The sequence below is a fragment of the Rhizobium sp. CNPSo 3670 genome (genome assembly GCF_057784555.1).
In genome coordinates this window covers 225,833-282,701 of record NZ_JBXSOL010000002.1, presented here as the reverse complement: position 1 = coordinate 282,701, position 56,869 = coordinate 225,833, and the positions used below count along the sequence as shown (strand labels likewise).

The 56,869-nt window shown below is 57.9% G+C and carries 55 protein-coding genes, 1 tRNA gene and 1 pseudogene (2 of these 57 cut by a window edge); 24 read left to right on the top strand and 33 right to left on the bottom strand.

Going from position 1 to position 56,869, the window contains the following annotated elements; all coding sequences use genetic code 11:
- Both AC13QO_RS03045 and AC13QO_RS03040 read left to right on the top strand, forming a co-directional pair.
- Positions 1 to 1,225, top strand: partial view of an HlyD family type I secretion periplasmic adaptor subunit gene (locus AC13QO_RS03045; protein WP_085779117.1) — the 3' portion only. Its footprint begins 83 nt before the window's first position; the window shows 1,225 of its 1,308 coding nt (coding positions 84-1,308); its start codon lies off the left edge, out of view; it ends in the stop codon at positions 1,223 to 1,225.
- A 213-nt stretch (positions 1,226 to 1,438) separates the two neighbouring features.
- The gene (locus AC13QO_RS03040) at positions 1,439 to 2,134 is read left to right on the top strand and encodes an SGNH/GDSL hydrolase family protein (RefSeq protein WP_488539900.1); all 696 of its coding nucleotides are present in this window, start codon (positions 1,439 to 1,441) and stop codon (positions 2,132 to 2,134) included.
- Positions 2,135 to 2,173: 39 nt separating this feature from the next.
- On the opposite strand, the gene AC13QO_RS03035 is transcribed toward AC13QO_RS03040, so the two are convergent.
- The 15 genes from AC13QO_RS03035 to AC13QO_RS02965 form a co-directional block, all read right to left on the bottom strand.
- A complete protein-coding gene (locus AC13QO_RS03035; RefSeq protein WP_085779116.1) occupies positions 2,174 to 2,650 on the bottom strand; it encodes a glycosyltransferase in 477 nt (158 codons plus the stop codon).
- A complete protein-coding gene (locus tag AC13QO_RS03030) occupies positions 2,647 to 3,105 on the bottom strand; it encodes a glucuronosyltransferase (protein ID WP_085779115.1) in 459 nt (152 codons plus the stop codon). Before AC13QO_RS03030 ends, AC13QO_RS03035 begins: the two co-directional genes overlap by 4 nt.
- Positions 3,106 to 3,216: 111 nt before the next feature.
- Positions 3,217 to 4,590, bottom strand: coding sequence for an O-antigen ligase family protein (locus AC13QO_RS03025; RefSeq protein WP_085779114.1), 1,374 nt, complete (start codon positions 4,588 to 4,590; stop codon positions 3,217 to 3,219).
- A gap of 24 nt (positions 4,591 to 4,614) precedes the next feature.
- Positions 4,615 to 5,589, bottom strand: a complete 975-nt coding sequence (locus AC13QO_RS03020) for a glycosyltransferase family A protein (protein WP_488539899.1) — start codon at positions 5,587 to 5,589, stop codon at positions 4,615 to 4,617.
- Positions 5,589 to 6,470: a glycosyltransferase family 2 protein gene (locus AC13QO_RS03015; protein WP_488539898.1), complete on the bottom strand. Its 882-nt coding sequence runs from the start codon at positions 6,468 to 6,470 to the stop codon at positions 5,589 to 5,591. Before AC13QO_RS03015 ends, AC13QO_RS03020 begins: the two co-directional genes overlap by 1 nt.
- Entirely contained in the window at positions 6,467 to 7,444 is a 978-nt protein-coding gene (locus AC13QO_RS03010) for a glycosyltransferase family 2 protein (RefSeq protein WP_488539875.1), read from the bottom strand. Before AC13QO_RS03010 ends, AC13QO_RS03015 begins: the two co-directional genes overlap by 4 nt.
- 88 nt (positions 7,445 to 7,532) lie before the next feature.
- Positions 7,533 to 8,501: a glycosyltransferase gene (locus AC13QO_RS03005; RefSeq protein ID WP_488539874.1), complete on the bottom strand. Its 969-nt coding sequence runs from the start codon at positions 8,499 to 8,501 to the stop codon at positions 7,533 to 7,535.
- Positions 8,502 to 8,672: 171 nt separating this feature from the next.
- Complete coding sequence (locus AC13QO_RS03000) at positions 8,673 to 9,617, bottom strand: glycosyltransferase family 2 protein (RefSeq protein ID WP_285194362.1); 945 nt, start codon at positions 9,615 to 9,617, stop codon at positions 8,673 to 8,675.
- Positions 9,618 to 9,693: 76 nt separating this feature from the next.
- Positions 9,694 to 10,515: a galactosyl transferase gene (locus AC13QO_RS02995; RefSeq protein WP_285194363.1), complete on the bottom strand. Its 822-nt coding sequence runs from the start codon at positions 10,513 to 10,515 to the stop codon at positions 9,694 to 9,696.
- Positions 10,516 to 10,525: 10 nt separating this feature from the next.
- Positions 10,526 to 11,557: a polysaccharide pyruvyl transferase family protein gene (locus AC13QO_RS02990; protein ID WP_285194364.1), complete on the bottom strand. Its 1,032-nt coding sequence runs from the start codon at positions 11,555 to 11,557 to the stop codon at positions 10,526 to 10,528.
- A gap of 30 nt (positions 11,558 to 11,587) precedes the next feature.
- Positions 11,588 to 13,090, bottom strand: coding sequence for a lipopolysaccharide biosynthesis protein (locus AC13QO_RS02985; protein WP_085779106.1), 1,503 nt, complete (start codon positions 13,088 to 13,090; stop codon positions 11,588 to 11,590).
- Between the two features lie 99 nt (positions 13,091 to 13,189).
- Positions 13,190 to 14,092 carry an exopolysaccharide glucosyl ketal-pyruvate-transferase gene (gene pssM, locus AC13QO_RS02980; protein ID WP_085779105.1) on the bottom strand — a complete coding sequence of 301 codons (903 nt, stop codon included), beginning with the start codon at positions 14,090 to 14,092 and terminating at the stop codon, positions 13,190 to 13,192.
- Positions 14,089 to 14,595: an acyltransferase gene (locus AC13QO_RS02975; protein WP_085779104.1), complete on the bottom strand. Its 507-nt coding sequence runs from the start codon at positions 14,593 to 14,595 to the stop codon at positions 14,089 to 14,091. The genes pssM and AC13QO_RS02975 overlap by 4 nt, the downstream gene beginning before the upstream one ends.
- Positions 14,595 to 15,746, bottom strand: coding sequence for a glycosyltransferase (locus tag AC13QO_RS02970; protein ID WP_430958501.1), 1,152 nt, complete (start codon positions 15,744 to 15,746; stop codon positions 14,595 to 14,597). The genes AC13QO_RS02975 and AC13QO_RS02970 overlap by 1 nt, the downstream gene beginning before the upstream one ends.
- A 32-nt stretch (positions 15,747 to 15,778) precedes the next feature.
- Positions 15,779 to 16,852, bottom strand: a complete 1,074-nt coding sequence (locus tag AC13QO_RS02965; RefSeq protein WP_488539873.1) for an endo-1,4-beta-xylanase — start codon at positions 16,850 to 16,852, stop codon at positions 15,779 to 15,781.
- A gap of 205 nt (positions 16,853 to 17,057) precedes the next feature.
- On the opposite strand from AC13QO_RS02965, the gene AC13QO_RS02960 reads away from it, so the two are divergent.
- Positions 17,058 to 17,321 carry a hypothetical protein gene (locus AC13QO_RS02960; protein WP_488539872.1) on the top strand — a complete coding sequence of 88 codons (264 nt, stop codon included), beginning with the start codon at positions 17,058 to 17,060 and terminating at the stop codon, positions 17,319 to 17,321.
- 377 nt (positions 17,322 to 17,698) lie between these two features.
- Here the strand turns inward: AC13QO_RS02960 and AC13QO_RS02955 are convergent, their stop codons facing one another.
- Positions 17,699 to 18,568: a DUF6030 family protein gene (locus AC13QO_RS02955; RefSeq protein WP_488539871.1), complete on the bottom strand. Its 870-nt coding sequence runs from the start codon at positions 18,566 to 18,568 to the stop codon at positions 17,699 to 17,701.
- A 536-nt stretch (positions 18,569 to 19,104) separates the two neighbouring features.
- Between AC13QO_RS02955 and AC13QO_RS02950 the strand changes: the two genes are divergently transcribed.
- The 7 genes from AC13QO_RS02950 (at position 19,105) to AC13QO_RS02920 (ending at position 24,697) form a co-directional block, all read left to right on the top strand.
- Entirely contained in the window at positions 19,105 to 19,737 is a 633-nt protein-coding gene (locus tag AC13QO_RS02950) for a class I SAM-dependent methyltransferase (RefSeq protein WP_285195594.1), read from the top strand.
- A gap of 162 nt (positions 19,738 to 19,899) precedes the next feature.
- Complete coding sequence (locus AC13QO_RS02945) at positions 19,900 to 20,325, top strand: helix-turn-helix domain-containing protein (RefSeq protein ID WP_064804372.1); 426 nt, start codon at positions 19,900 to 19,902, stop codon at positions 20,323 to 20,325.
- A 9-nt stretch (positions 20,326 to 20,334) separates the two neighbouring features.
- Entirely contained in the window at positions 20,335 to 22,179 is a 1,845-nt protein-coding gene (locus tag AC13QO_RS02940; protein WP_488539870.1) for a peptide antibiotic resistance protein, read from the top strand.
- Between the two features lie 20 nt (positions 22,180 to 22,199).
- Complete coding sequence (locus tag AC13QO_RS02935; RefSeq protein WP_085779099.1) at positions 22,200 to 22,412, top strand: hypothetical protein; 213 nt, start codon at positions 22,200 to 22,202, stop codon at positions 22,410 to 22,412.
- Between the two features lie 42 nt (positions 22,413 to 22,454).
- Positions 22,455 to 23,642: a YcaO-like family protein gene (locus AC13QO_RS02930; protein WP_488539897.1), complete on the top strand. Its 1,188-nt coding sequence runs from the start codon at positions 22,455 to 22,457 to the stop codon at positions 23,640 to 23,642.
- Complete coding sequence (locus tag AC13QO_RS02925; protein WP_285195597.1) at positions 23,639 to 24,346, top strand: TfuA-like protein; 708 nt, start codon at positions 23,639 to 23,641, stop codon at positions 24,344 to 24,346. Before AC13QO_RS02930 ends, AC13QO_RS02925 begins: the two co-directional genes overlap by 4 nt.
- 102 nt (positions 24,347 to 24,448) lie before the next feature.
- A complete protein-coding gene (locus AC13QO_RS02920) occupies positions 24,449 to 24,697 on the top strand; it encodes a hypothetical protein (protein ID WP_085780158.1) in 249 nt (82 codons plus the stop codon).
- A gap of 353 nt (positions 24,698 to 25,050) precedes the next feature.
- Here AC13QO_RS02920 and AC13QO_RS02915 read toward each other — a convergent pair whose 3' ends face one another.
- The gene (locus tag AC13QO_RS02915) at positions 25,051 to 25,257 is read right to left on the bottom strand and encodes a hypothetical protein (protein WP_004676311.1); all 207 of its coding nucleotides are present in this window, start codon (positions 25,255 to 25,257) and stop codon (positions 25,051 to 25,053) included.
- 1,582 nt (positions 25,258 to 26,839) lie between these two features.
- Between AC13QO_RS02915 and AC13QO_RS02910 the strand changes: the two genes are divergently transcribed.
- On the top strand, positions 26,840 to 27,889 hold the full coding sequence (locus tag AC13QO_RS02910; protein WP_488539869.1) for a glycosyltransferase family 2 protein: 1,050 nt from the start codon (positions 26,840 to 26,842) through the stop codon (positions 27,887 to 27,889).
- On the opposite strand, the gene AC13QO_RS02905 is transcribed toward AC13QO_RS02910, so the two are convergent.
- Positions 27,878 to 30,871, bottom strand: a complete 2,994-nt coding sequence (locus AC13QO_RS02905) for a trifunctional glycosyltransferase/class I SAM-dependent methyltransferase/polysaccharide deacetylase (protein ID WP_488539896.1) — start codon at positions 30,869 to 30,871, stop codon at positions 27,878 to 27,880. The two genes, AC13QO_RS02910 and AC13QO_RS02905, sit on opposite strands and share 12 nt — an antisense overlap.
- A gap of 113 nt (positions 30,872 to 30,984) precedes the next feature.
- Here AC13QO_RS02905 and AC13QO_RS02900 point away from each other — a divergent pair, with 113 nt between their 5' ends.
- From AC13QO_RS02900 to AC13QO_RS02885, 4 genes are read left to right on the top strand one after another with little or no spacing between them, the layout of a single operon-like run.
- Complete coding sequence (locus tag AC13QO_RS02900; RefSeq protein WP_488539868.1) at positions 30,985 to 31,833, top strand: ABC transporter permease; 849 nt, start codon at positions 30,985 to 30,987, stop codon at positions 31,831 to 31,833.
- Positions 31,830 to 33,131 (top strand): ABC transporter ATP-binding protein, encoded by a 1,302-nt coding sequence (locus AC13QO_RS02895; protein ID WP_488539867.1) that lies wholly within the window; start codon positions 31,830 to 31,832, stop codon positions 33,129 to 33,131. Before AC13QO_RS02900 ends, AC13QO_RS02895 begins: the two co-directional genes overlap by 4 nt.
- Positions 33,131 to 34,315, top strand: a complete 1,185-nt coding sequence (locus tag AC13QO_RS02890; RefSeq protein WP_488539866.1) for a glycosyltransferase family 2 protein — start codon at positions 33,131 to 33,133, stop codon at positions 34,313 to 34,315. The genes AC13QO_RS02895 and AC13QO_RS02890 overlap by 1 nt, the downstream gene beginning before the upstream one ends.
- Positions 34,308 to 35,675: a glycosyltransferase family 2 protein gene (locus tag AC13QO_RS02885; RefSeq protein WP_488539865.1), complete on the top strand. Its 1,368-nt coding sequence runs from the start codon at positions 34,308 to 34,310 to the stop codon at positions 35,673 to 35,675. Before AC13QO_RS02890 ends, AC13QO_RS02885 begins: the two co-directional genes overlap by 8 nt.
- A 229-nt stretch (positions 35,676 to 35,904) precedes the next feature.
- Here the strand turns inward: AC13QO_RS02885 and AC13QO_RS02880 are convergent, their stop codons facing one another.
- A complete protein-coding gene (locus tag AC13QO_RS02880; protein ID WP_488539864.1) occupies positions 35,905 to 36,885 on the bottom strand; it encodes an NAD-dependent epimerase/dehydratase family protein in 981 nt (326 codons plus the stop codon).
- 370 nt (positions 36,886 to 37,255) lie between these two features.
- Positions 37,256 to 38,410, bottom strand: coding sequence for a class C beta-lactamase (gene ampC, locus AC13QO_RS02875; protein WP_488539863.1), 1,155 nt, complete (start codon positions 38,408 to 38,410; stop codon positions 37,256 to 37,258).
- A gap of 127 nt (positions 38,411 to 38,537) precedes the next feature.
- Here ampC and AC13QO_RS02870 point away from each other — a divergent pair, with 127 nt between their 5' ends.
- A complete protein-coding gene (locus AC13QO_RS02870; protein WP_285195606.1) occupies positions 38,538 to 39,413 on the top strand; it encodes a LysR family transcriptional regulator in 876 nt (291 codons plus the stop codon).
- A 42-nt stretch (positions 39,414 to 39,455) separates the two neighbouring features.
- On the opposite strand, the gene AC13QO_RS02865 is transcribed toward AC13QO_RS02870, so the two are convergent.
- Complete coding sequence (locus AC13QO_RS02865; protein WP_085779087.1) at positions 39,456 to 40,445, bottom strand: sugar-binding protein; 990 nt, start codon at positions 40,443 to 40,445, stop codon at positions 39,456 to 39,458.
- A gap of 48 nt (positions 40,446 to 40,493) precedes the next feature.
- On the bottom strand, positions 40,494 to 41,474 hold the full coding sequence (locus AC13QO_RS02860) for an NAD-dependent epimerase/dehydratase family protein (protein WP_488539862.1): 981 nt from the start codon (positions 41,472 to 41,474) through the stop codon (positions 40,494 to 40,496).
- A gap of 306 nt (positions 41,475 to 41,780) precedes the next feature.
- Here AC13QO_RS02860 and AC13QO_RS02855 point away from each other — a divergent pair, with 306 nt between their 5' ends.
- Together AC13QO_RS02855 and AC13QO_RS02850 are read left to right on the top strand one after the other, a co-directional pair.
- Positions 41,781 to 42,458 carry an ATP-binding cassette domain-containing protein gene (locus AC13QO_RS02855; RefSeq protein WP_245362101.1) on the top strand — a complete coding sequence of 226 codons (678 nt, stop codon included), beginning with the start codon at positions 41,781 to 41,783 and terminating at the stop codon, positions 42,456 to 42,458.
- A 34-nt stretch (positions 42,459 to 42,492) separates the two neighbouring features.
- Positions 42,493 to 43,491, top strand: a complete 999-nt coding sequence (locus tag AC13QO_RS02850) for an ABC transporter permease (protein WP_488539861.1) — start codon at positions 42,493 to 42,495, stop codon at positions 43,489 to 43,491.
- 91 nt (positions 43,492 to 43,582) lie between these two features.
- On the opposite strand, the gene AC13QO_RS02845 is transcribed toward AC13QO_RS02850, so the two are convergent.
- The 4 genes from AC13QO_RS02845 to AC13QO_RS02830 form a co-directional block, all read right to left on the bottom strand.
- On the bottom strand, positions 43,583 to 43,909 hold the full coding sequence (locus AC13QO_RS02845) for a GYD domain-containing protein (protein WP_488539860.1): 327 nt from the start codon (positions 43,907 to 43,909) through the stop codon (positions 43,583 to 43,585).
- A 141-nt stretch (positions 43,910 to 44,050) separates the two neighbouring features.
- The gene (locus AC13QO_RS02840; protein WP_488539859.1) at positions 44,051 to 44,878 is read right to left on the bottom strand and encodes a DUF1236 domain-containing protein; all 828 of its coding nucleotides are present in this window, start codon (positions 44,876 to 44,878) and stop codon (positions 44,051 to 44,053) included.
- 97 nt (positions 44,879 to 44,975) lie between these two features.
- On the bottom strand, positions 44,976 to 45,371 hold the full coding sequence (locus tag AC13QO_RS02835; RefSeq protein WP_488539858.1) for a DUF1236 domain-containing protein: 396 nt from the start codon (positions 45,369 to 45,371) through the stop codon (positions 44,976 to 44,978).
- Positions 45,372 to 45,495: 124 nt separating this feature from the next.
- Positions 45,496 to 45,768 (bottom strand): BON domain-containing protein, encoded by a 273-nt coding sequence (locus AC13QO_RS02830; RefSeq protein WP_085779081.1) that lies wholly within the window; start codon positions 45,766 to 45,768, stop codon positions 45,496 to 45,498.
- A 277-nt stretch (positions 45,769 to 46,045) separates the two neighbouring features.
- Here AC13QO_RS02830 and AC13QO_RS02825 point away from each other — a divergent pair, with 277 nt between their 5' ends.
- A complete protein-coding gene (locus AC13QO_RS02825) occupies positions 46,046 to 46,327 on the top strand; it encodes a DUF982 domain-containing protein (RefSeq protein ID WP_488539895.1) in 282 nt (93 codons plus the stop codon).
- A 614-nt stretch (positions 46,328 to 46,941) separates the two neighbouring features.
- Here AC13QO_RS02825 and AC13QO_RS02820 read toward each other — a convergent pair.
- On the bottom strand, positions 46,942 to 48,312 hold the full coding sequence (locus tag AC13QO_RS02820; protein WP_488539857.1) for a peptidoglycan L,D-endopeptidase MepK: 1,371 nt from the start codon (positions 48,310 to 48,312) through the stop codon (positions 46,942 to 46,944).
- A 280-nt stretch (positions 48,313 to 48,592) separates the two neighbouring features.
- Entirely contained in the window at positions 48,593 to 48,844 is a 252-nt protein-coding gene (locus AC13QO_RS02815; RefSeq protein ID WP_488539901.1) for a hypothetical protein, read from the bottom strand.
- Between AC13QO_RS02815 and AC13QO_RS02810 the strand changes: the two genes are divergently transcribed.
- Positions 48,761 to 48,943, top strand: a complete 183-nt coding sequence (locus AC13QO_RS02810) for an HNH endonuclease (RefSeq protein ID WP_488539894.1) — start codon at positions 48,761 to 48,763, stop codon at positions 48,941 to 48,943. The genes AC13QO_RS02815 and AC13QO_RS02810 overlap by 84 nt on opposite strands.
- Positions 48,944 to 49,723: 780 nt before the next feature.
- On the opposite strand, the gene AC13QO_RS02805 is transcribed toward AC13QO_RS02810, so the two are convergent.
- Positions 49,724 to 51,697 (bottom strand): acyltransferase family protein, encoded by a 1,974-nt coding sequence (locus AC13QO_RS02805; RefSeq protein WP_488539856.1) that lies wholly within the window; start codon positions 51,695 to 51,697, stop codon positions 49,724 to 49,726.
- A 553-nt stretch (positions 51,698 to 52,250) separates the two neighbouring features.
- Complete coding sequence (locus AC13QO_RS02800) at positions 52,251 to 52,577, bottom strand: hypothetical protein (RefSeq protein WP_285195613.1); 327 nt, start codon at positions 52,575 to 52,577, stop codon at positions 52,251 to 52,253.
- Positions 52,578 to 53,168: 591 nt separating this feature from the next.
- Here AC13QO_RS02800 and AC13QO_RS02795 point away from each other — a divergent pair.
- The 4 genes and pseudogenes from AC13QO_RS02795 (at position 53,169) to AC13QO_RS02780 (ending at position 54,768) form a co-directional block, all read left to right on the top strand.
- Positions 53,169 to 53,510 (top strand): DUF7338 family protein, encoded by a 342-nt coding sequence (locus AC13QO_RS02795; RefSeq protein ID WP_285195614.1) that lies wholly within the window; start codon positions 53,169 to 53,171, stop codon positions 53,508 to 53,510.
- A gap of 326 nt (positions 53,511 to 53,836) precedes the next feature.
- Positions 53,837 to 54,090, top strand: a pseudogene (locus AC13QO_RS02790) (DUF7940 domain-containing protein).
- Positions 54,091 to 54,104: 14 nt separating this feature from the next.
- Positions 54,105 to 54,380, top strand: a complete 276-nt coding sequence (locus AC13QO_RS02785; protein ID WP_285195615.1) for a hypothetical protein — start codon at positions 54,105 to 54,107, stop codon at positions 54,378 to 54,380.
- A gap of 256 nt (positions 54,381 to 54,636) precedes the next feature.
- Positions 54,637 to 54,768 carry a hypothetical protein gene (locus tag AC13QO_RS02780; RefSeq protein ID WP_285195616.1) on the top strand — a complete coding sequence of 44 codons (132 nt, stop codon included), beginning with the start codon at positions 54,637 to 54,639 and terminating at the stop codon, positions 54,766 to 54,768.
- A gap of 135 nt (positions 54,769 to 54,903) precedes the next feature.
- Here AC13QO_RS02780 and AC13QO_RS02775 read toward each other — a convergent pair.
- The 3 genes from AC13QO_RS02775 to AC13QO_RS02765 form a co-directional block, all read right to left on the bottom strand.
- Positions 54,904 to 54,980: transfer RNA gene (locus tag AC13QO_RS02775), tRNA-Arg, on the bottom strand.
- A gap of 205 nt (positions 54,981 to 55,185) precedes the next feature.
- The gene (locus AC13QO_RS02770; RefSeq protein WP_088393066.1) at positions 55,186 to 55,968 is read right to left on the bottom strand and encodes an ATP-binding cassette domain-containing protein; all 783 of its coding nucleotides are present in this window, start codon (positions 55,966 to 55,968) and stop codon (positions 55,186 to 55,188) included.
- Between the two features lie 14 nt (positions 55,969 to 55,982).
- On the bottom strand, positions 55,983 to 56,869 hold the 3' portion of the coding sequence (locus AC13QO_RS02765) for a sugar ABC transporter permease (protein WP_085779056.1). The gene runs 427 nt beyond the window's last position; only the last 887 of its 1,314 coding nucleotides appear in the window; its start codon lies beyond the right edge, outside the window; the stop codon is at positions 55,983 to 55,985.

The following is a 56,869-nucleotide window of genomic DNA, read 5'->3' as shown; positions in this document are numbered from 1 at the left end:
CGGCATCGGCGGGTGGGCGGCGACGACGGAACTTTCGAGCGCCGTCATCGGCGAAGGCGTCGTTGTCGTCGACGGCGACGTCAAGAAGATCCAGCATCTGACGGGCGGTATCGTCTCGGAACTTCTGGTCTCTGAAAACGAGCATGTGTCGGCCGGACAGGTTTTGATACGGCTTGATGGAACGGCGACAAGAGCACAGCTGTCGATTGTCGAGAGCACGCTTGCTCAGCTTTATGCGCGCCGCGCCCGTCTCAAGGCGGAGCGGGTCGGCGCCGAGTCGTTCGAAGTCGACGAAAACCTCAGCGATCTGACATCCAGCACCGCGGCGCAGCAGCTGCTTGACGGCGAGCGGAAGTTGTTCGACAGCCGCAGGTCAGCGCTGATTGGAATGAAGAGTCAGCTGGCGTCGCGCAAGGATCAATTGGGAGAGCAGATCAAAGGCTTGGTAGTTCAGATCAACGCCACCGGCGATTCCCTTGGTTTGATCGAACAGGAGCTCGAAGCCGTCGATGTTCTCTACAAGAAGGGTCTGGTGACGCTTCAGCGTTTGAATACGCTCAAGCGAGCCCGCGCCGATCTCCAGGGTAACAGCGGTCAGGAAATCGCTGCAAAGGCGGAGGCCGAAGGCAAGGCGATCGAAATCGACCGGCAGTCGATTCAGCTGGATGAGGATCGTCGTTCGGAGATCGCAAAGGACCTGACCGATGTCGAAGCTCAGATCGCCGAGAATGAGGAGCGCCGCGGCACTGCGCTCGATCAACTCCGCCGTCTCGACATCACCGCGCCGCTCAGCGGCCGCGTTCACGAATTGTCGGTGCACACCGTCAATGGCGTTATCGAAGCGGGTCAGACGCTGGGGCTCGTTGTTCCGGAAAACGACGATCTTACCGTCCAGGCGAAAATCGCCACCCGCGATATCGATCAGGTCCATGTCGGCCAATCCGTCGATGTGCGTTTCAGCGCTTTTGATCAGCGCACGACGCCCGATGTGCAGGCGGTGATCACCTCAATTGCGCCTGATATCGTCAAGGATGAGCGGACGGGGATCAGCTATTATCCTGTGCGCGTCAAGCCGGAGGCTCAAAGTATCGCGAAGCTGAAATCGATAAAGCTCTATCCGGGCATGCCGGCCGAAGTCTTTATCAAGATCGGCGACCGCACCGTCATCTCTTATCTCACAAAACCGCTGACCGATCAGATGCAGCACGTATTTCGTGAGGAGTGATTGGCGCTCCTCGGCACCGTTGCGGCGTGTCGAGGCAGCTGCTATCCCCGGTTGGATGTAAGGCTGATTTGCGCACTGAAGCGGGCGTGACTATCTGTGCTTGATGATATTGTCTCAAGCCTGCTGCAAGTTTGGCTTCAAGGGCCTGCCAGCCGTTCCACAAGGTTCTCCTGCCGGGTGACGTATAGCTCTTGCCGAGATATGGTTTTTGTCATGATATGTTTGCGGCTTTGGCGAGCGGCGCCGACCGAGAGGCGACCGGTATCGGGTCTGGTTCTGCTTTTAGCCTGCCTCGTGATGGTTTTGATGACTGAAAACAGTGATGCCGAGAACCTTCCACCGCTGAAAATAGTGGCTTTCGGAACATCGCTGACAGCGCGCGGGGGATGGCAGCCCGACCTCCAAACAAGGCTTTCTGCCTGCCTGCAGAGATCTGTGAAAGTCGAGAGCGTCGCAAAGAGCGGCGAGACGTCGGAGTGGGCTTTGACCCAGCTGGACCGGGTCGTTGCCGAGCAGCCGGATATTATTCTGATCGAGCTCTACGCCAATGACTCGACATTGCATCGGTTCGTGTCCCTGGCGCAAAGCCGAAAGAATATTGCCGATATTCTCGATCAGCTTCATCAACGCCTGCCGCGGGCACGGATCATTCTCATGGCGATGAATCCATTTTCAGGACTGCGGGGGCTGATCCGTCCTTTTGTCGGTAGCTATATCTCGGCTCATCAGGCGGAGGCACGGAAACGGGGCCTGGAGTTTATCGACCACCGCCCCGTTTGGGAGAGTCTGACCCCTGACAATCTGGCCGCTGCAATTCCTGACGGCGCACATCCGCGACCCGAAGTCGCTTCTAAAATCATTGTGCCCCAACTCGTCCGGCACATAGCCGACCACGATTGCGGAGAATGAATCTCCCCCGCCTGAGGATGTCTGCACCTGTCGACGGGATCAACCTGCTCCGAGATAACCCTTCAAATAGTTGACCAGCGACGTCCGGCCGGCATCGGACACGTCTTGATGAGAGGGGCTCTCCAGGTCCTGGAGGAGATAGTCTTTGAGTTCGTCGTCATTCTGGGCGACATAGATGCCTGGCCGGCCGACAAGCTGGCTGACCGTGGCAAGCTGGTGATCGTTTCGGTGCTCGCCAAGAGCCGCCTTCCGTGGAACGAGAATGATCGGTTTGCCGAAACGTTTCGCCGTGAGGACGGTGCCGATCCCCGCGTGAGAGACGATGACAGTCGCATCGCGGAAGACCCTATCGAAGTCCGCAGGCTCGATATTCTTGATCCATTTCATGTTCTGTGGCGTGTAGGTGCCCTTGCCGATCTGCGCCAGAACCGGCCTAGTCAATCCCTGTGCGAAACTGTCGACAGCCTTGATGAGGCGATCAAAGGGCAGCTGCGTTCCAACGGTGACAAGGATCAAAGGACAGCTCCTGCGTAATGTGGGCCATCCGGCCGCGAAAGATGTTGCCATTGCGTCAGCCAGAGAGTCGCAATATGGCCAGCCAGTTTTCCGGAGAGGGACAGTTTCTCCACATTGGCGACGCTATCGATCCAGATCGTCCGCTTGCCCGTCAACTTGCCGGCAAGCAGGCAGAAAAGCCCAGGTGCTGCACCTGTCGAAATGACAACGTCCGGCCTGTGTTTGATGACAATGGAGAAGGCGCTGAAAAAGCAGCGGATGGACATTGTGATCGAGTCGCGGCTGCAATCGGGAAGCACCAGTCCATCCTTGATGTCGTATTTGGCGAGCAGTCCCGGGATTGTCGTTGCAAAGACGATATCGCAGCCTTCGAATGCGCCGCGCATGGCCATCAGCTGCTCCCAGTGACCGCCGCCGGAGGAGGCGGCGAGGACTTTCAACTTTTTCTCAGCCATAGAGAGACCTCGTATTGAGAATTGCGCTAAAGTGGTCCGCATTGAAGCGGACCGCCGTGTATTGTTTCGATACTCTACATTTCGGGTCGGATACCAGCTCTTAATATGAACTCATACTGCTGGTCTTCGACCAGAATTCGGCATAATCGGTTTTCGTGGCTTGCGCCTGAAGGAACTCGGCGAGGAATCCTTTGGCAAGCACACGACCATAAGCGGCCAAAGCACGACCGGTGCCAACATCAAACCAGCCTCCATCATCGCGCCGATCATGATCATCAGCATGACTGCGACTTCCTTCGCCTGAACTTCGTTTAGCGCGGCGCCCGACGATACCGTCGTTATGCGTTCTCCAAGCCGTTTGAACAAGAATGCAACCCAGGCGATTGTCCCGGGCACGCCAATGTTGAGCGCGAGCTCCAGATAGGTGTTGTGCGTCGATCTCGCATCAAACGTCACACGGACGAACTGTTCCATGATCTCGGGTTGTCGAAACAGAGCGAACCCATATCCGAAAATCGGTTTGTCGTAGACAAGCGGAATCAGTTGCTCCCAGATGTTCGTTCGGCCGGAGAACGTCAAATCCTTGCCGAAGGCATCCGCGATCAGTTGCGCGGCGCCGAGATAGGCCGACGCGCCGACAAAGCCGAGGATAAGACAGAGAAAGAACAGAAAGAACGATCGAACGCCGGAATTTCCGATCTTGAACATCATCTTCAGACCCGCGAGTGTCGCAAGCCCCATTGCCAACATGACGACGGCCGTCGACGATCGCGAGACGGCGATCAACAAAAGCATCAACAACAAAGCGGTCCAGCGCAGCAACGTCCGATATCGAAGCTTGGCGGATGGCAAGCCGATGGAAACCACGACGACGAACGCGACCGCAAAAAATTGCCCCATCGTGTTCTTATGGTAAAAAAGCCCTTTGACCATGCCGGCATAAGAACCGCCCATGATAGCAAAACGCGGGAAGGCGACCGTATACAGGACGTTGGCAAAGGCTGCAAAAATCGCGAAGTTTGTAAGTAGCCTGAATGTCTCGACGCTGCCGTAGCGACGTCGGTAGAGCAGCGGCGCGATTGTCAGCACCGTCACGGCGGCGACACCGCGCGCGGATGCGCCAAAGCTGATCGATAGAGCGAGGGATATGAGCGAAAAGCCAGCCACAACGATGACGAGAACCGGAATCCTTCGAAAATAGGACAGAAACCGGTTTGGCTCCAGGATGAAGTAAACGCCCATCATCGGAATCAGGGAATAGAGCATCAGCTTCTGCGGAAGCGGATCCACAGATATCCCGTCATCGAAGTTCGAGGGATAACCGTACCACATTCCGGTTGCACGCAAGAGCGTGATATAAAGCATGACCGTGAGGAGCCAACGGACCAAGGTTTCTTTCTCGATGCCATGACGTGGTCGCGATCGCGCCGCTTGCCGCGTCAAGCTGATGTTCCCGTTCGGAACATAAGTAGGGCCGAAACTCATCCGAGAGCGCTCCTGCAAACAGTATCAGAGGGCGGCATTGGGTCTGTATTCCTGGTAGGCATGCCCAAGGATCCCGTTGACCATGCCTGCGCCGCGCAAAACATGAGTGAGCGCCCGCATGCCCCAATAGGGTGAAATCAGAATCGCCGGCAGCATGGCCACCCCGAGCATTACTCTCGTGGCGCCATAGGCCGCGCGATAGAGCCGGCGCTTGAGGTTGCCGTGCAGGACCTCGCTGACGGCGAAAGTGTTGCCTAGCCGGTATTGTCGCTGCAGCACCCACTTCCAGGTCATGCGGCTGGCGGGAACGATATCATAGACGAGTGCCTTATCAGCCCAGAATACCTGCATGCCGCGGCGAATTGCCTGATTGAAAAAGAGATAGTCAGTGCCCCCGGTGAAGCGCATTTTCTCTTCGAAGCGCAGATTCCATGAGCGGATGAGGCGATAATCGAACATGACATTGTTCGAAGCCGCATAGGAAATGCGCTGACCGTCCTTGTTCATCTTGCGCTCAAAAACCCTTGCCTTGATGAAGTATTCAGGTGGATTCTCGGGATAGACCGGCTGGACAGGACCGTAGACGCAATCGGCGCGGTTTTTCTCGCGGGTCTCCAGCATTGCATCGAGCCAGCCATCGACGGGCCATTCGTCATCATCGAGAAAGCAGAAGAGGTCCGTGCCGGCAGGGGCCGAATCGAGCGCTCGGTTGCGGGCAAAGGGTATGCCCTGGTTGGGTTCGACGACATAGATAAGATCATAGGCGCCCGTTTGGCCGAAGCCCTCTACCGTGGCTCTTGCGCTGCCAGCGGCATCATTGTCGACGATCACCATCGTCAGATGATAGGGACGATCCGAATGCTTCGTCTGGCGTGTCATCACGTCGAGCAGCTTGGCGATGCCATCCAGCCGCCGATAGGTCAGCACGCCGACGGCGATGTTCAACGGCGACGCGCCTTGCCGATCAGATGAAGGCGCCAAGGTCTCTTGCTGGTCCATCACTGTCCTCTCCGCAGCATAGCGCCCAAACGCTTGCACGCGGCCATCAGGGCCACTTCGTTTACGGCGTCATCACCAAACGGACCACCTGCCACCGTGCTTCGAGCTTCGCTCCTCAGCTTCAGGAGCGACGTCGTTTCGGCGATGCCGCCGGCCACCAGGCTCTTGCCGAGCGCATGCAGCCCATCATAGCGACGTGCCAGTTCCAATCCTGTCGCGATCATGATCCGCGGGCGCAGTGTTTTCGCCCTGCTCGTGCCCGTATAGCGGTTCGAAGCATGAATGCGCTGAAAGGTCAGCGGTGTTTCGACGATGGCGCCGCGACCCAGATACGCGGCCGCAAACTTGATGTAATTGTCGCTGAGGACGACGTCTTTCGCGACGGACATCGGCAGGATCTGGGACAGCAGTTCGCGGCGGAAGGTCAAGCCTGAAGTCGGCACGGGGAGCGAGGGGAAACCGCCTCGGCGCAGAGTGTCCCGCTTGTCGAACAGCGTCACTTGCAGGTCCGCGGGAGGCTGGTCGCCGTCATCGGTCGTGACGCGGTCGAAGCACCAGTCGATCTCGTTGCGGTCGTAGATCTCGGCGACGCGCATGAGTTTGCTGGGCAGAAACGCATCATCGGCATCGAGGAGAAAAAGGATATCGCCGCTTGCGGCCGCAAAACCGGCATTGAAGCTTGAGGCTTGGCCGCCATTCTCTTTCAATACGGTCAGGATCCGCTCGCCGTATGAAGCAAGGATTTTTCGGGAATCATCAGTGGAGCCATCGTCGACGACGATCACTTCGAAATCCGGATAGGCCTGCGACAGAACACTGTCGATGCAGGGACGCAGATACTGGCCGTAATTGAAATTGTTGATGAGTACCGATAATTTCACCGCACGACCTCCTGCACCAGTCGACCAGAATGATTTCCTGCCGGTGCGTATCGGCGCAGCCCGGCGCGGTAGCCACGCATGTAGTAGTACTTCCAAATGGCCCAGAACCTCTTCTTTGATCGCGGCAAAGGATAAAGAAGCGCCGCCCGAACCGCCCAGTTGGCACTTTCAATCCAGGTCCGCAAGGGCACCCCGCCGATCCTTACACCTTTGGGAATGTCCTCGGCGAAGAGCGCAGGCATTCCATAGCCAAGACGTTCCCCACGTTTCTGGACCCAAGCCTCTGTCACGCTCGAGGCGGGAATCCAATGATGAACGGTGGCCTCAGCGCACCGATATGTTTTCACGCCGTTTCGGGATAGGCGGGTGACAATTTCCGTATCCTCTCCCATCGCGAAAAGACCTCCTGGAAGAGGCCCGATGTCCTCGCGGAACCGTATAGTGCTGCCGAGCAGTTCACGACGCACGGTCGTGTTGGGACCCCAGATTTTTGTCGGGTCGCACGGGCCACTGGATTCCTGGTCGGCTATGGCGAAGGTGGATCCCATGGGAATCCAGTCCAACAGCGGATCTCCATGGGGATAATGCTCCCAATTCGGGAGGATGCGACCGCCGACAACGCCGTAATCCGGATTCACCTCTGCGCACTCCGCAATCGAACTCAACCAACTCGCATCGGCCTCGATATCGTCGTCCGTAAAAACGATCAACGCTCCTCGAGCTATCGCCAAAGCGGCGTTCATAGCTCCTGATTTTCCTGGCCGGGCATGATTGACAACAACCATTGGAAGCTTCTCCGTATATTGGTCGAGAAGCTGCTGTGTTTCGTCTTCACTGTTGTTGTTGACGGCAATCAGTTCCCATTGGTCAGCCGGAAGGTTTTGGCCCAGCATCGAATCCAGCATCTGCTGAAGCCGTCTGCTAGCGCCATTAAAGGACGAAAAGATGACACTAATTTTTAGATTCGCTGTCAAACCGAGCCGCCTCCCGAAGTGCGAAAATCCTGCCCCCTGCCTTGGCAGATGGAGCACTTCCTGTCGATGCCGTGGTTTGGGACTGTCATCACTTGGCACCAAGCTGAGAATGGACCGTTTTATTCATCGCAGATCTCTGCTTCAAAAATTGGCGCAGGATTCCCTGTCTCACCGACTGCGCCCAGAGCAATTTGAAGCGAAGGCCGCTTAGGGGGAATCTCTTGACGACGACGCTGGCCGGCGCCATCAGAAGCCATCTCAGGGCGCTAACAACCGGCAGGCCGGCGATTTTCATTTTGCTCTTGAACAGGTCCGGCCGAACGATAACCAAACCCATGCCATAGCGCTCGCCGCGTCGCAAAACCCAGCCTTCCTTCACATAGCCCTTCCTTACAATGTGCCGAACCCCGGGATGTCGCGAATGAAACGCCTTGGCTCCATTCTTCTCCAACCTCAGAGCGAAAGCCGTATCCTCACCCATGGGGAATTGAGCGACAGTGGCATCCGGGCCGAGGCCGTCGTGTACGATATAACCAGTCCCCAATATGGAACGGCGGAAGGCGGAATTCGGTCCTGAGATTAATGCCGCCGAAATCGGACCCTCGGGAAGATCGCCATTGAGAGCATAAAGAATTCCCAGGTGCCCATACTTGATCAACCACGGTGCCGGCTTTTCCTCCCATTCGGGCGTGATCAAGCCCCCGAAAATGGAAAACTGAGGTTGCTCCTCCGCCAAGATCAGAAACTGCTCGATCCAATCCGGCGCGGGGATGACATCGTCATCAGTTAAAATGACGAGTTCCCCCTCCAGGTGGCGGAAGCCCAAAGTCAATGCATGTTGCTTGCCTTGTTTTGGCTCGAAATAAACTTCCAGCGGAAGCCGCTCCTTATAGGAATTCAGGACTGCTGCAGTGTTGTCGCTGCTGTTGTTATCGACCGCGACGATTTTCCATTCTTTTTTCGGTATGGTGGCAGCGCAGAGTGCGTCAAGCATCGTTGGCAGGGTCTTCTCTCCATTGTAAGTCGAGAAAAGTATTGTTACCTTGACTTTGCTCATTTGCTGCTCCGGACCCCATTTCGGTCGGATCGCCTCACAGTACGGCTTCAGCTCACGCCTTGCCGGTGACTTGGGCCTCCGATAGAACGCTGTCGATGCGTGGACGCAAATACTGCCAAAAATGACTGATGGGCACTGATAGTCTCAAATTCCTGCCTCCTGGGCAATCGATCACTGTACCACCGTTTGAGACACGTACCGGCGAATTCCGGCGCGATAGCCACGCATGTAGTAATATTTCCAGATCGCCCAGAAACGTTTCTTCGATTGCGGCAGGAGATAGAGCATTGCTGCCCGGAAAGCCCATTGCGCGCTTTCGATCCAGGTCGGAAGCGGAACTCCGCTTAACCTCAGCCCTCCAGGTACCTCGTCGGGAAAGAGCGCCGGCATGCCGTAGCCAAGCCGCTCCCCTCTTTTCTGTACCCAATCCTCCGTCACGCTCGACGCTGGAATCCAATGATGGACGACGGCCTCGGCGCATCGATAGGATTTGGCGCCATTGGCTGCCAAGCGAATGACGATCTCGGCATCTTCACCCATGGCAAATATCTTTCCGGGAAGGGGACCTATATCCTCTCGGTAGCGCACGCTTGTTCCGAGCAGTTCTCGTCTGACGATTGTGTTCGGACCCCAGACTTTTGTCGGGTCACAGGGCCCGCTTTGTGTTTCGTCGACGATCGCAAAGGTGGAACCCATCGGAATCCACTGGATAAATCGGTCTTTTGGCTCTTTCTCCCAATCAGGAACAATTCTGCCGCCGAAGATGCCATAACTCGGATGGGCTGCGGCGCAGTCGACGATTGCTTTCAGCCAGTTTGGTTCGGCGCGGACATCGTCATCCGTAAAGACGATGAGATCCCCCTTAACCCGGTCCAGGGCCATGTTCAGCGCACCGGACTTTCCTGGCTTGTGCTGTTGGAGGATGGTGATGGGAAGTTTGTCGCAATAGGATTTCAAAAGATCAAACGTGCGGTCATTGCTGTTGTTGTCAACAGCAATCAGTTCCCACTGATCGTGGGGAAGCTCCTGGCGCACCAGGGAGTCCAGAGTATGGCGCAGCCGGCGGCTGGCGCCGTTGTAAGATGAAAAGAGCACGCTGACGAGAAGATTCGCCATCTTTAACCAACCCTTTTGGTGAAATCGAACGAGAAAAGCCTCATAATTTAGTTGCCTTCGCTATGTGCATCGGAGTCTATGCAGGATTCGACCGCGCCCCGCCGAAAAATTCGCGCCGATAACCCTGGCCGAGAACCCTCAGCCTGCGAAAATTGCGCAACAAGCGTCGCGGCTTCAGAAGCACGCCGCGATTGAGAAAATACTGCCGCATCAGACTCGGCGCCCGACTATGCGATCCGCCATGGGCGACCCGGTAGACCGCCCCGCGAAAGGGGAGTTTGGCGAGCGGCGCTCCGCGTTGGGCGAGAATATCTGCAATGCGCACATGGCTGCCGAGCATCGACTTGATCCAGTCAAGCGAAGCGTCCTCGAACCGCTGCGGCAATTCATAAAGATCGGCGCGAATGATCAGCGACGTCCCGCAGAGATGGCTGAAGTCATCATGACCAAGCAGGAAATTACCGCCGTCGTCCCAGATGTAACCATGGTCAATCGTCCAGCCGTTGGCGTTCTGATTTTCCGCAGCATGCTGGACGATACGGGAGCTAACGAAATCATCATCGTCGACAATCATGAAGAAACGGCTGTCGGCGGCGGCCAGCATCCCGCTCAGGACGCGCCGGCCCTTGTCGGCGCGGAACGCATCAAGGAAGTCTTCCTTGCTGCCTTTGCCGAGTTCATGCATGTCGTTAGGGGGAAAGGTCACGCGAACGGCGGAAAATTTCTCCGGCAGATCAGGTAGATCGGCGCCTTCGTTGGCTACGATGATGCCGCGCCAATCTCCATTGGTCTGATTGGAAATGGAGGCCACGGTCTGGCCGAGATTTGCCTTCAGCTTGCTCCAATCGCGCGCGTTGTCCTGATGTCGGACCGGGATGATGAAGGTGACAAGTGGCATCGAATTCCCCTTAAGCCCGCAGGCCCACAGCTTCTTTCTCAGCGGCGCGGTCCTGGCCAGCCTGCTGACGCGCCCACTCGATCCCGTCTTCGAGCGATGTCGCCTTATAGGAAAGGTCGGTTCCGCCGGAGAATGCATTCATGAAGCGGCGGATCTTTCCATAGCTGTTGTCCAGTACCGCATGCGGACGGCCGAGCAGCAGCGAGCAGATATGGACGTGCAGGCGATCGGTCACAATCGCGCGGGCACGGGAGATCTGGCTGATGCCGCGCTCGAAGCGGTTATGAGCCGCAGCGTCCAGTCGGCGCAAGGCAACTTCGCTCGGCTTCAATGCGAAATAAGCCGAAGCTACGCCCAGTTTCTTGGCGATATTTACCTTACGCTTCGATTCGGTGATCCAGTCTTCCACAGGAATATCGGAAGGAATCTTGCGATCACCGCCGCCAACCCGTTCCGCATCCTCGCGCAACATGGCGAGGACGGGGATCTGCGTTGCCCTTTCCGGCAGCGGACCGATGGCGAAAGCCATGTCCGGGCATAGCCGCACGGTGCAGTCAAAGTGCTTCTCGGAAAACTCCTTCGATTCTTCGTCGCGCACCAGCAGCACGAAATTCTTGTGGCGCCCGATGGCCCGCTTCGATTGCTCGATGCGCTCAGCCGAACTGTAGTGGATCGACTGCGGAAACTGGATGATCTGCCGATCCGGGAAACGTTCCATGATCATCTCGCGGAAATCCTGGTGGGCGACCCAGATATCGCCGAAATTGCCGCCGCCGTGAATGAAGATCGGGCCTGTGGGAACCCGCCGTTTCAGTTCTTCGACGGAGAAGTCGTGAAGCCTGGAAACATAGTCCGGACGCTTGCCGAAGCGATCACGGAGATAGGCCATCTCTCCCAGCCAGATCGCCGAGTCGCCGCAATTGCGAATGTCAGGAAAATCGAGAATCGCAAGCGGTTCATCGCGCGAGACATAGTCCTTCAGGCAATCATGGATCATGCCGTTGAGTTTTGCGATCAGCTCCGATCTGGATTGGCTGGTCATTCTGCCTCTCTTGTTGGTGTTCGTTTAACTTCAGGCCGACTTAGGTACGGCAATACGTTTTGCTTTTGACAGGAACTTGACAATGATGCGGTGGACTTCGGTTTCCGGGCCGTTGGGCTTCTTCATAGCGACCCAAAGAACAAAGCTCGATCCGAGATAAATGATGCCGCCCGTAATGACGAGGAAGGCAAGATACACGGCCAAGTGCAGCTTGTCGGCAGGCATGCTGACCATATGCGACAATCCCCACACGCCGGCCGCCATCAAGGCGACGCTGGCAAGCGCGCGGAAGTTCGCTGCGAGCTGCTGGAAGAACGGCAGATTGATCAGGCGCTTGACCAGAAGCATGTTGACCACGGTGGAAATCAGACCCGTCAACACGCGCGCATAGACCACGCCCGGCAGCCCGTACAGCATCAGACCGGCGATGATAATCGGAATGCGGACCACCAGCATTTGCGTGTCGCGGATGAACAGCATCTTGGTATGGCCCTTCGCCATGCCGAGCGGCTGAACGAGCGAACCCAGCGTTTGCAAGGCGAAGACCGATGCTAGCGCCTGGACGATGAAGATTGCCGGGACCCACTTCTCACCCAAGGCAAGCCTCATCATCGGCTCGGCCACCACGGCCATACCGATCCCGGCCGGGAGCGCCACGGCCGCCAGCAGCGCCTGGGCACGCTGATAAGCTGCGATCAGCCGGATCGGATCATTGCGGACTTTCGAAAAGCCTGGATAAATCGTCTGGTTCAACGGCGCCGTGGCTTCGCGCGTCGGCAGCGTCGAAAGGGTGTTGCCGACAGTATAGTGGCCAAGCTGCGTGGCGCCCAGCATCTTGCCGATCAGCAGATATTCGATCCGCCAGTTCAGCGTGTTGACGATCTGACCGGCCGTCAGCCACACCGAGAACGAAAACAATTCGCGCGCGTGCCGAAAGGTGATGCGCGGCCAGAACGGCAGGACGGTGTAGGAAACGATGATATTGGTCACCTGATAGGCGAGGGTGCCGATCACGAGCGCCCAATAGCTATGATAGACGGCCGCAATTCCCACCGTGACGATAAATCCGACCAGCTTTTGCGAGACGTTGAGGACGAATTCCTGCCAGAAGATCAGATCGCGCTGGAGCATGACCCGGCGCGGATTGGCGAGCCCGCTCAGGAGCAGGCTGAAACTCAAGGCAAGCATCACGCTCGTCAGCCGCGGCTCGTTATAGAATTCGGCGATTGGATAGGACGCGGCGGCAAACAGCAGCGCCAATATCGCGCTTCTCGTCACGCTCAAGGTCCAGACCGCGCTGAAGTGCGTTTCGCTTGGCGACTCGTGGCGGATAAGCGCCTGATTGAGGGAGAGTTCGGTGACCGAACTCAGGATCACCTGGATCGTCGTTGCAATGGCGACGAGACCGAAATCGGCCGGCACCAGATACCAGGCAAGCACGAAGGTGCTGAGCGCCGAGAGCCCGTTGACGATGGCGCGGGACAAACTCAGCCACATGCTGCCCTGAATCAGCCGGTCGGTAACACTGCTCATGGGCGAACGGCTCCTGAGGTCGATAACATTGACCATTTCAGCAAGTCGGTATCGGCGGAATTAGAAAGCATCATGCCTTATTGCCTCGTCACGGGATCATCAGAGGGCGCTGGCCGTCTTGTTGGAAAAATCCTGTTTCAGCCGATCCAGCTGGACCAGCATTTTTTCGTGCGCCCTTACGATAGCCTCGTCGGAGCTGAGCTGTCCCGGCTTTTCGGCCACCCGCTGCAGCGTCTTGACAGTCGAGCCGAAGACAAAGTTGCCGGTCAGTTGCCGGATGCGGCGGTGACGGAACGTTATATTCTTCAACAGATATGTGTTTTTGCGCACCAAAGCTGCGCCTGCTTCGACGAGGTTGGACGGGCCGATCGGGTCGAAATCGATCTCCAGATCGAGCGCACTCGCCCAGTCGTACCACTTGGCGCGATTGCCCGGCGCAATCGGCCGGATCGCGCGCCAAGGAACGCGCAGCGCATCGGAGATGATGCAGCCATGCATTGCCTCGGAAACGACCTTGTGCGATGCGCTGAGTTCGGTCAGAACCTTTTCCACCGACCAGCGCGGATCGATATAATGGATGCCGGCAAGGTCGCAGACCTTGTCCCAGCTGCCGTACATGGCGCTTTCGTAGTGCGGCATGAAAGAGACGGGGTAGCGCTTCTCAACGCTTTTTGCATCCCAGCAACTGCGGGTCAGGATGCCCGAATCGCCGATGGCGTAGCTCGGATCGATGCCGAGGGCCTCGGCGGTCTTTTTTCCGCGCACGAAATAGAAGGTCCAGTTACCGTCGACCTTCGGCGCGTTGGTGTAACCGCCATAACCCGAGCCGAAGACGATCTTCTGTATGTTCGGGTCGAAATTGTCGTAGAGGATGGACCCGATGCCGAGAAAGAGCTGGCTTTCATCGTCGTCGAAGAAGCCGGGCAGCAGACGTTCCCAGAGCCAATGGTTCAGCTCGTCGCCAAAATTTTCATGTTTCCCGCGATAGGCAAACATCTTCATCGTGCTTCTCCAGTCGGCAAGTGCGTCACGAGCTGCGTGACGGTTTCGTCCTCGCGGGCCATGCGTCCGTAACGCGAAATGATCTTGATGTCGCTGCGGATTATCTTTGCCGGGTTGCCGGCCACGAGCGATCGCGGCGGCACGCTCTTGGTCACCACCGAGCCGGAGCCGATGACGCATTCGTCGCCGATCTCCACGCCGGGCAGGATGATGCTGCGGGCACCGATGAAGCAGCGTTTGCCGATCCTCGTGTGAAGATAGAGCCCGCGTGTGAGGTCGTGGGTTAGGATCGCCGCCTCAAAGGCGACATAGGTTTCGGCGCCGATATGCAGTCCCTTCGGGTTGGTCTTGTCGAAGCGCACGCTCAACGAAAAGCTGGCAGTCGGATCGATGTCCATACCCCAGAATTTCGTGTAATAGAGCCATTTGGCCTTTACGATCCCGTTCCGCAGCGGCCGAAATACGTTCAGTCCCCACTTCGGCTTCTTTCCTGTATGCACCATCAAGTCCGACCCCGGCTGGCAAATTCGTCTAGAACGGAACTGTAATAGTCCTCTAGCATCCCCGTTTGACGACGTATGTCGAAGCGCTCGGCCACCAGAAGCGGTGCCCGCGCGCTGAAGGCTGTCCACAGGGCCTGGTCGTTGAGCAGCTTTCCAACCGCTTCCGCCATGCCCGCGACATCCCGCTCCTCCACGAGATAACCAGTTTTCCCCTCTTCGATCGCTTCGCCCACGCCTCCCGAGCGGAATGCGACGACCGGAGTACCGACGGCTTCGGCCTCCAGATTGGCGAGGCCGAAGGCTTCCGCGTGACCATTGTCGAGGGTCACGCTGCCATGAAGATAGAGTTCCGCACTGGCGAGCAGATCCCTTATCTCTGTCTGCGACAGATTTTCATGGATCGTGACGCTTGGCAAGGAACGACGCGCCATGGCTTCGATTTCCTCCTTCAGTGGTCCCTGTCCGACCATGACGAATTCAACCGGGGTGCCGGCGGCCGCCACGCGTGAGAGCGCGTCGATCATGAAGCGGTGGCCCTTATAGTCGACGAAACGGGCAATGGAAACCACCAACCCCTTTTTTCGTGGACGCGGTTCCATTTTGAAGAGATCGAGATCGATACCGATATGATGGCGAAAGACGCGGTCGGCGCGGAAACCGAGCGCCAGCAACCGCTCCCGGATAAAATCGGAAACGGCGATGTTCCAGCTGTTCCAGCCGGCCATCTCGCTCCGGCCCTTGGCGAAGAAACGCACCTGATTGAAGCCGCCGGGTTTTTTTGGATCGCCGCGATAGGTGGCGTCGAAGCCATGAAACGTCGTGACGAGCGGCTTGCCGGCGGCGCGCGCGAGCGGACCGATGACATAGCCGTTCTTGCCGAAATGGGCATGGACAAGATCGGCTTGGCTGATCGCGGGAAAGAGAAAAGGCAGGCCGACCTGCGGGATTTTCAGAAGCAGCTCACCGGCCCGCGCAACGGGAGACCGACGAATGTCATGAACCGGGACAGTCGATTTTTTCGTATGGGCGGAAGAGATTCGCGAACCGGCAAGAATTTCAGCTTCGAAGGAACGAAATGCCACGGCCTGGTTGAGAACAAATGCCTGGCTGGCAGGCAAAAATTTTTCCACATAAATAACGGCTTTTCTCATGAATCTGTTCGCGTCTCCACTGTCTTTGGCGATCACATTGCCTCTATTGCCCGCTTGATGCCGTCAATCGAACTTCTCGGATCGTTGTTATCGTCGTAAAGATTAACGCGCTTCGTGCATGCCGCGCCGGGGTTGGTGTCCTTCTCGTCAAGCCCGCCATATCTCTCCGACATGCCCCAAACGGTGGCGCCTTGCAAGTCACCACGCTCGGCTGCGACGGTGATCACGTCACCGAAAATCTCCGCATAGGAGACCGGCGTGGAACTCTTGTCGCGATTGAGGAAATGGCAGGACGCATCGAGTTCGGTGATAAAAACCCCGATACCCATATCCTTCAGCGTTGCACAGAATCGGCCCATTCCCTCCGGATCGATCCGATCGAGACCGGGGCGGAAATGCGATTGCAGCCCGACGGCGCCGATCGGCGTCTTTCTGGCGACGAGATCCTCGACAATTTTCAGGATGCGTGCACGCTTCTGTTCGAACACGTCGGATTTTTTCTCCAGGTGCGTCTCATTGAGAACCAGCATCGCGTCGGGATTGGCTTCGTGTGCCATGTCGAAGCTCATGCGGATATAGTCGTCGCCAAGAAGGCGTCGGAAAACGCAGTCCCGCAGATCCGGCACATCATATTCCAACGGCTCGTTCACCACATCCCACGCGTCGATCGACCCCTTATAGCGACCGACAACCTGTTTTATATGACGGTTCATCGCCGCCCGAATGGTCTCAGCATCGGTGATGGCGGACACCCAGTCGGGCGTGCGATACCAGACAAGCGTGTGTCCATAAACCCGCATGTTGTTTTTGCGCGCAAACGCAACGATTTGATCGGCAGGGCCGAAGGAAAAGTTGCCTGGCATCTTTTCCGTTGCCTTCCACTTCAGCTGGTTTCGCGGCGTTATCGAATTGACGTTATCGATGTATATCTGCGACGCAATCGGATTGCCGACATCCGTCGGATCGATCGCCGAACCGAATCGAAACGATTTTCTGTCGGCAAGTGCGCGCAGCCCCGCGGACGGCGGCACCTGCGCCAAAGCCTGACCCGCGCGCGCATATAACAGGGCGAGCGGAACGGAGGCGAGGAAACGTCTTCTATTCATTCTTTCTCTCACTGTTGGCTGTGTTTAACGTCTTCGGCGGAATCGAAGGGCCAAACTTGCGGATTACGATCCATCGCGGCTTCGACCTTAATTAATAGATCGGTACAAATTCCGACGTATTTTCAGCGGGCGCGGATAACGACGGCAATTTCTAGATATCTTTGCATAAGCCAAGATATTAAACCGCTGCGGGAGAGAGCTCGCTATGGAAGATTGGCTTAACTATCTGATGAGCTATGCCGCTTTTTTTATGGCGACTGTTCGCAGCGGCGTATTCCTTCTTGATGATCGTCAGTTCGCGGCGTTTGCTCTCGGCGTTGTCGGCATCATTCTCCTCCTCTTCGGCGCGCTCGTCAGAACCTCGTTGCGATGCGTCAATCGGCACACGTCGTTCGCTCGCTCAACGACGAACTTGCGCAAGCTACTCAGGACCTCAATGTGGAGCGTCTCTGGCGTCGGCCGGTGGTGAAGGGGCCGAACGGCCAGGTCCAGACAGCTTGACGGAGCTTTACAGGATCCTGTCCCGGCATCACGGTGATGCAAGTCGCATTGCCTGAGGTGCGCTGCATGCGGCTCTAGAGTCTTTCCGGGTTAGATTGAAGCATTCTGTTGGCTCAAACGGAGTCGGATGGTCGACCGGCCGGCGCGCGTCGTAGCCCAGTTCTACGGCCAAGCCGGCCGGTCGATCAGCCGGCCCGTTTCAGCCAACCCGAAGGGCCGGGCATCTTTCCGCCAGGATCAAAGGCGATCGGCTCGGACGTACCTTGGGGTATGCCCGTCGCCAATCGCCTTTGCCCTGACGAAAACCTGCTCCGGCAGAATGCTTCAAGCTAACCCGGAAAGGCTCTAATTGCGATTTACTGCCGGCGGCTCTTGATGCGGAAGTTCCGGCTGCGCGCGGTTGGCCGCAATTGCGGGCTCCGGCGCGGGAAGCCATGTTCTGCCGGAAAAGTAATTCCTCGCCCTTTTCTGGGGGGCTGAGATTGCCTCCAGCGAGAGGGTAAAATTGTAGCGCTCCGGATTGAGCACCTCGTGGGTGAAGGCGATATTGGCTCCGAAGCCGTCTTCCTTGACGTCCTTCAAGTTTTTTATCGCATTCAGGGTCTCATGAAAATCGAGCCATTGCGGTTGAAGCAGCATGGTTTCGAAAACTCGCAGGATCGCCGGATCGAGCCGGCCATTCTGATCCGTTCCGGGATTGACGATCTTCACGCGCATGCTGCTGATCGTGCCGGCGGCATCGCCACGAACAATGACGAAGATGGAATTCGCGAGCTGATCCTTCTCGCGCTTGGCGCTGTGCTCGTAAAAGCACTCGAACGTGTCGGCATTGAAGCTGGCCGCCGCCCATTCGCTGGTCTGAACGCCCGCTTGGCGCAGCGCCGCGCACATTGCAGGCCCTGATATGCGCCATGTGCGCAGAAAAGCCGACGCGGTCTGTGCCATGGGCGCTTCGGTGGCATGCAGAGGAAGCTTGTAGGTCGCCGGCGGCTCCGGTCGGGGAAGCGCTTTGGGCGGCGGCGGCTTATCCTCAGGGGGGAAAAGATCCAAGCCGAAATAATGGCCGATCGCCCTGAGGTGTTTCATGTCGTTGGACAGAAGCACCGTTCCGATGACCAGCGAGAGGGAAATCGTCAGCAGCAACCAGAAGATCACGGGAATCCGCGGTTTTCCTGCCGGCTGTTTGGCATACGCGGGCGACGAATTATCGGGCAAGCTTGTCTTCTCCGGCACGCGAGAAGGGTTTCGTTGGTCTGTCTGGATCCCAGCAGTATACATGATCCGGTTAAATATCTTTTGGCTTCGTGTCTGCAACCGAGCGCTCTTTCATCCGAGCCCTCATGAAAAGCGCGCGATCGGTTCGCCGAGAGCGCTTCAACGGCATTTCAGTCGAGAATTCCAATACAGCATTCGGCAATTCGGCGAGAGATAGCCGCGGATCTTGCCGCTTCTGTGGTCGCATAGGGGCGTTGTCCGAAATGAATTGAAATAAATACGAGTGTTTTGAAAAGATTGTTGAATTGACACAGTTATTTTCAGCTCTCAGTCGAGCATATTGAGATATTTAGTATCACTGTCAGGCAAGCTGGCTTAATTTCAGCAATTTTTTCGCGCTTAACGTTCAGAATTATTTGATGAGTTCTAAATTATTTCGAACATATATTTGTATGCTGACGAATTTAGGCGAATTCGATCAAATTTTCGACGTATTAATCGATAGGGTTTGCGTGCAACAGCAGAAAGGAGAGACCATGTCCATCGAGCTAGACGCAACCACCTATATTCACGCCAAACCGACAACTGCGCACTCCTACATCTTGCCCAAGATCTTCGATGTACTGGAGAATCATTTCGACGGCTCAGCGGAAAATGACGTCTTCGATCTCGGATGCGGAACCGGCGGGGCTGCAGCGACTCTTGCGAAAGCAGGATATGATGTCGTCGGCGTCGATCCTTCCAGCGACGGGATTAGCAAGGCCAATATCCGTTATCCCGGCCTGGCGCTGAGCGTCGGCTCGGCCTATGACGACCTGTCCCGGGAATATGGCAACTTCAGCGCCGTTATCAGCCTGGAGGTCGTCGAGCATGTCTACGATCCGAAGAGCTTCACCGCGACGATGTTTGATCTCGTCAAGCCCGGCGGCATCGCGGTGATATCGACGCCCTATCACGGATATCTGAAGAATCTTGCACTGGCTGCGACGGGAAAAATGGACGATCACTTCATGCCTTTGAGGGATCACGGGCATATCAAGTTCTGGTCGAAAAACACATTGCGCACACTGTTGCTGGAGACCGGCTTCGCTAACGTCCGTTTCGAATATGTTGGAAGAATTCCTGCCTTTGCCAAATCAATGATCGCCGTCGCCGATAAGCCGCTTTAGCCGGGCGGCGCGACATTGCGCGGTTCGCCGCAGTAGTCCAGAGGTTGTTCTACTGCGTGCCGTGATAAAAAAACCGTTCTGAAATATTTACTTTTAGTTGCATTCTTGCTTAAACTCTCCATTATACAGCCGGCGTATTGATGAAGCGGGAGACTTAAGCAGATGAAGGCCAAATCGCCGAATTCCATCGATGTCTATGTTGGCAACCGCGTGAGAGTTCGGCGAAAGACGCTCGGCATGACCCAGCATGGCTTGGCCGAACTTCTTGGCATCACCTTCCAACAGATTCAAAAATATGAAAAAGGAACGAACCGGATCGGCGCCAGCCGCCTTCAGCGCATTTCCGAGATCCTTCGCGTGCCGGTCGGCTTCTTCTTCGAGAACGGCGGTTCCGGGCCGATCGAAGGCGAGACGAGCGAATTGAACAAGTTTTTGTCCTCGAAGGAAGGGCTCGCGCTCAATAAAGCGTTCATCGCCATCGAAGATCCCAACATCAGGCAGAAGCTGGTGGCCTTGGCCAAAAGTCTGGCGATGACGGGATTGCCCGACGTCGATAGCGACCTGCAGGATCCGGTTGTACACAACTGAGGATGGACCGTGCTTCATCTGCAGACATTTGGCGATCTGCGGCTGACTGAGTCGGATGGCGAGCCGGTTCGCTATCCGATCAAAGGTCTGTTGATGATGGCCCACATCTATGCGGGTGCGAGCCATGAACTCAGCCGTTATGAACTGGCCCAGTTTCTATGGAGCGACGTCGAGCCCGAATTGGCGCGGCTCAATTTGCGCAAAATGCTGTCCCGCATCCGGGAGATGGACGGCGGACGCACGGAAGTAGCCTTCGATTTCACTGCCACGACGGTTTGCCTCAACAAGGAGGTGGTCTCCAGCGATCTGGATGTCTTTCGGGCCGGCGGCTCGCCGCTGGATCGACTACAGGCGATCGCCGAATCGATGCAGCGCGGCTTCATCGGAAATATCAAGCCGGCGACAAAGCAGATAGATGCTTGGATCAGGGCGCAGCGGGACGCCCATGCGCTGCAATTGCGGCAAGCATTGCTGGAGGCGCTGCCCGATGTGCAAAAGCCGGGTGCTGCGCGCATCATTTCCAGCGCCGCCCTACAAATCCTTGAGCGGGATCCGAATGACGAGCAGGTCAGGACATTGCTGCATCGGCTATCCGGCGGCGCATCGTTCGGCGAGAGATTGCCGGACGGCGGCGGCCAAACAAGGGTGGAGGTGAAGCGTCCCGAGCCCGGCAGCCAGCCGACCGATATCGAACACATATCGCCGATCCCGAGGATCCTTCCCCGTCTGGTGTTGCTTCCCCCGACGGCGAAGCACGCCGATGCCGGACTTGCACTTGCCAACGCCCTGATCGAAGACGTCACAATCGAACTCTGTGCACTTCGGCATATTTCCATCGTCGCTCCGCATACGGCCGGACAGATCCGCCGCGACTCCGAAAAAGCGGCGGTGGTCGCCAGGCACTCGATTGCCTATCTTCTCGACACCCGGTTTTCCGAAGAGGGATTGTTCGCCCAGCTGATCTATTTCCCCACGGATGAGATCGTCTGGGCCAATCGTTTTAAGATGACCCCCGATATATTGCCGCGTCAAAGGCGGGTTATCGCCCAGCAGTTGACCGAGTCAGTGGCGCGTGAGCTGGCTGAAAACGAGGAGGAACGGCTACGTTTCGAAGCCAATCCTGAAGCCTATCACGCCTATCTCGTCGGCTCCAGCCTGATGAGCAAGCTGACGCTGCCGCATATCCGCCGGGCAAGGAAGGCGTTCAAGCAGTCGCTGTCGCATAGGTCGGATTTCTCCCCGTCATTTACCGGGCTGGCAAGAACTTTCACCAGCGAGTGGCTCGTGACGGCGCAGGGAAACAATGAACTGCTGCACCTGGCAGAGCAGCATGCGCTTCGCGCAATCGAGCGAGATCCGGGATCGGCGGCGGGCCATCGCGAGCTCGGGGTCACCAGACTTTATCTCGGTGATGTGGATGCCAGCGTCGCAGCCCTTCACCTGGCGGAAGAGCTCAGTCCGCATTTTGCCGATGTCATCTACAGTCATGCCGACACGCTCGTGCATGCATCCCGCCCCGGCGACGCGCTCGCCAAGATCAGAAAGGCAATTTCGCTCAATCCGATCGCACCTGACGCCTATCTCTGGTGTGCCGCTGGAGCCAGTTTCTTTTTGGAACAGTACGAGGAGGCCATCGCCTATGTCGAAGCGATGAAAGACAAAGCGCCGGCCCATCGTATCGCCGCGGCCAGTTGCGCAATGATCGGCGATCGAAAACGGGCACTCTTCCATCGGCAGCGCGCCGAAAGCATCAACCCGGTGTTCGACGTCGAGAAGTGGCTCGCCATCGTTCCCTTCAAGGAGCACTGGCAAAAAGAGCTATATCGGGAGGGCCTGTTGAAGGCTGGTTTTTAACAATAGCTGAGGGGCATTACATGGCGAAAGCTGTCATTATAGGAATACCGGGCGAGGAAGGTCTTTGGCTCGCCGATCTCGACGCAGGAACCGTCAAACCGCTCAATCCGACGGGGGAATTGGCGACTGCGAGCAGCCTGCGCAAAGCCGGTGGCATATTCGTGAAGGGCGTCGATTTGGCCGTCGCCGTTTCGTCGGCGCAGGTCGCGCTTTCCGGTCACGTCGACGGCTGAGCCAGCATTCTGACGGACCGGTCCATATATTCCGACAGGATCATATCGCCGCGGGAAACTCTTTCCCGCGTCGAGCCTTTTTTAGCTCGGTTCGGCATTACCAGGATTGCACGACATACCGGGCTTGATGACATCGGAATTCCCGTCTGGTGCTCCTATACCCCGAATTCACGCTCAATCGTGATTGCTCAGGGGAAGGGGCTGACCGATATCGACGCCAAAGTATCCAGCGTCATGGAGGCTGTGGAACGGGCAGTTGCCGGCGAACCTTTCGTTGATCCTGTCCGCGATACCTCGTTCGGTCTGCAGGCGATGGGGCACAAGATCGATACGCTGAGCTGCCTGATCGCCATGCATAAACCCGACCTCAGGCCAGACGAGGAGACGGAATGGGTGGCCGGCATCAACATCCTCACCGGCGAGCCGGTTTATATCCCTTTTGAAGCGGTGCTGCTCGACCGCACGCGCGATGCGCGATACTGGATGTCATCTGATGGCTTGGCATCTGGAAACAATTTCGAGGAGGCCGTTTTCCACGGCGTGCTCGAGCGGATTGAGCGGGATGCGACCGTGCTGTGGCAGGTTGGCGGGGAAAGGGATCGTTATGCCGGCTGCGTCGATCCCCGCGGCTTCAAGGATGAAGCACTGACCGGGTTGATCGACAAGATCGAAAAATCAGGATTGGCGCTCCGGCTCTTCGATATCACAAGCGATCTCGCCATTCCCTGTTTCACCGCCATTCTGGGTCCCAGGGACTCCGTTCCAGGCCAGCCGGATCGCCAAGGCGGCAGGGACATTCGACTCGTCGAGGTGACCGGCGGTACGGGAGCCCATCCGTCTCCCGTGCGCGCGGCCATCCGGGCGGTAACGGAAGCCGCACAATCCAGGCTCACCTATATCAGCGGAGCCAGGGACGATATTTCTCCCGCCACGTTCTCGAGATCCTTGCCGCCGCTCATGCGGCGAGCCTTCGACGCGGTTCCGATCTCGCCGGCTGCCGGTCCTGTCCGCCACCGAACGCCGGGACATCGGGATCTGACGCATTTGTTGCAGCATGTGCTGGAGGCTTTGCGGAACAAAGGGATCAACTCGGTCATCGCCGTACCCCTCAGCGACGACACGCTTCCCTTTGGCGTCGTAAAGGTCGTTATCCCCGAACTCGAAAATCCGGAGGGGTCGCGTGCTCGCCAGTTTGGAACAAGGGCGCTCGCGAGAGCGATAGGCTTTTGAAGGTCATTTTCGCGGGTCCCAGTCTTCCCGACGCAGGCTCACTTGCCGGCGAGGGGATACGCGTCCTGCCGCCCGCCACGCAGGGCGATGTTTTGGCTGTGGTGGAACAGGGTGCCAATGTCATCGGTCTGATTGATGGCGGTTTCGAATACGCCGCGCCGGTCTGGCATAAGGAAATTCTCCGTGCTCTTTCGCTTGGCGTGACTGTCCTCGGAGCGGCAAGCATGGGCGCGCTGCGCGCTGCGGAATGTCATTCGTTCGGGATGATCGGGATCGGCCGCATTTTCGAAGACTATCGGACGGGTCGGCTGGTCGACGATGCCGCCGTTGCACTCCTGCACGCGCCGAGCGCGCTGGGCGGCAAGCCGCTGACCATACCGCTGGTCAATGTCTGCGCCACGCTTGATGCCATGGAAAGGAATGAGTTGCTCGCAGATGGGCTGCGCCAGGTCATTGAAGACGCCGCGAACGCAATATTCTTCAAGAGGCGGACGTGGCGGGCAATCGTCGAGCAATGCGCTGACGTAGCCGAGCCAGATCGCCCGCACCTTCTGGCCACTCTCGTGTCGCATTCCGTTGACCAAAAACGCATCGATGCATTGGAATTGGTAAAGATGGTGCAGTCGACCGCCGATATTCGCGTAAATGCCGGTTTGTCCTGGAAACTGCGCGAAACCTCGTTCTCCACACGGTCCGCATTGTGAAGCGAAGACGACGATCGTCACCGAGGGTTGTGTCACGCTTTTTTCACGGGCTCGACCACGTCAGCCCGCGTATCATTCCTTCTATTCGTTGGAGAAATGGACATGGGCGTGACATCGACTATTGAACTAGATGGAGATCTAGGGGCGAAAGACGCTCTGGACGAACTGGTCGCATTGGCACGGATGATCGCCTATGCGCGACAGGTTGCTCAGGATGTCAAGCTGCAATTCGCGACGAATTGCCTCGACCTTGCTCTTGAGGCGGTGAAGCAGGAAGTCGGAGAGGGGCTGACCAGAGAGTTGGCCGAATTGAGCTCTCCGGTTCCGCAAGTCAGCGTAAAAAGACATTAGTGCCCGCTTTCATGCTGCAAACTCGGATAGCCCGAAAATCACATCGATTTTGGGGCTATATGCGACTGTGCATATGGGAGGGCCGCAGAAAACCGGCTCCGGTCGGTTGCACAGCAACGGTCTGTCGGGCTGAAACGAGTGCCCTGAGGCCTGTCTATCGGCAATCCATCTGAATTGTGGTTTGGGAGAAGCCTCGGCTTGTCGCGGGCTGGACAACCGCCGCTCATTCGATGGCGTAAAGATAGGTTCAGAACGAATGGTAAGCGGTTTGGCTGGCGTTGTCTCCGGGCAGGGAGGCGGCGGCGATATCGGTTTGCGGTCGTCCGACGATCGGCCGAGCCGGCCGATCATGATCAATGGGTCAAATTGCGCTTCTGGGCCAGCAGTAAAATATAGTCGTCGGCAATGTCCGCGATGGCCATTGCGACTTCCGCCGGATCGCACCCCTCGACCTTCGTGTTTGCAATGAACTGATAAACCGCCTTCTCGATCTGTTTGCGGCAAATCATCACGCGTTCATCATAACCAAATTCCGGAATCTGCGATGCCATATCACTCATCAGGGTGGCTCCTCACTACTTCCAGTGACCATGACACAAATTATAAGTTGAGCAAGCAAATGCTTTACGAACGGTTAATTCGATCACGAGGTGCGACCATTTCGACACAGCTTGACGCGAGAACGGACATTCGAGGCTGTTGTCTGCGGCGATGCGTTTGGTACTCCTGAGCCCTCGTTCCATGCGGGTGACCGCTTAAACGAGGATGGTCGTCTCTTAGCCTGCGGCCTCGCGTGCCCGGGGTCTCGGCTCATCATGCGAATTTGTCATGCCACGTCGAAAGGCGCGCCTTATAATGTCCGACCAGTGGCGTGATGAACGGCGATAACCCTTGATTTACTGGTGTTTCGAAGCTTCATTCGCCTCGAGATCAGCACTCTTTGGTATCGAATTGCGCCGCCACGTCTTCGGTGCCTGTCGGTGCGAAGACTTTCGGGCCGCCCGTCGTACTGCCCGTTCGACAGTACTATATGGTTACAGCACTGCCGAAACGGCACTCAGCAAACTAACGAGAGCGATTCCATATTTCTGGAAGGAATGCATCTCCATTATCTACCAGTCAGAAATTAATAACCCTTAAGGATAGCGTAATACAAATCAAATTATATCAAACGAGGAAAACATTAATTTCACACCATGGTTGTATTTATAAATCTACCGCAAGATGAGTTCGATTATGCTAATGCTGTGAACAAGCTGTGACGAGCGAATGTAATGCGGTAGGATGATCTCTGATCGACAATAATACCACGTGGCGAATTTGCTGTGCCCGACCCAGGAACCAGCGCCCTGGCTCTGCGTAAACTTTCGAGCTTCTCCGAGCTAGATTGAACCATCCTCTTGGCTCAAGCAGAGTCGGCGGGCGATCAGTCCATCCGGGTGTCTCCAGCCAAAGGCGATCGGCTCGGGAGTACCAGGAGGTGTGCCCGAGCCGATCGCCTTTGCCCTGACGAAAACCTGCTCCCCCAGAATGCTTCAAGCTAACCTTGGAAAGGTTCTAGCAAAGTTGAGGACCCGCCGGGGTGGTGACGGGTCCTCGGGTAAGATTGCCTGCGCAGTACGAAGACATGATTGCCATTAAATTCGATATTGTCACGGATTATTGTTGGGTTGTCGTGTTTTCTCACAATTTATCGCTTTATTGCTGCGATGATATTTGTAGTTTCCTAGATTGTACTTAAAAATGAGAGGCTTTGCCGATGGAGTGGAATCACTGGCTTTCCGGAGCATTTCTTTTTCTCTCGATTGGCGGAGATGTCCTATCTTCGAGGAGACGCAACGGACTTTTCGCCGCACCGCCAACGCGCTGCGCGTCATAGATCTCGACAGGTGTATGGTCCTCGTCGGCCCAAGGTCGTTGTGCGCATTAAGGGCACGATCGGCGGGTTTGAGTTCGGCTTCTTGCGAACGGGCATGATTAACGCGGCCCGCGCTAAAGCGCTGCGGGGCCGACAATCTACCGGCTAGGAACAGCTGCTGGGTAGAAATACCTTTTTCGAAGAACCACTACCCCATTATTGACACTCAAGCCCGCATCTTGATGTATCCTATTTGAGATTGTGGAGCCTTCGGAGTTAAGAGCTTGAAGAAATCGGCAAGAAGTGACGTAACTGTTGCTGTTGTAATCCCTGCCTATAACGCGGAACGAACTCTGGCTGAAACAATCAGCAGCGTTCGCAATCAAACACATCATGCGCTCGATATCGTCGTGGTGGACGACGGTTCTAAGGACCATACCCTGGCTATTGCGCAAGCAGTCGCTGAAATAGATCCGCGTGTTCGAGTATTAAAGCAAAGAAATTCCGGCGTCGCCGCTGCTCGAAATGCGGGTTGGCGCTCTACGTCTGCCGACTTGGTGGCATTCCTAGATGCTGATGACATTTGGTCACCTGATAAAATTGAGCGACAATTGGCTGCATTGGAGAGAGGTGGCCCCAATGTCGGCCTAGTCTACACTTGGTATGCAATGATTGACCACAACAACTACATCATCTACCGGAGTGATGAGGTTTCCATCGAGGGAGATGTGCTCGACGAGGTACTTGCGGATAACTTCATTGGAAATGCAAGTTCGCCACTCGTACGGCGGAATATTCTTGACGCGACGGGAGGATTTGACTCCTCACTCCAACAGCGTGACGCGCAGGGGTGTGAAGATCTCCTCTTCTACTGCTTGGCCGCTGAATTCTCACATTTTGTGGTGGTGCCGGATTATCTTGTCGGCTATCGCCAAACGCCAGACAACATGTCATCCAACCTGACGCGAATGCTACGGTCCTGGATTCTGGTCGCGGATGAAATGCTCAAGAGACACCCGGAAAAGCGTTTTGCAGTCCGGGCCGGCCTAAGCCGCTGTGGCCGCTGGCTCGTCCAGAAGGCGGTTGAACAGCGCCGATACCGCGAGCTCATCAGACTTGTCGCAACCATGTCGCGACATGACAAGCCAATTGCAGCCAAGATGCTTGTGGTCGACACGGGATCAAAGGCGATGAGGAGACTGAAAAGAGAGGCCCGATCGTGGCTGAAGCAGAAATCGTATTTCTCTTCAAATCCCGATCACCGATTTGCCTTAGGAACAAAGTACGATGCGGGTTGGACGGTGGACCCCCCCATTCTTGTCTCAGCCAAATAGCAGATTTGCGAACTCTGATCGGGTGATCCCGCTGAAAACCTCCTGTCTTTTCAATGCGAGCTTATCTGCATTTGCCTGCACCCTGCCACCGACGCAGCTTAGCCCGATCCGGTAGCCACACTGTTCGGCTATCTCCCTGATAGCGGGGTCGAAGTCGCCGTACGGATATGCGACCGCCAGCACTTCTCGACCTAGGCATTTCTCGAGCATAGCCTTGGAGCCAGCAAGCTCTCGCAATAGGCTCTCCGGTGCCAGGGCAGACAAACGCACGTGCCGGGCACCGTGGGCGCCCAGCGTCACGTCGCTGTTCGCGACCGCCGCAAGTTCCTCCCAAGTTAGTAGTGGAGCTGGCGGTCCATAGGCCGAATCCCATATTGCAGAGCTGCCGACCCTATCGGTTGGGACAAAGAGCGAGGATGGGAAGCCATATCGATGTAGCAGGGGGAGGGCATGCGTCATGAAATCGCGTGTAGCGTCGTCGAAGGTCAGAACCAACGTTTTTTCGGGCGGTTTGGCGCCTTCGTCGAAACAAGCAAGCAGCCGATCCAAAGTCATTCCTCGCCATCCGGCGTCGCGCAGGAAGGCCAGTTGGGATTCGAAGGCCTCTGGAGACTGGCGGTATCGAGAAAGCTGTTCCGGGCCATCGTCCGAAACCTGATGGTACATCAAGATCGGGACATCGTTCCAGTCGGCGGCCGATTCCACAACTCGCCCGCCTCTCCAGCGTACTTGGCTGGCGACTTGAAGAGGCAGAGGCTGCGCCGTGTTTACTTCCACGCGTGTAGGCTCTAGGAAGCCCCCGCGCTCTACCTTCTCGAACCTTTGGATTCTATAGAGCGGACTCTTGGCTTCAGCCGAGAGAGTTAAATCCGGATGTTGGTCAAACGTCTCACCTATGCCGATCGCACCGAATTCATGCGGCCACCCAAAGCCTGTCTCATTCGGCCTATCGATCAGGAGGTTGGCGTGAGCGGTAACGAACCAACCACCAGTTCGAAGACTGCCCGCAATCTTATCGACTATCTGCCGGAGCTTTTCTCTGTTCTCCAAATAGTACAGAACTTCACTGCAGACGATGAGATCGTAAGGCCCTCCCAGCTCGTCCCTCAAAAGATCCAACTGCCGATAGGCTACCGGAGAATCATGGTCCTGAAGCGAGGCCGCTCGAGCGACTGCCGACGCCGAAATGTCGGTTGCCAGCAGGTTGTCGACGCGGGGCGCCAACATCCGTGTAAAGGTTCCTTCCGCGCAGGCCAGCTCAAGGCCGTTTGAAAAGCGGCGATCGTCCAACAACGACAATGTTTGAAGATATTTCACAGTCTCATAGTTATTTCGGTAGTCCCAAGGATCGACCTGGGAAAAAAGCTCCTCCCAGTACGCTTCCGTATCGTACCTCGGCACCTCATCGCCCGCCGGGCCGGTTTTTTTCGACGGCTTCTCATTTAACATCTGCCTCGAGGCCGCAATCGCCCGCTGACGTTCCTCGTCGACGATTCGGTCGAATTCGGCGCGCCCGGCGTGCGCGGTGACCAACATCGAATCGACATGTGTTGGCGTCGGCTCCTCCTTGCGCCGCCAACCCGCTGATGTCTTAGCTTTGGCCCAATGTGATATTTTCGCCATGAGCTTCAGCAACCGTCGAGTTACTCCGCGGTGGCTTGGCGCCGCCATGCTGGTGGAGACGGCGCGCCCGTCATCCTGATCGAAGTCCGGGCCGAACACCATCCTGAGTCGATTTCGTATCGTATCGGCTTCGATTGCTCCAAAGACAACAAACTCCACTTGCCCTAGCGGGGTCGGACCTCGCCAGATGCAACAGCGCAACCGCTCGATGCCGGGCAAGATGAGGTCGACGATAGGGCGATCCAAATCAATTGGCTGTATCCTTGTTGTTCCGATCGTGGTGAGCACGTTGGTCGGTAGTTGGTCAGCGACCCTTCGCTCCATTGAACGAACCAACAGGGAACCAAAAGCTTCTTGGGGACCATGCCGATTAAACCAGGCCTCCAGCTCGGGAAGCTTGTCCTGGATCTTCGACCAAAGTCCGGGCCAAATCGGCTCGTCCGCGAAGGCGCCGACCACAATCCCGTCTATCATTACCGCGATGAGCGCGTAGACATCGGCGTTAGGTGGAATAGGCTCTGCCACTCGGTCGAGCAGTTCACCAGGATTGTCGCCTTGACCTATTGAGGCGCCGACGAGCCAGATCGCGAGATACCAGCAGGCTGTTCCCAACGCGGCCTGCGTTACTCCCTGGGCGAGCGCCGGCACCGGATCGGTGACGCGGGGATCGGAATGGTGGCCGCGTCGGATCACCTTAAGACCAAAATCAAGATGTTTGACCCTGTTTGACGACAGCGAGCCGGCCGTTACGCTAACATCGGCCATCAGGCTTTCGACCGGCGCAAACTCGGCGCCAGCCCGGGCGAGGCGCTGCCACAGGTCCCAGTCCTCGCACATTTTCATCTCCGGATCGAAGCCGCCTATTTCTGTAAGCCGGGACCGGCGAACCAAGGCTGCGTGGATCGCGAAAGGGCAATAGCGCGCTGTTGCGGCAAACGGATTGTCCATTTTGACCGCGGGGTGAGACTGCCACCACGGTGCACCATGTTTCAGGCGGCGCCAACCGCAATGCAGAATGTCGGCCTGCGGCAAAGTTCGCGTGTGACCCAGCATGATTTCGAGGTGGGAAGATGCCAAGGTGTCGTCTGAGTCGAGGAAGACGACCCAGTCGCCTTTCGCCTGCGCCAGCCCCGCATTGCGAGCAACTGACACGCCGCTCTGCTCCTGCCGCAGCACACGGAAGCGCGTATCCCGATCCGCGAAACGGTCCGCGATCTGAGCCGTCTGATCGGTTGAACCATCATCAATGATGATGCATTCCCAGTCAGTATGACTTTGCGCTATCAGGCTCTCCAACGTCGAGGAAAGTGTTGTTTCCGCTCCATGCGCCGGTGTAATGATGGAAACTATAGGCATAATTGCTGCTTCCTGCGATAAAGATCACGCTGGAGTTACCGTGTCAGTTCGCGAGTATGATGATCTTTACTACTTTGAGGCAAGGTGTATTTAACCGATGGCAAAAGTGAGCCGAAATGCCTGAGCATCTCAAGGATCAAGCGCTTGATCGCGCGAAGCGACGGAACCAATACAGGCGTCGTGATCAGTGCAAGCGCTTGATTGACATCTGTCTGCAATGGAACGATCTGCTGTTAGCACTTCTGGCTCGCGATCTGAAGATGAGATATCAAAGATCCGCAATTGGCCTCGGCTGGTCCTTGATGCGGCCATTGAGCCAGCTGCTGATTTTTTCCCTGATCTTTCGTCACGTCCTTCCCTTAAATATTCCCTACTACACCACTTTTGTCTTTTCCGGCGTGTTGGCCTGGGGCTGGCTCAGCGCTGCGGTACCCGCAGCGGCAACTTCCATAACCGGCAGCAGCGAATTGGTGCGCCGGCCGGGCTTTCCGATCGGGATACTTCCTGTTGTCGCAGTCATCACACAAGCAGTGCACCTTCTGCTCGCTCTGCCACTCCTCCTCATTATCTCGTTTATCGAGACCGGGGGCCTTGCTTTAAGCATCGCGGCACTTCCACTCGTGTTCCTTGCGCAGGCGCTGTTCACGATGGGTCTGTCCTATCTTGTTGCGATTGCGCATGTCCATTTCCGCGATACTCAACATTTGGTAGGCGTGTTTTTGATGCTGGGTTTCTACCTGACGCCTGTGTTCTACAGCCCGCTGAAGGCGAGTGAGCCGATGGCCTTAATTCACACCTGGAACCCGATGGCCTGGATTCTCGAGGGCTACCGCGCCATTTTCGTCGAACACGCGTGGCCTCCGGTTGCTATCTATTGGAAGACTGCGCTGATTTCTTTGCCGATGCTTTTTATCGGCATTTGGCTGGTCGAGCGTGGCAGCGCGCGCCTGGTGGACGAGCTATGAGGCAAGGCGCCATCATCGTCCACGACGTCGGCAAGCGCTACCGCGCGCAAGGGGGGGCGCGCTCCACCACCTTGAAGGGTTACCTTTTGTCCGGGCGGTCCGTGGTACAGTCGAAAAGCTTTTGGGGCCTGCGCCACATCAGCTTTGCGGTTACGCCGGGGCAAGCTGTCGGCGTGGTGGGCCTAAACGGGGCCGGCAAGTCCACTTTGCTGCGTCTGATCGGCGGCGTTGGTCGTCCCGACGAAGGGCAGATCAAGGTGGTGGGTCGAATTGGCGCCTTGCTCGACATCGGGGCGGGCCTGACCGACGATTTGACTGGGCGCGAGAACATCTTTCTGCTGGGGGTTATCGCGGGAATGCGGCGGACCGAGGTTGCCGAGCGATTTGACGAGATTGTAGCCTTTGCCGAGTTGGAGGCGGCGGTTGAGAATCCGGTTCGTAGTTACAGCACCGGAATGCGCATGCGCCTGGCATTCGCCGTGGCAGTCCATGTGCGCCCGGACGTCTTGCTTATCGACGAGGCCCTCGCCGTGGGGGACCAAGCCTTCCAGCAGAAGTGCATTGCAAGAGTGAAGGAGATACTGAATGGCGGCGCCACTATTTTCTTCGTGTCACACGACGTCTCGCAGATAAGAGAAATCTGCGATCACGTGCTATTCCTGAGAGCCGGTCGCGTTGTGGGCTACGGGCCAATCGACGAAATGCTGCCGCTTTATACCTCGGCGGTCGAGGCGAAGGTCGCCAGCGTCCAGCACGAACAGTTCGCCGTTACAAAATTGCCCGTTGAACTGGTGCCGCAGGTCAGCCGGTTCGGCAATGGCGAACTCCAGATCACAGCCGTAGCGTTGCTGAACGAGCAGAGCATCCCGACAAGCACCATCGCTGCGGGCGACCGGCTGTCGATTTCACTTACCTATGTCGGTGCCGTCAGAGATCGCAATGCCATTATCGTCATCGGCGTCTACGCTGCGGACGATACGTGCTGCTTCGAGATCGACAGCAAGTTGGCCGAATTCGCCCCTGTCGTAGACTCGGACACGGTGCGCATCGAAACAACACTCAATCGAATCGACCTGGCTCCAGGCGACTATCGCGTTACGGTGGGCCTTTTTTCGGCAGATTGGCAGCAGGTTTACGATTATCATGCCGAAGTCTATCCGCTCGCCGTGACCGGACCCGGCCCAAGAAAGGGTATGCTGAATCCTCCGACACTGTGGCAGCAGGTGCAGTCGCGCCCCGCCGCGGCCTCGTCGGACCACGGCTCATTGGGTCAGCCCAGATCGGATCCGAACTCCTGATGCGCCTTGCCGTTCGAGACATCGACATTCTCGACTTTCCGCCGGATTTTGAACCGACGGGTGACTATCAGGGTGCACTTGTGCTGATCAGGGTCGCCGGTCGTCCGTGCGGCCAAGCTGTGATCGCCTTCGACACCGATGGCGGGAAGACGCCAATCAAGGACCGGATTCTGTCTGCGGCCGGTTCGTCGGTGTTCGAGGCTTGGTTAAGGCATTGGCTGGCCCTTCCTGACCCGTCGCCGAGTCCAAGTCAGCTACCGAAAGCTTCCGTCGTGATCTGCACGCGCGATCGTACCGAAGATCTGGAGCGCTGCCTCATCGGGCTATTGGCTATGCCCGATAAGGCCGATATCCTCGTGGTCGACAATGCCCCATTGAACGACGCCACGCGAGATTTAGTCAGCCGCTTCAACACTGTGAGATATCTGCGCGAACCGCGCCCTGGTCTTGACGTCGCGCGCAACACTGCCCTTCGCAACGCAGAAGCAGACGTCGTAGCGTTCATCGACGACGATGCCGTCCCCGACCCGCTATGGCTTAGAACCTTGCTTCGCAATTTTGAGGACCCCCTGGTACTGGCCGCAACCGGCCTCACTATGGCGGCAGAGTTGGAAACGGACTCGCAGATCGCATTTCAACATTTTGGCGGTTTTTGCCGTGGCTTCAGGCGTCAGGTCTACGACGCCCACAACCTGGACCCATTCACCGGATGGCATGCGGGTGCCGGTGTCAATATGGCATTGCGCCGAACCATAGTTGACGCGGTAGGGTGGTTCGACGAGGCCCTCGACGCTGGAACCCTCAGCCTGGCGGGCGGCGACACGGACATGTTCCGGCGTGTACTCGAAGCCGGTTATCGGATCATCTACGATCCCGAGGCTCTGAACTGGCACCGCCATCGTCGCTCAAGCGAGGAACTGCAGCAGCAGATGTATGGCTACGAGGCTGCATCGTTCGCCATCTTGACGAAGGCCCTCGTGTTCGAGGGAAACCCGCGTGCGCTCCCTCGCATGGTTCGTTCCTACGTCAGGCTTCTTCGGCGAGTTTTTCAACGTCGACAGACACACCAATTCAGCCTGCCCTACAACGACGCCTTAACCCAGTTCAGAGGGGCTGCGAGCGGCCCGGTCCGTTATCTGCGCGCGCGGGCGCGAGCAGCGAAGGCAGAGCATAAGAATGGTTGACATCAGCGTTATCATACCAACGCATAATCGTGCCGCCATGCTGAAGTCGCTTCTGGGAAAGCTCGACGCTCAGCGCGATGGGACACCCGCATTCGAAATCCTGGTTGTGGCTGACGGGTGTGAGGACGACACGTCGACAATGCTTGCGTCGCTTCGTACCCGCGTTCCCCTTCGAACCCTGTCGTTGCCGGGCGTCGGTCCGGCACTCGCCCGTAATGCGGGGTCGCAGGTCGCGAGCGGCCGTTTATTGATCTTCCTTGACGACGACATCGAGCCGGGGGCCAATTTCGTGGCGGCGCATGTGGCTGAACATCAGCGCCACCCCGGGGGCGTAGTGATAGGCCCCTATCCGCCACTTCCGCACATTGCTAAGGACCGCTTCCGCCTCAGCGCCCGCGAATGGTGGACGAGGCACTTCGAGCGCGTCTCCCTCCCTGGACATCGGTTCGCTTTTACCGATGTGCTGACAGGAAACCTGTCGCTGGATGCGGAACTGTTTCACGCTATGGGCGGGCTCGATCCTCAATTCGCCCGTGCACGAGAAGACTTCGAATTTGGTCTACGTGTGATCAAAAAGGGAGTTCCAATTCGTTTTGCTCCCGACGCATTCGGCTATCATCTCGAACATCAGACGATGACACTCACCGGAAAGATGGTGCGCAGGCATCAGGAGGGACGCTCCGATGCCTTGATCGCTCGCAAGCACCCCGACATACAGCGGCTGCTCGAGATCCATCGGTTTGCCGGAAGAAAGGGGTGGAAGAAGCGTCTGCGAAGGATCATCGCCACCCGAGCCGGTTCTGTCCTTGACCCCCTCGTCAAGGCTGGCCCACGCGTCCTCCAAACGTTGGAAAAGGCTGGCCTTCGTAGGCTTTATGAGAAGGTAGAGCGGCAGCTCAATGGATATCATTATCTTCGCGGCGCCGCCGAAGTGTTGGGTGAGGATTGGCGGCTTCCGCCGGATCCGACTGCTTCGGCCGACGAAATCGAGGTGCTCGAGATCAATCTGGACCAAGGCCTTGAGGCAGCCGAAGCTATACTGGCGGAACATCGACCTCTTGCTGCTCGTATCGTGAATGGGACGATACTCGTCGGCGACATGTGTCACCAGATCGGTGCCGAACCGTGGGACGCACGGCACCTCCGTCCGTGGCTGAACCGTCAGGCAATACGTGGATATCTTCCTGTGGCGCTTGCCGAATGGCAGGCTCTGCCGAACAACGTCCCTACGCGTTTGTCGGACTTAACATTGAACTTCCTCAATAACCCCAGTTTCCGCGCGCATACATTCGAGCAGCACCTCCAGTGGATGCAGGCGAAATTGCGTTCAGCACTCGATGAAAATACGAGTAAATCGTAGCGGCCGGACTGCTGCAGCCGAGGCGAGATAGTGAATGGGTACGGGAAAATTCATATTCTTGAGATCAGACGGAATTGGTACCCGCATCAACACACTCTCGATCGAACCCTTGAGCCGTGCACATCGAGCCTAAATCGAGATCGATCTTCGAAAAGCACGATGCGCGGGTTCAGAATATCGGCGCCCTTCGCGCGTCCGAAAGGCCGCGAGCCGCCCCAAGCCGTCAGCATCAACGATGCGCGCTGCGCAGCCGTGATGATTGCTTCTCGGCCTTCATTTTTTCCCTGAACCATTCGAGCGTCCGGGCCACGCCTTGCTCGTAACTGATCTTACACGACCACTCGGGCATGACGTAGTTCGCATTGCTGAGGTCCGGCCGCCGGTTGGTGGGATCCTGCGGGGGTGACGGCTCGAACACGATGGGCGCGCCGCCGACGAGGCGGGAGACATATTGCGCGACCTCGAGAACCGAAATCTCGCGATCGTTGCCGATATTCAGTGGCCCCTTATAGTCGGTTTGGTTTATCCAGAAATAGCGGGCGAAACCGTCGACGATATCGTCGACATAGCCCCAGCTGCGGGATTGCAGACCGTCGCCGAACACCGTGATCGGGCGGCCCGAAAGCGCCTGGGTGATGAAGTTGGAGACCGCCCGCCCATCGTCGGCGCGGGTTCTCGGGCCATAAATGTTGAAGGGACGGATGACCTTGACGTCGAGCCCCTGGGTGCGCTGCATCTCGAACAGCAGCGATTCCGTGCAGCGCTTGCTCTCGTCGTAGGACGAGCGTGGGCCGGTACAGTCGACCTGGCCCTTGTAGGATTCCGGCTGCGGCGAGACGAGCGGATCGCCATAGACTTCGGAAGACGAGGTAAAGCCGAAACGACCCCCCTTTTTCAGGAGATCGAGAAGCCGCATTGCCCCGAGAAGATTGGCGGAAATCGTCCGCTTCGGCTCCTTCATATACCAGGGCGGCGATGCGGGAGAGGCGAGATGGTAGATTTCGTCGAATTTATCGGAAGTCTGCAAGGTTTCGACATCCGATTTCACGAAGTGAAAACGCGGGTCTTTGATGTGTTCGATGTTTTCGAAAAGTCCGGTCCAAAGATTGTCGACAACAACGAGTTTCTGAACGTCAGTCCGAAGCAGAAGTCGATCGCACAGATGCGATCCGATGAAACCAGCTCCGCCCGAAATCAATACAGTTTTCATTTGCATTGCCCCTGATGACTTCAAGAAAGGTAGTTGTCTATTAGCATTCCCTATGAGGACTGGCAATTGCTTCAAGAAATTCTAGGAAATACTCGCGCATTAATCTTAATTATTAATTTGCATTACTCCCGGTAGTAGCGGCGCCCTGTGTACTGGGGGCGAGATTGCGGTCGTTGGACATGCGCCGCAGCCGGCTCGGCCACAGCATGTCCGGTCGCCAAGGGTCTATCACAAGGGCGCGGTCGCGCATCGGGCTAAAGTCGGACTCGAGACGAGCACGTTGATTCAGAGCGTTGCTCCGTGTGCTTCAAGGGTCCGACGGGTGAACAGCCGCTTTGGCGTTCGTCAGGCCGATTGCGCCCATTTCCGATCAGTCGGCCGTAAGTGCGGTCAATATTCGATAGGCCGCGGCAATCCGATCCTCGTTGGGATAGTTTTTATTAGCCAGAATTGCGATTCCAAGGCGCTCCTGCGGAATGAAGGCGACATAGGCGCCGAACCCGTTGGTCGAGCCGGTCTTGTTGATCCAGACGTCGTCATGCGGCATCATCGGCGGCCGCAGTTCAGAAACCGGAATGGTCTTCAGCATCGCGGGCGAATTGCCTTCGAGCAGGCTCGCCAGCGTGGCGGGATAGGCGTATTGCTCCCAGATCAGATCCTGGGTCATCTTCCCGACGTTGAAATATCCGGTATGGGTACTGGTAATCGCTTGCTGCAGTGTTCCGTCGAGCTTGACCAGGCCCATATTGGCGCCGACGAAGCGGATCATGTCGCCGGCCGTCGATCTCACGCCATAGGCTTCCGAGGAGAGCAGGGCCGGCGTCAGCCGCGCCGGCTCGCCATTGCGCTTATAACCTTGAGCATAATCGGCCAGCCGCGATTTCGGCACATTGATATAAGTGCTCTCTAATCCGAGAGCGGCGAACAGCTTGCCTTCCATAAGGGCGGCGAAATCGCCGCCCATGGCCTTCGCGGTGATATAGCCGAGCATGCCGATGCTCGGATTGGCGTAACTTCTCTGCGTCCCCGCCGCATAAGAGGGCTGCCAGGCGGCGAAATAGGAAAGCAGCTGCTTTTCGGTCTTGACGTCATCGGGCAGTTGCAGCGGAAATCCGCCGGCGGCATGGGTAGCGAGATTGATAAGCACGACATCGCCGAACGGCTTGCCCTTCATCGCCGGCAGATATGTACTCACCTTGCGGTCAAGCGAAAACCCGCCCTTCGCGTCAGCGTAAGATGCCAGCGTCGCAGTGAAAGTCTTGCTGATCGATCCGAGTTCGAACAGCGTCGTCGGCGCCACCGGCCGGCCGGTCTCCTTCGATTCGACGCCATAAGTGAAGACGTGTTGCTCTCCATCGACGGTGATGCCGACGGCAATGCCCGGGATGGCGTTCTTCTCCATGACCGGCTTGATCGCAGCGTCGGCGATCGCCCTCACTTTCGCGGCATCGGCGGCAAAGCCGCTTGCGCAAGTGAATGCCGAGATCAAAGCGGCCGATAAAATTCCCATCCCCACATTCTTCATATCAATCATCTCCAAATCGCCAGGTCGATGCAGCGCAAAAAATGCGCCGAGGAGGGGATTAGCTGCCCTGTTTTATGACCGCAAACGATGATATCTCGCAACAGCCACAAGAATTTCTAGGGCTCACATGGTTCGGCAATTCCTTCCCCTGAACGGCCTCAGGGCTTTCGAAGCCTCTGCGCGGCATCTGAGCTTCACCCGCGCTGCAATCGAGCTCTGCGTCACCCAGGCGGCCGTCAGCCAGCAGGTCAAGGGCCTGGAGAAGCGGTTGGGGGTGGCGCTGTTCCAGCGCCTTCCCCGCGGCTTGAAGATCACCGCGGAAGGCGAAGCGCTGCTGCCGACGGTCACCGCCTCCTTCGACCAGATGGCGACGACGCTCGACAGGATTGAGGCCGGGCAGGTGCGCGAACTCATGTTCCTCGGTGTCGTCGGAACCTTCGCCGTCGGCTGGCTCCTGCCGCGGCTTGCGGACTTCCAGCGCCGGCATCCCTTCATCGATCTGCGCATTTCCACCAACAACAACCGCGTCGATCCGGCGGCGGAAGGGCTCGATTTCGCCATCCGCTTCGGCAGCGGCTCATGGCACGGCACTGAGGCGCAGCGCCTGTTCGAAGCGCCGCTTTCGCCTCTTTGCACCCCGAAACTGGCCGATGATATCCGATCACCGGCAGACCTTGCCGGAGCGACGCTGCTTCGCAGCTACCGCACGGATGAGTGGAGCACTTGGTTTCAGGCCGCGGGCATCCAGCCGGCCGCCCAGGTCAATGCCGGCATCGTCTTCGATTCCTCCGTCGGCATGATGGAGGCGGCCCTCCAGGGGCTTGGCGTGGCGCTCGCCCCGCCCTCGATGTTTTCAAGGCACCTCTGCTCGGGCGCGATCGTGCAGCCTTTCGCCACCGCCATCTCGCTCGGAAGCTATTGGCTGACGCGCCTGCAGTCGCGGCCGGTCACGGCGGCCATGCGCGCTTTTTCCGACTGGATCTTTTCGGAGATCGAAAGGTAGTCCAGGGGAGCGCCCACCGGAATGGGCGCTCCGAACGCGGCGTCATTTCTGGATGCAGGTGTCGACCGTATCCTTGGTGCACTCGTCCAGCCCGGTAAAGACCGGATCATCGACCTTCTTGCCCGAGATCAGGTCCATCATCACAGTCGGCGCCTTGTAGCCCATTTCGAAAGGCCGCTGGCCGACGAGCGCGGTTACCAGGCCCTCCTTGGCGATCGCCACTTCGTCGCCGATGGTGTCGGCGGCGCCGATGACGAACTCGTTCTTGGCGATCTTGTCGGCCATCGGCTTGAACAGGTCGCGATAGGGCTGCGGAGCGCCGAACAGCGGCCAGCCGCCCATGATACCGAAGGCGTCGAGGTCGGGATTGGCGGCGAGGATGTCGGTCATCGCCTGCACGCCCTTGGCGCCGTCGTCATTGGTAAAGACCGGGCAGCCCGCCACCTCGGTCCAGCCACCTTCACCCTTAAGGGCGTCGAGTCCCTTCTTGCCGCTCAACGTGTCACGCATGCCCTGGGCGCGGCGCAGGATGTTGTCGGCGCCGGGATTGCCTTCGATGGTGCAGATCTTGCCGCCCTTCGGCTTGGCCTTCTTGATGTATTCGCCGATCCGCGCCCCCATCAGATAGTTGTCGGTGCCGAGATAGGTCTTGCGCAGCGCGGAATCTTCCGCGGCAAGATCGGCATCAAGGGTCATGACGGGCACGCTCGGATTGGCGGTCTTCAGCGTCTGGGCGATCAGCTTGGCGTTGGAGGGCGAAATGGCGATTGCCGCCGTATCGGCCTTGCCGAGCATGTCCTGGACAATCTGCGCCTCGCCGGCTTCATCCGAGGTCGATGCCGGGCCGGTATAGAAGCATTCATATTCGGCCGAAGCGTTTTCCTTGTTCCACTTCTGGCAACCCTGGTTGATCGCTTCGAAGAACGGGTTGTCGAGGCCCTTGACGACAATGACCAGCTGCTTCTTGGCGGCAAGGGCCTGACCGGCCGTCAACGCCAGGACTGCAGCTGTAAGCAATAATGCCTTCCTCATAGCTTCCTCCCATTAAAAAGGACGGGCGCTTCTGCACCCGCCGCGTTATCAACCTGGATACCAGACGACCCGAGGCTCCTCCTTCGAACGCTGGTAGTCCCAAGCCGAATTGATCAGCTTTTCCAGATCGTAGACCGGCTTCCAGTCCAGCAGATATCTGGCCTTGCTGTTGTCCATCCAGTTCGAGTGATATTCGCTCGGAATGTCGATGGAGCCGAGCCCGCGCGTGCGGGCGAGATAGGCGGCGACCTCGCCGTAATCGACCGGCCGATCCATCGCGATGTTGAAAAGCTGCCCCACGGCGCGCGGATTGTCGATCGCCGCCAGAATCGCTGAGACGAGATCGTCGACATGGACGAAATTGCGCTTCAGCGGCCGCCCGTCGGCATCGCGCAGCAGCGGCACAGTGCCGTCGCGCGCGTAACGCGCCGCATCGGCCGGCGGCACCAGGCTCTTCCAGTCCGGCCCGCCGAAGACATCGTCGCCGAAGGAGAGCGTATATTTGAAATCGTCCTTCTCCATGATCCAGGGCGCCCGCAGGCAGCAGCTGTTGATGCCATATTGGATGGCGAACTGCTCGAGCATCACCTCTTCCAGCACCTTGGAGAGCGCGTAACAGCCGGGATAGGCGCGATGCGGCGTCTTTTCGGTCACCGGCCCGTCGTGACGATAGAAGAAATGGCCGATGCCGGCATCGCCGCCGATGAGGATGAACTGCTTCGCCGTCGGGCTGGTGCGGAAGGCCTCGAGCAGCCAGAACAGGCCCTTGACGGTAACATCCATCACATCGTCGGGCGTTTCCTTGCAGGTGGCGAGATGCAGCACATGGGTGACACCCGCCATCGCCGCTGTCACGACGGCGCTGTCGGCGATCGAGCCTTTGATGACCTCGATACGATCGGTTTCTTCAAGCACACGATTGTGACACAGCGCGCGGATGCGCGCTTTGGAAAATCTTGGCTCGTCAAGCAGCTCAGTTATGAAGCGCCGCCCGACCTTGCCCGTAGCCCCGGTGACAAGGATCAGCATGCTCTCTCTCCCAGCAACAGCTAATATCTACCCGTTTCCGGCGTCAATCTGTATTTGCGCGGCGAAGTAGATTTTTGCTTTGGCAGGCGCTTGGCGCGGACAATTGATTGACCATTCTTCAGGCTTTTGCATAAATGAGCATAATCGCTTTCCGGGAGGAGATCGGCAAAGCGAGATCGAGGCGTCTGGCGGCCAGCAGGTCCGGACGGCAGGTCTGCGGCATCAGGGGAGGGTGGTCGGCTGGTAGCGGTTCTCGAGCTCACCAATATTTCTAAGCATTTCGGCGCCATCCAGGCGGTGAACGATGTGTCGTTTACGCTCGAAGCCGGCCAGGTCGTCGGTCTGATGGGCGACAACGGCGCGGGAAAGAGCACGCTGGTCAAGATGATCGCCGGCAACTTTCGGCCGAGCGAGGGCACGATGCGGCTCGACGGCAAGGAGATCGTCATGCACCGGCCGGTCGAGGCGCGCCAGCATGGCATCGAGATCGTCCATCAGGATCTGGCGCTCTGCAACAATCTGACGGCCGCCGCCAATGTCTTCCTCGGCCGGGAGCTCCGCCGCGGCATCGGTCCGTTCCGCGTGCTCGATTACAAGACGATGTACAGGCGCGCCGGCGAGATCTTCAAGGAGCTGAAATCGGAAACCCGCCCGCGTGACCTCGTCAAGCAGATGTCGGGCGGCCAGCGGCAGGCGGTGGCGATCGGTCGCACCATGCTGTCGGAAGCGAAGATCGTGCTGATGGACGAGCCAACCGCTGCGATTTCGGTCCGCCAGGTGGCGGAGGTCTTGAACCTGATCCGCGAGCTGCGTGATCGCGGCATCGCGGTCGTGCTGATCAGTCACCGCATGCCCGACGTCTTTACCGTCGCCGATCGGGTGATCGTCATGCGCCGCGGCCGGAAAGTCGCCGACAAATCGATTGCGGCGAGCTCGCCGGAGGAAGTGACGGGTCTCATAACAGGCGCCATCGAACAGGTTTGAGCGGCGTGGAACTGGGCAGAAAAGAAGGTCAGCAATGGCAGTTACCCTCGATCAGACGATTGCGCAGAGAGAGCGAAGCCGGCTTTCGGAGTTCGTCGGCAGTCAGACCTTCTGGGTGCTGATCGCCGTCATCCTCGCCTGCCTCTTCCTGTCCTTTGCTACGGATTCCTTTGCGACGGCGAAGAACCTCTACAACATCACCCGCAACGTCACCTTCGTCGCCATCATCGCGCTCGGCATGACGCTGGTCATCATCACCGGCGGCATCGACCTCTCCGTCGGCTCGGTGCTCTGCCTCTGCAGCATGGTGCTGGCTGTCACCATGCATGCCGGTTACGGCATCGAAATCGGCATAGCGGCCGCGATCGGCACGGCGCTTGTTGTCGGCGCTTTCAATGGCGTTATGATCGCCTATCTTGATTTCCCGCCCTTCGTGGTGACGCTCGGCATGCTGTCAGTGGCGCGCAGCCTCGCCATGGTCGCCTCCAACAACACCGTCGTTTTCCAGTTCGGTCCCGATCACGACAAGCTCCTGGCGCTCGGCGGCGGCGCCTGGTTTCTCGGCATCGCCAATCCTGTCCTCTACATGATCATTCTGGCGCTTCTGACCGGCTTCGTGCTGCGCTGGACGCGGTTCGGCCGCTATATCTTCGCCATCGGCGGCAATGAACACGCCGCGACACTGACCGGCGTTCCGGTGCGTCGCATCAAGGTCGTCGTCTACATGATCTCGGCGCTGTCGGCCGGCATTGCCGGCATCGTCCAGACCGGCTGGCTCGGCGCCGTCACCACCAATATCGGGGCCGGCATGGAACTGCAGGTCATCGCCGCCGCCGTCATTGGCGGCGCCAATCTCGCCGGCGGCGTCGGCACCGCCTTCGGCGCCCTGGTCGGTGCGGCTCTGATCGAAGTGATCCGCAACAGCCTCGGTCTGCTCGGCATCAACGCCTTCTGGCAGGGGACTTTTATCGGCGGCGCGATCGTGCTGGCGGTGCTGTTCGATCGGATCCGGAATTTCAGGCAGAGCGAATAGGCTGCGGTTCTTCGACAGCAGCATGCGTAAACAATGAACTGAAGCGCGAGCGGATCCGAAAGGCCTCGGCGCGCTTTGATGCTACCGCAACCTAGGCTGCCGGCGGGCGGTATCGGATCGACTTCGCTCTTTCCAGGGCCTGGATCGTGTCCTCGACTTCGAGCAGCACGGTGGTCTCGATCGAGCTGAGCGCGCCGCCGGCGCCGATCGCAAGCGTGACGGCCGCCATCGATACGTTGTCGGGCGCCTCCCACAAATTCCATCCGTCATGCTCGCCAAAGGCATACCAGAACCCATGGAGTTTGCCGCCCACGGATTCGATGTAGCTGCGTGCCGCCTCCCGGCGATCCTCAGGCTTTTCGATCATGTGCGCCCAGGTTTCGGGCGTATAGCTGAAGCGTGTGAGATACATGGCCATGGTCTGCTTCCTCCGCCGGAGCGATAGAGTAGACGCTCAAGCCGGAAGGAAGGCCAGTCACTCAATGTGCGTATTGGATGGAGGGTGTCGGTGGGCCGCCCGGCGGCGAAAAAGACGCCGCCGGAACCTGCGTGTTAGGCCTTAGGCCTCGATGATATAGACGATCGTCAGCGCATCGGGATCGACGATGACGATCCGGCCATCCGCAAGGATGAAGAAGCGATAGCCTTCATACTGCGGAACGATCTTGACGATGCGCTGCGGCAATGGTTCGAGCCGCACCTTCTTCGGGATTTTCACCCCGACGGAGACCGTGAAGTCCACTTCCTTCACCGGTGCGACATGGACCTCCTTCACCACCGAACGAATTTCAGTCTGCTGTTCGACCGAGATGTTGACGTTGGTGGTGTTCGAAGTCTGCTTGTTCGTTGTCGTGTTGTTGTTGACGTTGGTTTCCGACGAGCTCTTGTTTGTCGTCGTCGCATTCTGATCAGTCGACTGCTTGGTCGCGTCGCCGCTCTGCGTAGTGCTGCCTTTTGTGCCTGTGGTGGCCGAGCCGCTGGTATCGGTCGTGCCGGATTTGGCGGCGGGCTTCTGTTCGGTGGTGGTGGCGCCGCTGGCGTCCGGCGATGCGGGCTTGGTTTCCGTCGAAGCCTTGCTCGAGGTGCTTCCGCTCGTCGAACCGTTGTCGTTGGAAGGCTGTTCAGCGCTCCTTTTCATGTCGGCGCCCTGGCCGGATTTCTGCTGCGTCGTCTGGCCCTTGCCCTGCGGGCAGCCCCCGGAAGCATCGGGGGTGCAGTCGGTCTTGCCGGCCCCGGATTGCGAACCGGAATCCGTGCTCTGAGAACCGGACTGGGTCTGGCCGCTGCTCTTTGTGCTGTCCTGCTGGGCCGCGGCCGGCAGTGTCGCAAGCGGCGATACGCCGAGCGACAGCGCTGCCAGAAGCATGGTGAGATGGTTGCTTTTCATGATCATTCTCCGAAGTTCGAACAGGCGGTGCCGCCCGCATTCTCATGCGTGACATGCGCGCCCTGATTGTTGGAATGGCAGCTTTGCCGCCCGTCTGTCACTTGATGACCTGGATGACCGTCCGCGAGGAAGGTTCGACGATCACACGCTGATCGTTGACGATCGCATAGGCATATTTCGGATCGTCGGGCATTGGCGTCACGGCGACCGTCTCCGGCAGGGGCTGCCCGACGACGACCTTCTCCTTCACCACGACGTGTTCAGCCGGGGCGGGAGCCTGCTCGACATAGGTCACCACCTTTGGCGGCGGCGGATCGATGACGCTGCCTGCGACGCCGCCGACGATGCCGCCGACAGCAGCACCTACCGGGCCGCCGACGATCGCACCCGTCGCGGCGCCACCGACCGCACCTGTGACCGTCGACTGCTGCGCAAAGGCAGACGTCGATGCCAACAGGAGACCAGCGGCAATTCCTACTGCTTTGATATTCATCAATTTTCCTCCTTTTATGCGGTTGGTTCCGCTGGCGTACCAACCGGATAATGGAGGAACGGTTCCGGAGTTAGGACTTGAGGCCGGGGCTTAGCCGACCTTGGTCCCAGCCGCCCACCCCTCGCTACTGCGTGGAGAAACGGCTCAGCATCCGGTCGTGGACATTCTCCTCACCGACGATCATCGCCGCAAGCGCGATGGCTTTGTCGCGGTCGGCGGGCTTGGTAATATAGCCTTCAAGCAGCACGACAGGACCGAGCATCCTGACCTCGATAGCGCTGCTGTCGATGTCGGGATCAGCGGAAAGGGCTGCTTCGATTGTGGCGACGGTTGCTGCCGAACTGTGGCCTTGCGAAAAGCGCTCTTCGTGGTTGTTGTTATCGGGGCCGAACTTCATCTCCTCCTCCCGTTCCGCCCCTCCACGGACCTACAGGTTACATGACTCTGTTATATGAACAGCCGCCGCCGCCCTTCCAGTCCGACTTAGGTCCGGCTTTTCCCCTGCATCACCTGCCTTAGATGCTTCCCGTCCGATTGAAGGGACATCTCAGGAAGGTTTTGGTCTGTCGCGAAACACCGTCGAGACCTCCTGCCGAAGCGCCAACCTGCCGAACCCGGCGCCTGCGTTTCAGCGGATGGGGAAGGCTTCTTGTGAGGTGAAGGAACGAATGGCAATACAGACGGTCGGAATTGTAGACTGGCACACAAGCGAAGACTTCGCGCCTCTGATGCTTGTGATGGGCGGTCAGGAAAAACACAGGCTGGTCCGGTCGCTCGGTGAGGTCGCAGGCGCGCTTGTCGCCGCCTGGCCGACGGATGACGGCCGGGACTATATAGCGGCTGTAAAGACCTGCCTTGACGCGATCCAAGGCAATATTTCGCCCGATATGGCGCGCGCCGCCCTCATTCGCGCCGCGGAGGAAGCCGGAATACGGGTGATCGCGGTTGATCACTGAGACAGTGAGATGAGCCGGTGGCATGTGCACAATGCCGTTCGGGCCGCATGAAATGCTGGCGCCGCCGGTGATCATCGATTTACGCGTTGCCTTGCCGCTGTTCGCAATCGGATCTCAGAAAAGTCTCGAGGTAGTGTGGATCGCGCAGAGCATAGGGGTGCGCGCGGAGACAGGAGAGGCTCCCTCTGCGCGATCCGAAGCAAGAAACGCCGGCGGGCCGCAAGAGTTTCCGTACGATGCCGTACAGAGCAAAGTACTTCAGCAAAAAAAGCCCCGCTGGATTGCGGGGCTGCGAAGAGTTGGAAAGGACAAATGCGAAGTCGACTGAGCGACGATCACATCCACACTCTTAACTCACCGGCATTGAAGAAGTTCCTACGACTTATGATCTTGTTGATGCGGCTCAGAAGCGCTGAGCGAGTGATGATATATTTCAAACCTTGCGTTGATATTTAGTCGCTCTGTTGATCCGATCGGGAACGGAGAGAAGAGCATCTCTGCTATTGCCGTGTCGCCATTAGCTCTCCGCCATTGTACCCACAGCACCGGAGCAATTCTCTGACGCAAGCTTAGAAACGACTTCTGGCCCCTATGCATTTGTCGTTTTTCGGTGGTCAACCCTCCGGAAGTGACGAAAACCGGCTGGCGTCGAACGGGCCTGTGGCGGCGACCGGAACGGGGTTCTCGTCTGAAGCCGCGACATTCGCTTCGCGATGGACCGTGCGTGGGGAAAGGCGAGGCGCGCTCAATCCGATCGCCGCGCCGGGAGAACGCAGCGCCCATTGCATCAGCGCCGCTTCTGACGTCGATCCAAGGTAATCTGCTTCTTCCCAGGAAGCGGTCATCGGCAGAGAGGCGATCATGTCGGCGCCCTGCCTGGAGGTCTGCTGTGCAGCAACGACGGGATGGAAACGCGCGTGAGCCGGCAATGCGGGCAGGCGTCTCTCCGGAAGTGCTGCAATCGGGCCGATCGAGGCAGTCACCAGCCTGTCGTCCGCGCCCGCGTCCTGCGCCAGGGCGAGGGGGCGCATCGCCGGTATCGGAATCGGGAGAGATGAAGGATCGGGAGCGGAGCCTTTGTCATCTCGCTCGACCGCGCCGGTCTGCTGCGCCAGCGCGTTCAAGGCCCGGCTTTTCGGCGTCGGCAGCAGCGCGGTTACCAGCTTGCTGTCTGTGGCGCCGCCGCTTGGCGTGGTGGAGGCTCCCGCGTCTTCGTCTTCTCCGGCGGTGCTGGCGATCTCGATCGAGGTGGAGCTGACGCGTTTCCTGTAGTTCGCAACCGCCTGATTATATCCCGGCAGCGGCCGCCCATCGGCCGGAAGATGCATCGTTTTCCCGTTCGGGAATATGCGCGCGAGTTCCTGCCGGGACATGCGGGGCCAGGCCCGGACATTGCCGACGTCGAGATGCACGAAGGGGGATCCCGAGCTCGGATAATAGCCGACACCGCCGACCTGCATCTGCATGGCAATGGCACGCAGCGTCGCAAGCTTCACGCCGGGAATGTAGAAATCCATCGCCTTGCCCAGCATGTGCTGGCTCTTCTTGGCGACACCAGTGCTGCGCGAACGGTTGCGCAGCATGTTGTTGGTGGCAGGGGAACGATAGGCGGAGACGACGTGGATATAATCCTTGCCGCCGCTCTTCTTATACACCTCCCAGACCAGGTCGAGCAGCCGCGGATCCATCCGTGTCGGCTCATTCCTTCGCCAGTCGCGCAGAAACCGGTTGATCTGGGCAAGGCCCCTGGAATCGAACTTTCCATCCCGCTTGTAGGTGATCGTGGCCCTCTCGCCCGTGTGGGTGAAGAAAAGCTTCAGCGCCCGATCTTCCGCCGAGGCAAGGGATGCAGAACCGGCAAGTGCCGGCAGCGCAAACAAGGCCGGTAGAATGGTCTGCGCTGCAAAGCGTTTTGCACGTGAGAGCAGAGTGGCAATTCCGCCCAAGGCTCCGCCCGACAAACCTTGCAGTGAATACTTCAACACGAACAAACCCGTCTCACACCAAACACTCGACGACGGGCGGGAAATGCCGCATCCATCCGGCTCAGTAAAGCCAGCTTATGGTCAACAAATTGCTAACAGACGGATGCGCGAGCGAAGGCTCATTGAAACGGCCGCTGATTTTTGCTCTAGTTTCGGTGCGCGATCTTCATCGTCAGAACCCGTTCTAGCGATTTGCCGAGCTACGACAGGCGCAGAGCGAAGCCTGCTGGGGGGGTATCCACTTAAGGAGAATTGACAGCGATCCGAATTGCGGCTTTGCTTAATCAACCAAGCATTGCATAGGACAAATCATCGCTTGAGCAAACTTGCGAAGTACAGACACGGTCGAAAGCGGAAAGCATTCGAGCTTCAAGGCGGGCAATGCGGTATTTGCCAGGCCGAAATGGTTTTTCCCGGATTTTATAACAAGGATCGCAAACTCAACAGACTGGCCACGGTCCCAAACCTGGCCACATGGGATCACATCAAGCCCGCAAGCCAGGGCGGAAACAGTTGCCTCGAAAATCTTCATCTTGTTTGTTTCGCCTGCAATCAGAAGCGTCGGACCAAGAAGGCCAAGCCGACGTGGCTGTCTATCAAGGCTAGATTGATGCGAACTTTGGCGATGTAGCGGCGGGGGCCGTGCGGCCTGGGGCACGGGCCGTTTCCGGCGCCTCGCAGCCGCCATTCTAACGTAGATCACCTTACGGCCAATCGTGATCTCGCTCTCAATTTTAACGACTGTCATAATCCGAAAGGAACGACCGACCGGATAAATTCAATCGCAATATACGAGCAATATCGAGGATCGGATGCGACGGCTCCTGTTTGTTTCTTCGGCCACATCGCTATTAGCAGTTGCCATGCTAAACGTGTACCAATTGGTTCTAGGCTTCGAATCGATCTTTGGCTTGTTCCGCTCACCGTCAGAAGTCATCGCGCGAGGATTTGGCGAATTCTTGGTTTTTTGGTCGCTTGCACTCGTTATCGGATCTTCAGTGTTATTCGCTAGGCGAAAATCCAAGAGCCGAAATCGAGGCGTCGCCTCGTCAGTAGTTGCGACGTTCTTCGGCATAGTGGTTGCGCTGGTAGGTGTTCATCATCCTCGTCATCCCGCAGAATATGTAGCGCTTCGCGGAACCCTAGCTGGAGATCCTTTTTGAGCGCCTCATCATGCGCGACGGTGGCCTCCGTTGGCAATCCAACTCGCATTCAACCGTGCTGAAGCCGGAGCCTGAGTAAGGCCGCCGGCCGGGCACGGAAGGCAAAGATCCTCAGCAACGTCCGGTATGGGACGGAAGTGGAGGGCGCCTATCGTGTGCTTCTAGCTCGTGCGCGATGAGCACCATCTCAACGATGGTATACGAAGGTCCGGACACTAAGCTCACCGTCCTTTGTGTCGGAGCACCGCTTAATTCGATGGAGACGCGGGACCAGCGGCCGGCTGAGAACTAGCCGTTCGTTCGGCTTGGCTGGGGTGCGGCGGTACCAGGAAATCGAGCAGACCGTTGCTGCGTAGATCGGCGGTTTTCTTTTCCAGAATGTCACCAATCAAGGTCGTCAGAAATTCGGCTGTCATATGGTTCCAGTCTGTGATGAACGGAACACCCCTGCTGCTGGTGAGGCATTTCTCGTTGTCGTAATCGCAGTGAAGCTTGACGATATCGACGTAGGTGAACGGAAGACCGGAGGGGAAAAAGGGCAGTTGCTCTAAAGGCTGGTTGGCCGGCGGATAGCTCGCCGATCGCAGGCAGATAGAGGCATCGGATTTTCTCTGAAACATCAGCCCCAGGCACGAGTGCAATTCGTCGAGCTGGAAATAATTTCCGAACACGAAAACGCGCGCGTTATCCGAGTGGCTTTTCATCCAGGAAATAAGCTCGAACCTGAACGGGTTGACGGTGTATTCGAAAGGCCGAAGGCTCGTGAGGAAGATCGCTTTCGTTCGGCTGAGCAATGATTTGTCGTTGATATATTTTTCAAAGGGAATGCAGTATTTGTCGTAGATGCTGGCGCGCGAGGGGGCCTTCACACTATCGTTCTTGATCTCCACCATGCAGTTCAAATAGCTGAGCGCCACGACTTGATACCGGTCGGTATCGACGTAATTTTTCAGCGCAATCGACCAGTTTCTGGCGTGCGAGTCCCCAATGATGAAGATAACGGGCTTCTCAGCTTGAATGTTGTCGTTCAAGCTTAGAAAAGTGCTTTCGAGCCGTGCTTCGTTCGCCTGCGCGACAGGTGAATAGACTTCATCCAGCCTGTGAGGAAAACCGGCCATCGTGATTGCTGAAAGGACAACAGCTGCGATAGTTGCAACGGATGAGCTCAGGGTGATCCAGAGAGCGCGGCTTCTCCTGGTGTGGCGAAGCGGCTTTTCAATGACGACAAAGCTGATGACTGAGACCAGGACCGTCACTGCGATGGCGAGAAACTTGTTGCCGTTGCCGAAATCCAAGCTTGTCAGCCGCCAGAAGGCGAAGACCGGATAATGCCACAAATACAAGGAGTAGGACACCAACCCGGTGAGCGCCGCGGGCCGAGAAGCCAGCAGGCGCCCGGCTGCGTTCTCACGGCTGGCGAATGCGAGCACAAGGCAGGTCCCGACGACGGGGATCACAGTGACCCGGCCAGGGTGAACCGTATCCTTTCCAAACAAGATGAGTGAACCAAGAACGAGGATAAGCCCGGCCGCCGCGAGCAACGGCTGGGGGCGAGGCCGTCCACGCCTGAGCTCGTAATAGGCGAGCAGTGTTCCGGCCAGCAGTTCCCAGGCCCGGGTGAGCGGCGAATAGAAGGCCTGCTGCGGATCGTGCCGTACCGTGACGAAACAGAACACGAAGCTGAGGGCTGCCGCCACCAACACGCATGGCAAAAAGTTCGATTTCAAGTATCGGCGCACGATCAGCAACAAGATCGGAAAGGCGATATAAAACTGCTCTTCGACGCTCAACGACCAGGTGTGCAGAAAAGGCTTGAGAAGGGTATTGGGCTCCCCGTACTGCGCCGCGGTGAAATAGAAATAGATATTCGATCCAAACAGTAGCGATGATCCTACGGAGTTCGCGTAATCAGTGAGTTCCAACGGCAACAAGAAATAATAGGCGAAGGGCATCGTCGCGAAAATGACTGCGAACAATGCAGGCAGAATTCGCCGCGCACGACGGGCATAGAATTTCAGGAAATCGATACGTCCCGTTGCTTCGATTTCCGTCAACAGAATCTGGGAAATCAGGAGGCCGCTGATCACGAAAAACACATCGACGCCGATGTATCCGCCAGAAAGCAAGGTGTGGCCGGCAACCGTGAACTCAGCGTGATAAAGAATAACCGCGATCACCGATATGGCCCTTAGGCCATCAATCTCTGGTCTGTAAACCTTCAATGCCAGCGGCCTTCATATCGAGAGCGTACTTGGTCGCGCGTAAGATTGGCGCTTTTGGGGCTGCCTAACACAGAGATCTCGGAGGGAGAACAGTACGGCCCGATAAAAGATTTGCGGGCGGGGTCGATTTCAGTCGTTATTTTATGTGCTGTTGTAAATCAGCATTCAGGGGGCTCATTTGTTTTCCCGGTCGGCCCGCGCCAGCGGCGATGGAGTCTCTTACTTGAAAAGCGTGGCGGTCGCCGCCTGTTTTCAAGAAGTGCCGCGACGGTATACCTCCGGCGCGGCGCGGGGAATTGTGGGGATTGAAAGCCTTGGCGATCACGAATAACGTCAACGAAATCGAGGGTGATTTCACGCTTCCAATCCCCGCCGGGAGGTAAATGGCGTGTTTCTGGAGCAGGCGTCGCACTGTTATCGGGAGATCGTTTTCCAAGGATTCGCGGACATCTGGACGGGCTTGAGGCCCTGGCCGACCGGTCGCGTCGTCCGGTGCGCATGCAATTCAATTGCCGGAGCCAGTTACGGCGATGGTCGGCTTTAAACAATACCCTCAGAAGTTCGGGCTTTCCTCATAGCCTTCCAACTCAGGGCATCCCCTGATGTTGCCGAAACCGATCGTTCGCCGGTCGCCCGATTCATCCAGGCCTCTGAGCACGATGATATTCTCATCCTGCTGTATGATCTCGCTGCGATAGATGCCGGCCCGAAGCGCACGGTTTTTCGCCTGACTTATATTGCATTGCCCGGGCGGCGGGGTGACATGCCAATATCTCGTGCCTTGCCCATCCGACTGCCATCCGCCGGAAGCGGCAAATCCCGACGCGCTGGATAGCAGCATGGCAGACGACAATATCAGGCTGGCTAGAACCGGTTTCATGTAATCTCCGTAGGCCGTGGCGTTTCCGGGATCGCCACCGTCCATTTGTCCCTGTTGCAACGGACAAACCGTGTTTCGAATAGTGTCGCTATGGTAGGTGATTTACGCTAACACCGTGCTAACGCCGACTGCGGCCGCTGTTCGCCGATATTGAAAATAACGAGCGGATCGTAGCCGGAAATCAGAAAACGACTTGCCCGAAGTGCTCAGCATCGAGGCGCAACAAACGGGAGCCTTGTCTCTGGGTTCGCATCGACAGCCAAGGCGTCCAGTTCAACTGCCATCACTGCGGCTTCCAAGGAGGCGACTATTTTTGACGAACAAGCTATGGGGTTCACGTCGCAGCAGATCGACGGGTTCTTCTCGGCAGCGGCTTCTCTCTAACGGTCAGGGGTCAAATAGCCGGCGTGTATACCGTATCGAATGGCTATCAAAAAAGCGCCCCCGATGCCGACGGCGAGGAGAACTGCCATACGTGCTTCGGCCTTCAGCAATTTTAACTCCACAAAAAAACGAGGAAGGAGGCCTTCCGCGTGTTTTGGCAATGAACACTTTCGGTTTTGAGCGCGGGCTTAACGTAGGGGTGAGGCCATGAGCAAGCCAATTCTCCGCTACATCGCCTATCTGCCGGTAAATCTGGCGCTGGTGGGGCTGGCTTATCTCCTGTCGTCATTCCTGGCGGCCTGGTCGATGAAGCACGGCCCAGTTCTTCCCGGCCGCTGGCGCTGGTTCTCGACGCTGAACGCCGATCTGGACGGCGTTGAGGACACTGCTTCTGCCTTCACCGTCAAGCGCAACATTCCGCTGCTCTTTGGCTTCTACCTTCCTGAAACATATCGCCCGTCAGTATCGGGTAAGGGCATACTTGCGTGGATGGCAGACGTTAACAATCTCCGTGTGAGGACGATACGGCGGGCGGTACTCCACCAATAGCTCACCGCACTCGTAAAAGGTCTTCCTGACATATGCCTTTTTGGGGTGGTAAACGACATGGCGCGTAGCCGGTGGAGGGCGATAGCCCTCGATCATGTCAGCTGCAAAAACGGGCTGGCACAGGATAGCTGTGGCACTGACAGCTAGCGAAACGGCTAGTGCTCGAAACATATTTCCCTCCTTGATGGTGTTGAGGAGATATGGCGAAGGGCGAAGATGTCGAGTCTTGGCTACCGCACCTCCATGACATCATTTGATGCGCGGCCACGCTAAAACGCCAAGCCGCCTCCGGGCGGCATTTTCACACTAAAATCGGAGAACTCCCCATGCTCGTCCATAACTGGCGCGAGGTGCTTAAACGCGCCTGGTCGGTGCGCCTGCTTGCCTTTCTGCTCTTCATCATAGCTGTCGAGCCCGTCTATCTGTTCTTCGCTGCGGAATGGGTGGCGAAGGGCTTCTATGTCGGGCTCGGGATGTCGGCGCTTACCGGCATCATCGACGCCGCAGCCCTCGTGGCGCGGTTCTCGTTCAACAGAGACTCTCAGGGGATTTGAATGGCAAACCGCCTTCAGAAGGGTAGCCGGAAACGCCTTCGTGGTGGGCGTCAGGGCATGGGATGATACGGCAAAAGCCTTCGACATCTGGAACCTCGGTAACTGCGTCTCCCAGATTTCCGACTGGATAGGAACGACAAATCCATGGACCGCCCTTAGTGCCGCCACCACCTATTGCGCCGACGCGGATCTGGTCATCATCGACCTGACGATCAACAACGCGCTGTTATCGCCGTCATCCTATAACACCACCTATCCCACGCAGATGCAGTCCATCATCAACGCGGCCAAGGAGGAGGCGCCGACGTATTGCTGATGACCGGCAACCCGTCGCGCATCGACGTCATCGCCGACTCCCTGCAGCAGCAATTCCGCCAGGCGCTGCGGACCATTGCCACGACAAACGATCTGCCCATGATACCATCCCAACGAACTGCAATACACCGATCTGGGTAGCTTTGTAGCAAGCTCACTAAAGACTTGGGCTGTTTAGGGTACGCGGCAAGCGTTCCCACACCCTGCGGCAAACATGGCATGGCCTTCCCCCGAAAGACGAGAAATGACCACATCGAATGACGACATCATGCGCGCCCTTGTCGCCGGAGATCTGCGATACCGAGCTCGACGACGAAAACGACGAGGACGGCGGCGACACCGAGCCAAACGGGGATGAAGTCGACAGTAATTTCACCGAGGATGGATAAAAAACTTGAAGGCGCTGCTAGGCGTCGTCCATTGACGTCTAAAGACTTCCTATCGCCATTGGGGGAAAGAACGAGGGAACGACAAATTCCCCGCGAGGATTTGTTCTGAAGAACAGTAGGTTAGACCTATGGAAATGGCGCACCCGACAGGATTCGAACCTGTGACCTTTGGAATCGGAATCCAACACTCTATCCAGCTGAGCTACGGGTGCATGCCTGAGGCGGTTTGAATCGCCTGTCCGATGGGTGGTTCTTAGCCTAGCTTGCGGCCGGCTTCAATCGCGAAATTCTCGGAAATACCGATGCTTGCGATTTGACGGGCGTTTTTATCCGTCAGCCTGGGGAATGCCACATAAAAAACTCCGCCGGTCTTGCGAGCGGCGGAGCTTGGTTATCCAGGGCAGGGCGCTGGTGGCGTCAGATCTGCATGGCGCCGGGGCCGGGGATGGCTTTTGGGGGCACCTTGCCGAGGATGATCATGCCGAGCACCTCGTCCTTGGTCACATCCTCGGTGCGGGCGTGGCCCACCACCTGGCCGTTCTTCATCACCGAGACGCGGTCGGCGAGGTCGAAGACGTCGTGGATGTCGTGGCTGATGAGGAAGATGCCGATGCCTTCTTTCTTCAGCTGCTTGATCAGCTCGCCCACCTGCGCCGTCTCCTGGGGGCCGAGGGCCGCCGTCGGCTCGTCCATGATCAGGATGCGGGCGTTGAAGAGGATGGCGCGGGCGATCGCCACCGATTGCCGCTGGCCGCCCGAAAGCGCCTTCACCGGCTCCTTGAAGCGCTTGAAGTTGGGGTTCAACCGCCCCATCACCTGGCGGGCCGAGGCTTCCATCGCCACGTCGTCGAGCGTGCCCCAGCGGGTCTTCAGCTCGCGGCCGAGATAGAGGTTGGCGGCGGCGTCGACATTATCGGCCACGGCAAGCGTCTGGTAGATCGTCTCGATGCCGTATTTCTTGGCATCGCGCGGATTGCGGATCTCGGCCGGCTCGCCATTGATCAGGATCTCGCCGCCATCGCGCTTGTAGGCGCCGGAGAGAATCTTGATCAGCGTCGATTTTCCGGCGCCGTTGTGGCCGAGCAGGGCCACCACTTCGCCGGGGTAGAGATCGACCGAGGCGTTGTCCACGGCGTGGATGCCGCCGAAGGAGATCGAGATGTTTTTCAGTTCCACGAGGGGAGTGCGTTGATCAGCCATATCTGGAGCTCCTCTCACTTGGCACGGGCGCGGTAGACGGTGTCGAGCCAGACCGCCACGACAAGGACGGTGCCGACGACGACGCTCTGCAGCGGCGTGTCGACATGCGCCAGCACCATGCCGGATTGCAGAGACTGCATGACGAGCGCACCGAGCATGGCGCCGGCGATGGTGCCGGTGCCGCCTGCGAGCGACGTCCCGCCGATCACGGCGGCGGCGATGGTGTAGAGCTCGTCGAGCGTGCCTTGCGAGTTCGTCGCCGCATTGAGGCGGGCGGTGGAAATCGCCGCCGCAATGGCTGCGAGCACGCCCATCAGCGCGAAGATGCGCACCGTCACCCAACGTGTCTTGATGCCGGCGAGTTCGGCCGCTTCCGGGTTGCCGCCGATCGCGAAGACATAGCGGCCGAAGCGCAGGCGGGTGGCGATGAAGGTCATGATGATGCCGACGACGATGGCGATCAGCACCGGCACGGCGATGCCGTAGGGAATGTCGAGGCCGGTTTCCGGCCAGGGGATATTGTTGGTCTCGGCATATTTCTTGGCGATGTTAACGGGCCAGTAATAGCTGTTGGCGATCGAGACGGCGCCGAGGATCAGCACGCAGCTCAAGGTCGCCAGGAAATATTCCGCCCAGATCGGCCGGCGCGGAAAGCCGAAGCGGCGGCGCTGATGGCGCGAGCCGATGATGCTGGCGATGACGAAGAGGCAGGCGGCGATGCCGACGACCCAGCTCCAGGTGGCGCCGATCGAGCCCTCCGCGCCCCCGCCCATGATGCGGAAGGTCTGGTCCATGGGGGCAACCGTCTGGCCGCTGGTGACGAGCCAGGTCGCGCCGCGCCAGACGAGCAGGCCGCCGAGGGTGACGATGAAGGAGGGAACGTTGAGGAAGGCGATGATCA

Bases quoted from the DNA above. Each gene is read 5' to 3' on its own strand.
- AC13QO_RS02840 (WP_488539859.1), bottom strand. From the start codon at position 44,878: ATGAAAAGCAACCATCTCACCATGCTTCTGGCAGCGCTGTCGCTCGGC.
- AC13QO_RS02945 (WP_064804372.1), top strand. From the start codon at position 19,900: ATGAAGGCCAAATCGCCGAATTCCATCGATGTCTATGTTGGCAACCGC.
- ampC (WP_488539863.1), bottom strand. From the start codon at position 38,410: ATGAAGAATGTGGGGATGGGAATTTTATCGGCCGCTTTGATCTCGGCA.
- AC13QO_RS03005 (WP_488539874.1), bottom strand. From the start codon at position 8,501: ATGAGCAAAGTCAAGGTAACAATACTTTTCTCGACTTACAATGGAGAG.
- AC13QO_RS02870 (WP_285195606.1), top strand. From the start codon at position 38,538: ATGGTTCGGCAATTCCTTCCCCTGAACGGCCTCAGGGCTTTCGAAGCC.
- AC13QO_RS02895 (WP_488539867.1), top strand. From the start codon at position 31,830: ATGAGGCAAGGCGCCATCATCGTCCACGACGTCGGCAAGCGCTACCGC.
- AC13QO_RS02830 (WP_085779081.1), bottom strand. From the start codon at position 45,768: ATGAAGTTCGGCCCCGATAACAACAACCACGAAGAGCGCTTTTCGCAA.
- AC13QO_RS02860 (WP_488539862.1), bottom strand. From the start codon at position 41,474: ATGCTGATCCTTGTCACCGGGGCTACGGGCAAGGTCGGGCGGCGCTTC.
- AC13QO_RS02850 (WP_488539861.1), top strand. From the start codon at position 42,493: ATGGCAGTTACCCTCGATCAGACGATTGCGCAGAGAGAGCGAAGCCGG.
- pssM (WP_085779105.1), bottom strand. From the start codon at position 14,092: ATGAAGATGTTTGCCTATCGCGGGAAACATGAAAATTTTGGCGACGAG.
- AC13QO_RS03040 (WP_488539900.1), top strand. From the start codon at position 1,439: ATGATATGTTTGCGGCTTTGGCGAGCGGCGCCGACCGAGAGGCGACCG.
- AC13QO_RS02960 (WP_488539872.1), top strand. From the start codon at position 17,058: ATGGAAGATTGGCTTAACTATCTGATGAGCTATGCCGCTTTTTTTATG.
- AC13QO_RS02770 (WP_088393066.1), bottom strand. From the start codon at position 55,968: ATGGCTGATCAACGCACTCCCCTCGTGGAACTGAAAAACATCTCGATC.
- AC13QO_RS02970 (WP_430958501.1), bottom strand. From the start codon at position 15,746: ATGAGAAAAGCCGTTATTTATGTGGAAAAATTTTTGCCTGCCAGCCAG.
- AC13QO_RS02780 (WP_285195616.1), top strand. From the start codon at position 54,637: ATGACGACATCATGCGCGCCCTTGTCGCCGGAGATCTGCGATACCGAG.
- AC13QO_RS02845 (WP_488539860.1), bottom strand. From the start codon at position 43,909: ATGGCCATGTATCTCACACGCTTCAGCTATACGCCCGAAACCTGGGCG.
- AC13QO_RS02800 (WP_285195613.1), bottom strand. From the start codon at position 52,577: ATGAAACCGGTTCTAGCCAGCCTGATATTGTCGTCTGCCATGCTGCTA.
- AC13QO_RS02965 (WP_488539873.1), bottom strand. From the start codon at position 16,852: ATGAATAGAAGACGTTTCCTCGCCTCCGTTCCGCTCGCCCTGTTATAT.
- AC13QO_RS02935 (WP_085779099.1), top strand. From the start codon at position 22,200: ATGGCGAAAGCTGTCATTATAGGAATACCGGGCGAGGAAGGTCTTTGG.
- AC13QO_RS02915 (WP_004676311.1), bottom strand. From the start codon at position 25,257: ATGAGTGATATGGCATCGCAGATTCCGGAATTTGGTTATGATGAACGC.
- AC13QO_RS02900 (WP_488539868.1), top strand. From the start codon at position 30,985: ATGCCTGAGCATCTCAAGGATCAAGCGCTTGATCGCGCGAAGCGACGG.
- AC13QO_RS03025 (WP_085779114.1), bottom strand. From the start codon at position 4,590: ATGAGTTTCGGCCCTACTTATGTTCCGAACGGGAACATCAGCTTGACG.
- AC13QO_RS03030 (WP_085779115.1), bottom strand. From the start codon at position 3,105: ATGGCTGAGAAAAAGTTGAAAGTCCTCGCCGCCTCCTCCGGCGGCGGT.
- AC13QO_RS02920 (WP_085780158.1), top strand. From the start codon at position 24,449: ATGGGCGTGACATCGACTATTGAACTAGATGGAGATCTAGGGGCGAAA.
- AC13QO_RS02995 (WP_285194363.1), bottom strand. From the start codon at position 10,515: ATGCCACTTGTCACCTTCATCATCCCGGTCCGACATCAGGACAACGCG.
- AC13QO_RS02835 (WP_488539858.1), bottom strand. From the start codon at position 45,371: ATGAATATCAAAGCAGTAGGAATTGCCGCTGGTCTCCTGTTGGCATCG.
- AC13QO_RS03020 (WP_488539899.1), bottom strand. From the start codon at position 5,589: ATGGACCAGCAAGAGACCTTGGCGCCTTCATCTGATCGGCAAGGCGCG.
- AC13QO_RS02890 (WP_488539866.1), top strand. From the start codon at position 33,131: ATGCGCCTTGCCGTTCGAGACATCGACATTCTCGACTTTCCGCCGGAT.
- AC13QO_RS02865 (WP_085779087.1), bottom strand. From the start codon at position 40,445: ATGAGGAAGGCATTATTGCTTACAGCTGCAGTCCTGGCGTTGACGGCC.
- AC13QO_RS02885 (WP_488539865.1), top strand. From the start codon at position 34,308: ATGGTTGACATCAGCGTTATCATACCAACGCATAATCGTGCCGCCATG.
- AC13QO_RS02990 (WP_285194364.1), bottom strand. From the start codon at position 11,557: ATGACCAGCCAATCCAGATCGGAGCTGATCGCAAAACTCAACGGCATG.
- AC13QO_RS02795 (WP_285195614.1), top strand. From the start codon at position 53,169: ATGAGCAAGCCAATTCTCCGCTACATCGCCTATCTGCCGGTAAATCTG.
- AC13QO_RS02985 (WP_085779106.1), bottom strand. From the start codon at position 13,090: ATGAGCAGTGTTACCGACCGGCTGATTCAGGGCAGCATGTGGCTGAGT.
- AC13QO_RS02950 (WP_285195594.1), top strand. From the start codon at position 19,105: ATGTCCATCGAGCTAGACGCAACCACCTATATTCACGCCAAACCGACA.
- AC13QO_RS02880 (WP_488539864.1), bottom strand. From the start codon at position 36,885: ATGAAAACTGTATTGATTTCGGGCGGAGCTGGTTTCATCGGATCGCAT.
- AC13QO_RS03000 (WP_285194362.1), bottom strand. From the start codon at position 9,617: ATGGCGAATCTTCTCGTCAGCGTGCTCTTTTCATCTTACAACGGCGCC.
- AC13QO_RS02815 (WP_488539901.1), bottom strand. From the start codon at position 48,844: ATGAAGATTTTCGAGGCAACTGTTTCCGCCCTGGCTTGCGGGCTTGAT.
- AC13QO_RS02975 (WP_085779104.1), bottom strand. From the start codon at position 14,595: ATGGTGCATACAGGAAAGAAGCCGAAGTGGGGACTGAACGTATTTCGG.